General features: G+C 65.4%; 59 protein-coding genes (2 of these 59 only partly in view). 26 read left to right on the top strand and 33 right to left on the bottom strand.

What is annotated here, in order from left to right; translation table 11 throughout:
• The 12 genes from THIARS_RS10850 to THIARS_RS10795 all read right to left on the bottom strand — a co-directional run.
• Window positions 1–1052, bottom strand: the 5' portion of a protein-coding gene (locus THIARS_RS10850; protein ID WP_094160959.1) for a MucB/RseB C-terminal domain-containing protein. The gene continues 22 nt to the left of window position 1, outside the view; 1052 of the gene's 1074 nt are visible here — the first part of the coding sequence; the start codon lies at window positions 1050–1052; its stop codon lies off the left edge, out of view.
• Window positions 1018–1662: a sigma-E factor negative regulatory protein gene (locus tag THIARS_RS10845; protein ID WP_186436660.1), complete on the bottom strand. Its 645-nt coding sequence runs from the start codon at window positions 1660–1662 to the stop codon at window positions 1018–1020. The genes THIARS_RS10850 and THIARS_RS10845 overlap by 35 nt, the downstream gene beginning before the upstream one ends.
• 42 nt (window positions 1663–1704) lie before the next feature.
• On the bottom strand, window positions 1705–2304 hold the full coding sequence (gene rpoE, locus THIARS_RS10840; RefSeq protein ID WP_094162077.1) for an RNA polymerase sigma factor RpoE: 600 nt from the start codon (window positions 2302–2304) through the stop codon (window positions 1705–1707).
• 8 nt (window positions 2305–2312) lie between these two features.
• Entirely contained in the window at window positions 2313–2726 is a 414-nt protein-coding gene (locus THIARS_RS10835; RefSeq protein WP_094160957.1) for a hypothetical protein, read from the bottom strand.
• Between the two features lie 19 nt (window positions 2727–2745).
• Complete coding sequence (gene fabF / locus THIARS_RS10830) at window positions 2746–3981, bottom strand: beta-ketoacyl-ACP synthase II (protein ID WP_094160956.1); 1236 nt, start codon at window positions 3979–3981, stop codon at window positions 2746–2748.
• Window positions 3982–4124: 143 nt separating this feature from the next.
• Window positions 4125–4364 carry an acyl carrier protein gene (gene acpP, locus THIARS_RS10825; protein WP_031407857.1) on the bottom strand — a complete coding sequence of 80 codons (240 nt, stop codon included), beginning with the start codon at window positions 4362–4364 and terminating at the stop codon, window positions 4125–4127.
• Between the two features lie 61 nt (window positions 4365–4425).
• On the bottom strand, window positions 4426–5184 hold the full coding sequence (gene fabG / locus THIARS_RS10820; RefSeq protein ID WP_094160955.1) for a 3-oxoacyl-ACP reductase FabG: 759 nt from the start codon (window positions 5182–5184) through the stop codon (window positions 4426–4428).
• Window positions 5181–6119, bottom strand: a complete 939-nt coding sequence (gene fabD, locus THIARS_RS10815) for an ACP S-malonyltransferase (RefSeq protein WP_094160954.1) — start codon at window positions 6117–6119, stop codon at window positions 5181–5183. The genes fabG and fabD overlap by 4 nt, the downstream gene beginning before the upstream one ends.
• 86 nt (window positions 6120–6205) lie before the next feature.
• On the bottom strand, window positions 6206–7183 hold the full coding sequence (locus THIARS_RS10810; protein WP_094160953.1) for a beta-ketoacyl-ACP synthase III: 978 nt from the start codon (window positions 7181–7183) through the stop codon (window positions 6206–6208).
• A gap of 89 nt (window positions 7184–7272) precedes the next feature.
• A complete protein-coding gene (gene plsX, locus THIARS_RS10805; RefSeq protein ID WP_094160952.1) occupies window positions 7273–8331 on the bottom strand; it encodes a phosphate acyltransferase PlsX in 1059 nt (352 codons plus the stop codon).
• A gap of 102 nt (window positions 8332–8433) precedes the next feature.
• Window positions 8434–8616 carry a 50S ribosomal protein L32 gene (gene rpmF, locus THIARS_RS10800; RefSeq protein WP_094160951.1) on the bottom strand — a complete coding sequence of 61 codons (183 nt, stop codon included), beginning with the start codon at window positions 8614–8616 and terminating at the stop codon, window positions 8434–8436.
• 61 nt (window positions 8617–8677) lie between these two features.
• The gene (locus THIARS_RS10795) at window positions 8678–9259 is read right to left on the bottom strand and encodes a YceD family protein (protein WP_094160950.1); all 582 of its coding nucleotides are present in this window, start codon (window positions 9257–9259) and stop codon (window positions 8678–8680) included.
• A gap of 88 nt (window positions 9260–9347) precedes the next feature.
• Between THIARS_RS10795 and THIARS_RS10790 the strand changes: the two genes are divergently transcribed.
• The 4 genes from THIARS_RS10790 to THIARS_RS10775 are packed head-to-tail and all read left to right on the top strand — an operon-like array spanning window position 9348 to window position 11683.
• Window positions 9348–9875: a YeeE/YedE family protein gene (locus THIARS_RS10790; protein WP_425444260.1), complete on the top strand. Its 528-nt coding sequence runs from the start codon at window positions 9348–9350 to the stop codon at window positions 9873–9875.
• A gap of 1 nt (window position 9876) precedes the next feature.
• On the top strand, window positions 9877–10305 hold the full coding sequence (locus THIARS_RS10785) for a DUF6691 family protein (RefSeq protein WP_342747752.1): 429 nt from the start codon (window positions 9877–9879) through the stop codon (window positions 10303–10305).
• A gap of 2 nt (window positions 10306–10307) precedes the next feature.
• Entirely contained in the window at window positions 10308–10928 is a 621-nt protein-coding gene (locus tag THIARS_RS10780; protein WP_094160948.1) for a Maf family nucleotide pyrophosphatase, read from the top strand.
• Window positions 10928–11683: an SAM-dependent methyltransferase gene (locus THIARS_RS10775; RefSeq protein WP_094160947.1), complete on the top strand. Its 756-nt coding sequence runs from the start codon at window positions 10928–10930 to the stop codon at window positions 11681–11683. Before THIARS_RS10780 ends, THIARS_RS10775 begins: the two co-directional genes overlap by 1 nt.
• A 97-nt stretch (window positions 11684–11780) precedes the next feature.
• On the opposite strand, the gene THIARS_RS10770 is transcribed toward THIARS_RS10775, so the two are convergent.
• The 3 genes from THIARS_RS10770 to THIARS_RS10760 all read right to left on the bottom strand — a co-directional run bounded on the left by THIARS_RS10770 (window position 11781) and on the right by THIARS_RS10760 (window position 14543).
• Window positions 11781–12782, bottom strand: coding sequence for a S49 family peptidase (locus tag THIARS_RS10770; RefSeq protein ID WP_094160946.1), 1002 nt, complete (start codon window positions 12780–12782; stop codon window positions 11781–11783).
• Between the two features lie 85 nt (window positions 12783–12867).
• Window positions 12868–13521 (bottom strand): HAD family hydrolase, encoded by a 654-nt coding sequence (locus tag THIARS_RS10765; RefSeq protein WP_094160945.1) that lies wholly within the window; start codon window positions 13519–13521, stop codon window positions 12868–12870.
• An 8-nt stretch (window positions 13522–13529) separates the two neighbouring features.
• A complete protein-coding gene (locus THIARS_RS10760; RefSeq protein WP_094160944.1) occupies window positions 13530–14543 on the bottom strand; it encodes an RluA family pseudouridine synthase in 1014 nt (337 codons plus the stop codon).
• 630 nt (window positions 14544–15173) lie between these two features.
• Here THIARS_RS10760 and THIARS_RS10755 point away from each other — a divergent pair.
• Window positions 15174–18164 carry a ribonuclease E/G gene (locus THIARS_RS10755; RefSeq protein WP_094160943.1) on the top strand — a complete coding sequence of 997 codons (2991 nt, stop codon included), beginning with the start codon at window positions 15174–15176 and terminating at the stop codon, window positions 18162–18164.
• 98 nt (window positions 18165–18262) lie between these two features.
• On the opposite strand, the gene THIARS_RS10750 is transcribed toward THIARS_RS10755, so the two are convergent.
• Window positions 18263–19189 (bottom strand): Rossmann-fold NAD(P)-binding domain-containing protein, encoded by a 927-nt coding sequence (locus tag THIARS_RS10750; RefSeq protein ID WP_094160942.1) that lies wholly within the window; start codon window positions 19187–19189, stop codon window positions 18263–18265.
• A gap of 15 nt (window positions 19190–19204) precedes the next feature.
• Here THIARS_RS10750 and THIARS_RS10745 point away from each other — a divergent pair, with 15 nt between their 5' ends.
• Complete coding sequence (locus THIARS_RS10745; protein ID WP_094160941.1) at window positions 19205–20239, top strand: CDP-6-deoxy-delta-3,4-glucoseen reductase; 1035 nt, start codon at window positions 19205–19207, stop codon at window positions 20237–20239.
• A gap of 80 nt (window positions 20240–20319) precedes the next feature.
• Here THIARS_RS10745 and THIARS_RS10740 read toward each other — a convergent pair whose 3' ends face one another.
• The 8 genes from THIARS_RS10740 to THIARS_RS10705 form a co-directional block, all read right to left on the bottom strand.
• The gene (locus THIARS_RS10740) at window positions 20320–21036 is read right to left on the bottom strand and encodes an ABC transporter ATP-binding protein (protein ID WP_094160940.1); all 717 of its coding nucleotides are present in this window, start codon (window positions 21034–21036) and stop codon (window positions 20320–20322) included.
• 1 nt (window position 21037) lies between these two features.
• The gene (locus tag THIARS_RS10735; protein WP_288119152.1) at window positions 21038–21817 is read right to left on the bottom strand and encodes an ABC transporter ATP-binding protein; all 780 of its coding nucleotides are present in this window, start codon (window positions 21815–21817) and stop codon (window positions 21038–21040) included.
• Entirely contained in the window at window positions 21817–22974 is a 1158-nt protein-coding gene (locus tag THIARS_RS10730; RefSeq protein ID WP_094160938.1) for an ABC transporter permease subunit, read from the bottom strand. Before THIARS_RS10730 ends, THIARS_RS10735 begins: the two co-directional genes overlap by 1 nt.
• A 16-nt stretch (window positions 22975–22990) precedes the next feature.
• Window positions 22991–23920, bottom strand: coding sequence for a branched-chain amino acid ABC transporter permease (locus THIARS_RS10725; protein ID WP_094160937.1), 930 nt, complete (start codon window positions 23918–23920; stop codon window positions 22991–22993).
• 384 nt (window positions 23921–24304) lie between these two features.
• Window positions 24305–25690 carry a replication-associated recombination protein A gene (locus THIARS_RS10720; protein WP_094162075.1) on the bottom strand — a complete coding sequence of 462 codons (1386 nt, stop codon included), beginning with the start codon at window positions 25688–25690 and terminating at the stop codon, window positions 24305–24307.
• Between the two features lie 34 nt (window positions 25691–25724).
• A complete protein-coding gene (gene lolA / locus THIARS_RS10715) occupies window positions 25725–26279 on the bottom strand; it encodes an outer membrane lipoprotein periplasmic chaperone LolA (RefSeq protein WP_245845888.1) in 555 nt (184 codons plus the stop codon).
• Window positions 26280–26435: 156 nt separating this feature from the next.
• Entirely contained in the window at window positions 26436–28760 is a 2325-nt protein-coding gene (locus tag THIARS_RS10710) for a DNA translocase FtsK (RefSeq protein WP_186436658.1), read from the bottom strand.
• Window positions 28761–28776: 16 nt separating this feature from the next.
• Window positions 28777–29448, bottom strand: a complete 672-nt coding sequence (locus THIARS_RS10705) for a Crp/Fnr family transcriptional regulator (RefSeq protein WP_094160934.1) — start codon at window positions 29446–29448, stop codon at window positions 28777–28779.
• A gap of 206 nt (window positions 29449–29654) precedes the next feature.
• On the opposite strand from THIARS_RS10705, the gene trxB reads away from it, so the two are divergent.
• Both trxB and THIARS_RS10695 read left to right on the top strand, forming a co-directional pair.
• On the top strand, window positions 29655–30608 hold the full coding sequence (gene trxB / locus THIARS_RS10700) for a thioredoxin-disulfide reductase (RefSeq protein ID WP_094160933.1): 954 nt from the start codon (window positions 29655–29657) through the stop codon (window positions 30606–30608).
• 199 nt (window positions 30609–30807) lie between these two features.
• Window positions 30808–32514 carry an AMP-binding protein gene (locus THIARS_RS10695; protein WP_094160932.1) on the top strand — a complete coding sequence of 569 codons (1707 nt, stop codon included), beginning with the start codon at window positions 30808–30810 and terminating at the stop codon, window positions 32512–32514.
• 16 nt (window positions 32515–32530) lie between these two features.
• On the opposite strand, the gene orn is transcribed toward THIARS_RS10695, so the two are convergent.
• Window positions 32531–33136, bottom strand: coding sequence for an oligoribonuclease (gene orn / locus THIARS_RS10690; RefSeq protein WP_094160931.1), 606 nt, complete (start codon window positions 33134–33136; stop codon window positions 32531–32533).
• 173 nt (window positions 33137–33309) lie between these two features.
• On the opposite strand from orn, the gene THIARS_RS10685 reads away from it, so the two are divergent.
• The 4 genes from THIARS_RS10685 to THIARS_RS10670 all read left to right on the top strand — a co-directional run bounded on the left by THIARS_RS10685 (window position 33310) and on the right by THIARS_RS10670 (window position 36306).
• Entirely contained in the window at window positions 33310–34632 is a 1323-nt protein-coding gene (locus THIARS_RS10685; protein ID WP_094160930.1) for a M48 family metallopeptidase, read from the top strand.
• Window positions 34633–34710: 78 nt separating this feature from the next.
• The gene (locus THIARS_RS10680; protein WP_425444244.1) at window positions 34711–35055 is read left to right on the top strand and encodes a 4a-hydroxytetrahydrobiopterin dehydratase; all 345 of its coding nucleotides are present in this window, start codon (window positions 34711–34713) and stop codon (window positions 35053–35055) included.
• Between the two features lie 22 nt (window positions 35056–35077).
• Window positions 35078–35998, top strand: a complete 921-nt coding sequence (gene rsgA, locus THIARS_RS10675; RefSeq protein ID WP_186436657.1) for a ribosome small subunit-dependent GTPase A — start codon at window positions 35078–35080, stop codon at window positions 35996–35998.
• Complete coding sequence (locus THIARS_RS10670) at window positions 35995–36306, top strand: putative signal transducing protein (protein WP_094160928.1); 312 nt, start codon at window positions 35995–35997, stop codon at window positions 36304–36306. Before rsgA ends, THIARS_RS10670 begins: the two co-directional genes overlap by 4 nt.
• On the opposite strand, the gene THIARS_RS10665 is transcribed toward THIARS_RS10670, so the two are convergent.
• The 3 genes from THIARS_RS10665 to THIARS_RS10655 all read right to left on the bottom strand — a co-directional run bounded on the left by THIARS_RS10665 (window position 36263) and on the right by THIARS_RS10655 (window position 39665).
• Entirely contained in the window at window positions 36263–37351 is a 1089-nt protein-coding gene (locus tag THIARS_RS10665) for a hypothetical protein (RefSeq protein WP_094160927.1), read from the bottom strand. The two genes, THIARS_RS10670 and THIARS_RS10665, sit on opposite strands and share 44 nt — an antisense overlap.
• Before the next feature lie 131 nt (window positions 37352–37482).
• Complete coding sequence (gene argF, locus THIARS_RS10660; protein ID WP_094160926.1) at window positions 37483–38427, bottom strand: ornithine carbamoyltransferase; 945 nt, start codon at window positions 38425–38427, stop codon at window positions 37483–37485.
• 47 nt (window positions 38428–38474) lie between these two features.
• Window positions 38475–39665, bottom strand: a complete 1191-nt coding sequence (locus THIARS_RS10655; protein ID WP_094160925.1) for an aspartate aminotransferase family protein — start codon at window positions 39663–39665, stop codon at window positions 38475–38477.
• A 266-nt stretch (window positions 39666–39931) separates the two neighbouring features.
• Here THIARS_RS10655 and THIARS_RS10650 point away from each other — a divergent pair, with 266 nt between their 5' ends.
• Window positions 39932–40294: a DUF3579 domain-containing protein gene (locus THIARS_RS10650; RefSeq protein WP_094162073.1), complete on the top strand. Its 363-nt coding sequence runs from the start codon at window positions 39932–39934 to the stop codon at window positions 40292–40294.
• A 120-nt stretch (window positions 40295–40414) separates the two neighbouring features.
• Here the strand turns inward: THIARS_RS10650 and rpsT are convergent, their stop codons facing one another.
• Complete coding sequence (gene rpsT, locus THIARS_RS10645; protein ID WP_094160924.1) at window positions 40415–40711, bottom strand: 30S ribosomal protein S20; 297 nt, start codon at window positions 40709–40711, stop codon at window positions 40415–40417.
• Window positions 40712–40808: 97 nt separating this feature from the next.
• On the opposite strand from rpsT, the gene murJ reads away from it, so the two are divergent.
• Complete coding sequence (gene murJ / locus THIARS_RS10640) at window positions 40809–42356, top strand: murein biosynthesis integral membrane protein MurJ (protein WP_094160923.1); 1548 nt, start codon at window positions 40809–40811, stop codon at window positions 42354–42356.
• A 97-nt stretch (window positions 42357–42453) separates the two neighbouring features.
• Window positions 42454–42825, top strand: a complete 372-nt coding sequence (locus THIARS_RS10635; protein WP_094162072.1) for a TraR/DksA family transcriptional regulator — start codon at window positions 42454–42456, stop codon at window positions 42823–42825.
• A 51-nt stretch (window positions 42826–42876) separates the two neighbouring features.
• Here the strand turns inward: THIARS_RS10635 and purM are convergent, their stop codons facing one another.
• Entirely contained in the window at window positions 42877–43911 is a 1035-nt protein-coding gene (purM, locus tag THIARS_RS10630) for a phosphoribosylformylglycinamidine cyclo-ligase (RefSeq protein WP_094162071.1), read from the bottom strand.
• A 164-nt stretch (window positions 43912–44075) separates the two neighbouring features.
• Between purM and THIARS_RS10625 the strand changes: the two genes are divergently transcribed.
• Genes THIARS_RS10625 through folK form a run of 5 tightly spaced genes read left to right on the top strand, consistent with a single transcriptional unit; the run spans window position 44076 to window position 48524 of the window.
• Window positions 44076–45140 (top strand): AI-2E family transporter, encoded by a 1065-nt coding sequence (locus tag THIARS_RS10625; protein ID WP_094160922.1) that lies wholly within the window; start codon window positions 44076–44078, stop codon window positions 45138–45140.
• Complete coding sequence (hda, locus tag THIARS_RS10620; protein WP_094160921.1) at window positions 45137–45877, top strand: DnaA regulatory inactivator Hda; 741 nt, start codon at window positions 45137–45139, stop codon at window positions 45875–45877. Before THIARS_RS10625 ends, hda begins: the two co-directional genes overlap by 4 nt.
• Window positions 45878–45887: 10 nt before the next feature.
• A complete protein-coding gene (locus THIARS_RS10615; protein WP_094160920.1) occupies window positions 45888–46565 on the top strand; it encodes a histidinol-phosphatase in 678 nt (225 codons plus the stop codon).
• On the top strand, window positions 46562–47992 hold the full coding sequence (gene pcnB / locus THIARS_RS10610) for a polynucleotide adenylyltransferase PcnB (protein WP_094160919.1): 1431 nt from the start codon (window positions 46562–46564) through the stop codon (window positions 47990–47992). The genes THIARS_RS10615 and pcnB overlap by 4 nt, the downstream gene beginning before the upstream one ends.
• 10 nt (window positions 47993–48002) lie before the next feature.
• Window positions 48003–48524 carry a 2-amino-4-hydroxy-6-hydroxymethyldihydropteridine diphosphokinase gene (folK, locus tag THIARS_RS10605; RefSeq protein WP_094160918.1) on the top strand — a complete coding sequence of 174 codons (522 nt, stop codon included), beginning with the start codon at window positions 48003–48005 and terminating at the stop codon, window positions 48522–48524.
• A 2-nt stretch (window positions 48525–48526) separates the two neighbouring features.
• Here folK and THIARS_RS10600 read toward each other — a convergent pair whose 3' ends face one another.
• Both THIARS_RS10600 and THIARS_RS10595 read right to left on the bottom strand, forming a co-directional pair.
• On the bottom strand, window positions 48527–48949 hold the full coding sequence (locus THIARS_RS10600) for an NINE protein (RefSeq protein ID WP_094160917.1): 423 nt from the start codon (window positions 48947–48949) through the stop codon (window positions 48527–48529).
• Window positions 48950–49006: 57 nt separating this feature from the next.
• Entirely contained in the window at window positions 49007–49567 is a 561-nt protein-coding gene (locus THIARS_RS10595) for a GNAT family N-acetyltransferase (RefSeq protein WP_094160916.1), read from the bottom strand.
• A gap of 208 nt (window positions 49568–49775) precedes the next feature.
• Here THIARS_RS10595 and rpsP point away from each other — a divergent pair, with 208 nt between their 5' ends.
• From rpsP to THIARS_RS10565, 6 genes are all read left to right on the top strand, one after another.
• Window positions 49776–50042, top strand: a complete 267-nt coding sequence (gene rpsP, locus THIARS_RS10590; RefSeq protein WP_094160915.1) for a 30S ribosomal protein S16 — start codon at window positions 49776–49778, stop codon at window positions 50040–50042.
• A gap of 123 nt (window positions 50043–50165) precedes the next feature.
• The gene (gene rimM / locus THIARS_RS10585) at window positions 50166–50747 is read left to right on the top strand and encodes a ribosome maturation factor RimM (RefSeq protein WP_094160914.1); all 582 of its coding nucleotides are present in this window, start codon (window positions 50166–50168) and stop codon (window positions 50745–50747) included.
• Window positions 50748–50767: 20 nt separating this feature from the next.
• Window positions 50768–51520 carry a tRNA (guanosine(37)-N1)-methyltransferase TrmD gene (gene trmD, locus THIARS_RS10580; protein ID WP_094160913.1) on the top strand — a complete coding sequence of 251 codons (753 nt, stop codon included), beginning with the start codon at window positions 50768–50770 and terminating at the stop codon, window positions 51518–51520.
• Window positions 51521–51616: 96 nt separating this feature from the next.
• Complete coding sequence (rplS, locus tag THIARS_RS10575) at window positions 51617–51982, top strand: 50S ribosomal protein L19 (RefSeq protein WP_094160912.1); 366 nt, start codon at window positions 51617–51619, stop codon at window positions 51980–51982.
• A gap of 133 nt (window positions 51983–52115) precedes the next feature.
• Complete coding sequence (locus THIARS_RS10570) at window positions 52116–52850, top strand: CoA pyrophosphatase (RefSeq protein WP_094160911.1); 735 nt, start codon at window positions 52116–52118, stop codon at window positions 52848–52850.
• A gap of 9 nt (window positions 52851–52859) precedes the next feature.
• Window positions 52860–53831: a CobD/CbiB family protein gene (locus tag THIARS_RS10565; protein ID WP_094160910.1), complete on the top strand. Its 972-nt coding sequence runs from the start codon at window positions 52860–52862 to the stop codon at window positions 53829–53831.
• A gap of 34 nt (window positions 53832–53865) precedes the next feature.
• On the opposite strand, the gene THIARS_RS10560 is transcribed toward THIARS_RS10565, so the two are convergent.
• On the bottom strand, window positions 53866–54113 hold the 3' portion of the coding sequence (locus THIARS_RS10560; protein WP_342747751.1) for a class I SAM-dependent methyltransferase. Its footprint extends 226 nt past the window's final position; only the last 248 of its 474 coding nucleotides appear in the window; its start codon lies off the right edge, out of view; it ends in the stop codon at window positions 53866–53868.

The following is a 54113-nucleotide window of genomic DNA, read 5'->3' as shown; positions in this document are numbered from 1 at the left end:
TCGGCAAAGAGATGAAGGGTTTTGTCGGGCACCGCGCCCACCACAATGACCGACCAGCTCCCCTTGCGATCCAGCAAGGCATTGGTGTCGCCCATGTGCAGGCTTGCCCCCTGGCGTTGTGAATCAGTCGTTGGCCCAGCAAACAGCGAAACCGATGCAAGCCCATCGCTGAACAGCCATTGCGTCACTTCGACCGGCTTGCCGCGCAGAACCAGCCGACGCTGATAGGTTCCGACCGACTCGAAACCGGGAACGGGCTTGGCCAAGGTCCATCCCTGCGCCCGGGCGCTGGTGGGACTGGCACGCATGTGCTCGACCTGATAGCCCTCGGTGCCTTGCAATGCCTGCGTCACCAGGTTCGGCCTCGGCTTGGGGTTCAGGTTCAATTGCGTGAACGCGACTTGATCGAGCACCTTGCCCTGAGCATCCAGGGTCTGCGCCTTGACCAGCAAACCGGAACCTCGCTCGGTCCAGAGCCGATAGCCATAGCGCAAATCATCGTTCGGCTTGATGCGCGTGATGTCACAAACATAGCCGGCGCAGCGTTCATGCCCCTCCCGTTTCATCGTGTAGAAGGCGGAGACGTCCGCATGCGGCGCCTTGAGCATGCGCGGAAAACTGAAATCGGCATGAAGATCCTCGACCACGATCAGACGCGCATCAGGCAGGATGGTGCGTGTCTGATCGTTGTGGCAGACCATAATCCGGCGCTCCCCATCCAGGGTCTCCACGCGCTCAAGCATGCTGCCCGGCTCCACATAGTGGTCGATGGTCGAGGTGACGATGCGCCCCCCCGACTGCACGACGAAGGTGCCGCTGTAGCTACGCTCTTTTGCCGCTCGGCTGATGCGCTGGAGCCAGTCCTGCAAATCCGCGCCGGTCGGCACAGGCGCCCCGGCGCCGGCTTGGGAAGCCGTGACCACGGCATCCCCGGCCCAACTCGGGCCCGGGAGCAGGCATAGCAGGCTGAACAAGACCGCGAGATGGATGCCGCTGCGCAAGACACGCGGCCGTCGATTAACGCGAAGCGGCGACACGGAGATCAGCTTCATGAATGTCGGCAGGGGTATACGGCAGCACACCGCCTGCCAATTGCTGATGCGCCATCAAGTATTGGCTCCAAGCTCCGACAGCCTGACCACCAGCACTCGCGGCGCCCGTCATCTGCGCCGACGCGGCAGACGTCAGGTTCTGGGCCACGCGCTGCGGCGCCGCCGGGCTCGTCAAGACACCTTGCGGCAGCTGCGCTGAGAATGATGCCGTGCCGTCCAGCGCATGCCGAGACGGCAAGGTTGAGAAGCTCACGAGCGCGATGGCGGCGACACTTGCCGCCGTCAAACTCGCGACACTCCAGCGCGACCGCGGCGGCTTGGCAGCCGACTCGGCCCGTAGCGCGACTGGAGCCAGTTGCACGGCTTCAAGGCTGAGCCGCTCGGAAAAGCGCTGCAGGAACTGGCGCTCTCCCGGCAGCGGTGTCAACTCGGACGATCTCAGCAAATCGCCGATTTGATGGTACTGAAGCCAGATTTCACGCGCCGACGCATCGTTAGACAACTCACGCAAGGCGACGTCGGCAGCAACCGAACTCGGCACCACTCCAGCGGTCTCTGGCTCGCCATCCATCAGCGCGGAAATTCGCGCCGGCATCGTGAGCTCATTCATGTCCGATTGCTCCATCACACCTCTCCAACAGTGGCCACTGCTTCACCAGCGCTCGCCCGACTTGGTGCCCAACAAAGGGCGTAGTTGCCGGGCAATCGCTTCGCGCGCCCTGAAAATGCGTGAACGCACCGTTCCAACAGGGCAATTCATCGCCTGGGCGATGTCCTCATAGCTCATCCCCTCGATTTCGCGCAAAGCGATCGCGGTGCGCAAGTCCTCAGGCAAGGCCTCCATCGCGGCATTCACGGTTCTTGCAATCTCCCGGCTGGCCAAAACAGCCTCCGGTGTTTCCATGTCCGTTAGTTGCTCACCTGAAACAAAAGTTTCCCCATCCTCGGAAATGGTCGACGATTCGCGAATGACGGGATCGCGTGCGCTATCGGAAAGCGATTTTTTGGCGGTATTCACCGCAATGCGGTAGAGCCAGGTGTAGAACTGGCTATCGCCGCGGAATTGGCCGATGGCGCGATAGGCGCGCAGGAAGGTTTCCTGCGCGACGTCTTCGGCGAGGGCCGCATCCCGAACAAAGCGGGAAATCAGCCTGAAGATACGGCGCTGATACTTCGCGACCAGCAACTCGAAAGCCTTCTGGTCCCCGGACTGAACCCTCAGGACCAGCAGCTGATCCGACGTCGGCTCCACGTGGGCTGTCACAGCGCCAGGCGAGTCCGTAACTCTCTCCAGGCGGTCGGGGAAATATCGGAGGAGACCGGGAGCACGAGTCGGCCTTTGGTGCTCAGTGCGAGCACCACGAGCTGCCCAGGAAGGGTTAAGCCACGGACCTCGACAAGGTCCTGCTGTTGCTGACCCTGCAGAACCTTCCAGCCCGCTGCGCTGTGGATGAGCGTGAAAGCGCGGATTCTCCAATAGGGGTACTGGGCGGCCAACACCAGCAAAAAGACCGCCAAGGACAAGCCGCCCATCACGGCCGCCTCGTCTTGCCCACGCCATTGCCACACGTTCCATGCGGCGGCAAGCGCAACGGCCACGTCGAAGCCCGCCAGCAGCGCATGCCAGCGCGCGAAACGGTCGACATGCAGTTGGAATTGCGCAATCGCCTTCATGACACTGATGTGGAAAGCTTCAGACGCGGCGGAACACCAGCGAACCGTTGGTGCCGCCGAATCCGAAATTATTCTTCAACGCGTATTCGATGGGAAGATCGCGCGCCGTGTTGGCGCAATAGTCCAGATCGCATTCCGGATCGGGTGTCTGCAGATTGATCGTCGGAGGGGAGATCTGGTGATGAAGGGCAAGCACGGTAAACACCGACTCGAGCCCTCCGGCTCCGCCCAGCAAGTGACCAGTCATGGACTTGGTCGAGTTGACCACGAGCTTGTGCGCATGGTCGCCGAAAGCCGCCTTGATGGCGTCGGTCTCGTTCTTGTCGCCCAACGGGGTCGACGTGCCATGGGCGTTGAGGTACTGCACCTGGTCAGGCGCGATCCCGGCATTGCGCAGCGCAGCCAGCATGCACAGGCGCGGCCCATCGACATTGGGTGCCGTGATATGGTGGGCATCGCCGCTCATGCCGAAACCGACGAGTTCGGCATAAATCTTGGCGCCGCGCTTGACCGCATGGTCCCACGCCTCCAGCACCATGATTCCGGCGCCCTCGCCCAGCACGAAACCATCGCGGTCCTTGTCCCAGGGCCGGCTTGCGCAAGCCGGGTCGTCGTTGCGGGTAGACAGCGCGCGCGCGGAAGCGAAACCGCCGACACCCAACGGGCAGACCGTCGCCTCGGCACCGCCCGCGACCATGGCGTCCGCATCCCCACCCTCGATCAAGCGTGCGGCAAGGCCGATGGCGTGCAGGCCCGTGGTACAGGCCGTGACGACGGAAAGGTTCGGCCCCTTGAAGCCATACTTGATGGACAAGTGACCCGAAATCATGTTGATGATCGACGCCGGCACGAAAAACGGCGAAATGCGCCGCGCGCCGCGATCCATGAAATCCTGGTAGGTCTCTTCGATCATCGGCAAGCCGCCGATACCCGAGCCCACCATGACACCGATGCGCTCGGGATCCATGCCAGCCTCAGCCAGGCCGCTGTCGCGCACCGCTTGGATCGAAGCGGCCATGCCGTAATGGATGAATGTATCCATATGGCGAGCTTCCTTGATCGGTATGTATTCACCGATGTCAAAGTCGCGCACCTCCCCGGCGATCTGCGCGGTAAAGGTCGAGGCATCGAACTTGGTGATGCGTCCGATGCCTGATTTGCCGGCGACCAGGTTGCTCCAGGCCACCTCGACCGAGTTGCCAACGGGAGAGATGGCACCCAGGCCGGTGATGGCGATTCGACGGCGAAGACTCATAGGAAACGGGGACGTAAGGCCGAGGGGAACATGCTGAAACGACATCGGTATGCCGCAGCCTGGCCGGAGCTCAGACGGCGACGCGACGACCTGATGGACGCGTGGCTCGCAGATTTTCGAGATTGCAAAGCCAGGACAAAGGCTCAGGCTTTGTGGTGTTGCTTGGCGTAATCCACGGCAAGCTGGACCGTCGTGATCTTCTCGGCGTCTTCGTCGGGAATTTCGATGCCGAACTCATCCTCGAGCGCCATCACCAGTTCGACGGTATCCAGGGAGTCAGCGCCAAGATCGTTGACGAAGGATTTCTCATTCGTGACTTGATCTTCGGCCACCCCCAGTTGTTCAGCAATAATTTTTTTGACGCGCTGCTCGATATCACTCATGTAATTCTCCAGAAAAAAAGCACTCGAATTCTAGCAATCCGGATACGGACAATCCGGGGGGTTAGGTCATGTACATGCCGCCGTTCACATGCAATTCCACGCCGGTGATGTATCCAGCGCCGGGACTGGCGAGAAAACCGACCGCGTGGGCGATGTCCTCCGGGCTGCCGAGCCTGCCCAGAGGAATGCGGGCCAGCAACGACTGCGACGCGGCCTCGCCGAGCGCTCGCGTCATGTCGGTGTCGATGAATCCGGGGGCGATGCAATTCACCGTGATGTTGCGACTCCCCAGTTCCTGCGCCAATGCACGCGTCATGCCGGCCACGCCGGCCTTGGATGCAGCATAGTTCGCCTGCCCCGGGTTTCCCGACGCCCCCACCACCGACGTGATGTTGATGATGCGTCCCGCGCGTTGCTTCATCATGGGCCGGATCGCAGCGCGCGAAAGGCGAAACACAGCGCTCAGATTGGTGTCGATCACTGCAGCCCAGTCCTCATCCTTCATGCGCATCGACAGCATGTCCCGGGTTATGCCGGCATTATTGACCAGAATGTGCAAACCGCCCTTCTCGCGCACGATGCGTTCGATCAGCGCGTCGCTGGACGGGGCATGGGTGACGTCGAGCACCACGCCCTCGCCGCCCGCCCCCAAGGCCTCGCCAATGCGCTGGGCTCCGCTTTCGCTCGTGGCCGTCCCGACGACATAGGCCCCCTGTGCCTGAAGTTCGGCGGCAATAGCCTGGCCGATGCCGCGCGTGGCCCCGGTCACCAGTGCGACCTGCCCCGCGAGAGGCGTTGAGGACGTTGAGGAAGTATTCATGCCAAAGCCTCCTTGATGGTGTGGGCACTCGCGACGTCGACCAGTGCGTGGCTGCCGAGCCCCGGAACAATGCGCCGTGTCAGGCCAGCCAGAACCCGGCCCGGCCCACACTCCACAAGATCGGTGCACCCGGCATGCGCGAGTGCCTGTACCGTTTCCACCCAGCGCACCGCACCACTGGCCTGCGCGGCCAGCGCAGCGCGGATCTCCTGGGGCTGCGCATGGGTCGACACATCCACGTTGTGCAGCACCGGGATCTCTGGGCTGCGGACCGGGACTTGCCGCAGATATTGCGCGAGCCGCTCAGCCGCGGGCTTGAGCAGGCTGCTATGAAACGGCGCCGACACGGGGAGCAGCAGCGCGCGCTTGGCGCCACGCGCCTTGAGCAGTTCACAGGCCAGCTCGACAGCCGTCTTGGTGCCGGCGATCACGACTTGCCCCGGAGCGTTGAAATTGACGGCCTCGACGACTTCACGGCTTTGCGCGCTGGCCTCGGCGCAGATCTCGCGCACAAGGGCATCGTCCAGGCCGAGTATGGCGGCCATTCCGCCGCGGCCGGCAGCGACCGCCTCCTGCATGACCTGGGCACGGAAGCACACGAGGGGCAAGGCCTCCGCGAAATCGATGGCCCCGGCCGCCACGAGCGCCGTGTATTCACCCAGGCTGTGCCCGGCCATGCACTGCGGCTTGCCCCCACCCTCATCCAGCCACAGACGCCACAGGGCCACGCCCGCGGTCAGCATCACGGGCTGGGTGTTGGCGGTGAGGTTGAGTGACTCCGCCGGGCCCTGGGCAATGAGCTTGGCCATGTCCTGATGCAAGACGTCGCTGGCTTCCTGCAGCGTCTGGCGCACGGCAGGATGTTCGCCGGCGGCATCCAACATGCCAACGGACTGGGACCCCTGGCCGGGAAAAACAAAGGCGAACGTTTTCATCGAAAAAAAGGACTCGTGTCGGGTCAGAGAAAAATCCGCTCAAGCGAACCATGCCTTGGAGGGCAAAGAAGACTCCTGGGGCGAACTCAATATTCGAGCAATGCCGCCCCCCATGTCAGCCCGCCGCCGACGGCCTCGATGAGCACGGTATCGCCACGGCGAATTTGCCCGGAGCGAACAGCGACGTCGAGCGCCAGCGGAATGGATGCCGCCGAAGTGTTGCCATGCTGATCCACCGTCTGCACGACCTTGTCGGCGGGCAGGCCGAGCTTCTTCGCCGTGTGCAGCATGATGCGGATATTGGCCTGATGCGGCACCATCCAGTCGACATCCTCGGGCTTGCGACCGGCCTTGTCCAGCACCTCGCGCGCCACCTGCTCAAGCACCTGCACGGCCTGTTTGAACACGGCCTGACCATCCATCTTGAGATAGGGATGACCGCTGACTTCCCCCCCCGCCACACGACCGGGCGTGCAAAGGATGCCCGCTTGGCGGCCGTCGGCATGCAGGGCCGAGGCCAGAAGCCCCGGCTCTTCGCTTGCCGACAACACCACGGCCCCGGCGCCGTCACCGAATAGGACGCAGGTGGCGCGGTCCTTGAAATCGAGGATCCGCGAGAACACCTCAGTCCCGATCACCAGCGCATTGCGCGCCATGCCGCAGCGCACGAACTGGTCAGCCACGGTCAGTGCGTAAACAAATCCGGCGCACACGGCCTGCACGTCGAACGCCGCGCCGCCAACCGCGCCAAGCCGGCCCTGAATGAGGGCCGCATTGGACGGGAAGATCATGTCCGGGGTCGATGTGGCGACGATGATCAGATCGATATCCTGCGGAGAAAGCCCGGCGGCATCGATCGCCCGGCGTGCCGCCTGTTCACCCAGATCGACGCTGGATGTGGCTGGGTCGGCGAAATGGCGGAAGCGGATGCCCGTGCGCTCGACAATCCAAGCATCACTGGTTTCGATGCCGTCGCGCGCCAGTTGCTGAGCGAGTTGGTCGTTGCTGACGCGGTTGGACGGAAGGTGGCTGCCGGTGCCGATGATGCGGGAATAGCGCGACATGAAATCGGTTGTGTTGGTATGAACTCGAGATCAGGTAGGGAGCGCAGCGGACCAAGCCGAGCGTTCCGTTTCTATGGTGACGGCCAGTATCAACCTGCCATCGACTGCTGCGACGAAGGCCGTGGGCGGTGCGTATGCAGCGCCGCCAGAATGCGCTCGATTTCCTGGACGACCCGCCCCTCCGCAGCCTCATGCGCGCGTTCCATCGCTTGCTGGAACGCGAAGGCATCGGCCGAACCATGGCTTTTGAACACCAGGCCGCGCAAACCCAGCAGCGCAGCGCCGTTGTAGCGACGGTGATCCACGCGGCGGCGAAAGCGCCTGAGCACGGGCAAAGCCGCCAGCGCCATGAGCCGGGACAGGGGCCCTCGCGTGAACTCCTGGCGGATCATGCCGGAGAGCATCTGCGCCAGCCCTTCCGACGTCTTGAGCGCAACATTGCCGACAAACCCGTCGCACACAACGATGTCCGCCGTGCCCTTGAAGATGTCGTTACCCTCGACATTGCCGAGGAAATTCAATCGTCCTTCGACATGCGCCTGGCGCAGTAGCTCGCCCGCCTGCTTGATCATCTCGTTGCCCTTGATGATCTCTTCGCCGATATTGAGAAGCCCGACCCTTGGATTCGCATGCCCGCCGGCCGCTGCGAATGCCGTGCCCATCACGGCGAACTGCAGCAAGTGCTCTGCCAGGCAGTCCACATTGGCGCCCAGGTCCAACATCAAGGTGCCGCTGCCCGTGATATTGGGAAGATAGGTGGCGATGGCCGGGCGATCTATCCCGGGAAGCGTCTTGAGCACGTAGCGCGCCACGGCCATGAGGGCGCCGGTGTTGCCGGAAGACACGCAGGCATCGGCCTTGCCGTCCTTCACCAGTTCGATGGCGCGCCGCATGGACGAATCCTTCTTGCGGCGCAGGGCGATCTCGACCGAGTCATCCATGGTGACGACCTCGGACGCGGGAACGATCTCCACGCGTGGATGTCCGGACAGACCATGGAGGTCCAAGCCCGGTTGCATGACCTCGGGCTGACCGACCAGCAACACGCGACATTGCGCATGGCCGTCGAGCAAGGCGCGGCAAGCTGGCAAGGTGGCGGATGGCCCGAGGTCGCCACCCATCACATCGACGGCCAAGCTAGCGGTCATGAGCGACGTGCAATTCGGGAACAGATCTTAGACTGCGACATGGCTCAAACGAGCCCGTCGACTCAGCTCAGACCACACGGCAAGCACCGCTGGAACGGCGCATCACTCGTCGGACTTGGTCTTGACGACCTTGCGGCCACGGTAAAAACCGTTCGGGCTGATATGGTGACGCAAATGCACCTCGCCCGTGGTGGGCTCGAGGGCCACCGGGGGTTGCCCGAGATGCTGGTGCGAACGATGCATGCCGCGCTTGGACGGCGATTTCTTGTTTTGCTGGACGGCCATAGTGCTACCCCGTGCGAAAAATCCAGCGATTGTACACTTGCAAGAACCCGTACTGACCGACTTACCCCGGCTTCTTCAGCTTGGCCAGGACGGCGAAGGGGGATGGCCGCTCCCGCATCGCTGCCGGCTCGTTCCACAGGCCCTCGGCGACGATGGGCTGCGGGCAGGCATCATGCATCGGCACCAACGGCAGCGCCAGGAGAACCTGGTCTTCCACCAGGGCGCGCGCATCGGTCAAGCCTTGCAGACAAAGGGCCTCGTCTTCGGCCTCGAGTTCTTCGAGGGTCAACTCCGGCTCATCCTCGACCAGGCGGAATAAAGCGACATCCAGGATTTTTTGCATGGCCGGCTGCAGGCAGCGCTGGCACAACATGGGCAATTCGGCCTGTATCTGCAACTCGACCATGGGTTGAGGCTGGCCACCCGCCTGGTTGCGCATAAACCCGCGCAGGCGCCAGTCGACATACGACGACTCCGGGGCGCCCGCCAGAAATGATTCCAGGCGCGGCAACTCGTTCAGGGCCAGGCGCCCCTCGACGACGCCCTGCTCTTGTGCAAGGGTGCGCAGATTCAGGCGCAGTGCCGAAGAGGGTTCCGACTGCGCTGGCGTGTTTTCCATCATGAGGCCAGTGTAATTCGACATACCTTCGCTTACGAGTATGTTGCCGCGATACTCCTAAACTTCAACTCTGAAAGTTTTGCGCCAGCGGCGGCGGCCATGACGAAATGCCCTGCAACGCAACGCTTACACAACAAGTCACGACACAGAGGACAGTAAGAGCATGAATTGGGTTGCGCACGTATTCCCGACGGGATGGATGCATTTTCTAGGCGGTGGGATTGCCATCGGTTTGGGCGTGAGCCTGCTTTTCCTGCTGACCGGATTCATCGGCGGCGTGAGCACGGCCTACAGCGCGGTGTGGTCCTACGTGAGTCGATGGCCGCATTTCCAACACGACAAATTCGTGTCCACGCGTAACTGGCGCCTGACCTACGCACTCGGCATGGTCCTTGGCGCCGTTGCCTTCACGCTGCTGGTGAACCACGGCGAAGGTTTCGTCACGCACGTCCCGGCTTGGCAATTGCTGGTGGGAGGCATCATCGGCGGCTTCGGCGCGCGCATGGGCGGAGGTTGCACGTCGGGCCACGGCATCTGCGGACTTGGCTCCCTGCAATTTCCATCGCTGCTTGCCGTCATCACCTTCCTGGCCACGGCCATCGGCACTGCGCACCTGGTGCGCGCGCTCGGGGGATTCTGAGATGATGAAACGCGTTCATCCCGTTCCCGTCCTGCTCTCATCGCTCCTGGCCGGGGGTTTGTTCGGCTTTGGCCTGGCATGGTCCACCATGGTCAAGCCCGAAGCCATCATTGAGTTCCTGCTGCTGCAGAACATGGGGCTGTTGCTGGTGATGGGCGGTGCGGCAGGTGTCGTCGCGCTGGCCTACCGCTTCATTCCCAAACTGATGAGAACCCCTGTGTTCGGCCTGGGATTCGGCGTGCACCCTTCACCGCTGAACAGCCGCGTCATCATTGGCGCGGCCATGTTCGGCATCGGCTGGGGGCTGAGCGGCGTCTGCCCGGGGCCGGCAATTGCCGGTCTCGGAGTGGGCAACTGGCCACTCTTGTACGTCATCGGCGGGATACTCATCGGCGCCTGGATCGAAGGCCGCTTTTTTGAAAAAGCCTGAGCATGCCTGATTCGATTTCCGGCGAGACGGCGGTGCAGCCGACCCTCGTCCTGGCCTCGACCTCGACCTACCGGCGCGCACTGCTCGAGCGCCTGCGCCTGCCGTTCACGGTTCGCAGCCCCCAGACCGACGAGACCCCGCAACCAGGCGAGGCACCCCGCGACCTGGCCTTGCGGTTGGCAGCGGCCAAGGCGCAGGCCGTTGCCGCGGACATGCCGGGCACCTGGGTCATCGGCTCGGACCAGGTCTGCGCCTGCGATGGGCACATCCTCGGCAAACCCGGAAATCATGCGGCGGCCGTTTCGCAATTGCGTTTGCTGCGAGGACGCACATCCTTATTTCACACCGCCCTGGCGCTGATCACGCCCGACGGCCGCATGCAGCGACGCGAGGTTCCCACCACGGTTCGCATGCGCGAATTGAGCGATGCCCGGATCGAAAACTATCTGCGTGCCGAGCAGCCCTACGACTGTGCCGGAAGCGCCAAATCCGAAGGGCTGGGCATCGCGCTGCTGGAGGCCATCAGCAGCGACGACCCCACCGCCCTCGTTGGGCTGCCGCTCATCGCCCTGTGCGACCTGCTGCTGGCCGGCGGCTACCCCCTGTTGGGTCAGGCGGCCTGATGCCGACCCCAGCGACCAGGGCAGGCCGACTGCTGCTTGTCCCCACACCTTTGGCCGACGTGGCCGAAACGCCGCTGGACAGCGTACTGCCGCGAGCGAGCATTGCCGCCGCCGCCGGCTTGGAACACTGGATCGTGGAGAACGCGAAGACGGCCCGCGCCTTTCTCGGTGCGGTGCATGCCGTACAACCGCTGCGCGTGCCGCTGCAACAGCATGGCATGGCCGTGCTGCCCAAACACGGGCGGCTTGACGCTGCGGCGCTGCGCGCCATGCTCCAGCCCTGCCTGGACGGTGCCGACATGGGACTGATGTCCGAGGCCGGCGCGCCCTGCGTCGCAGACCCTGGCGCCCTGGTGGTGGCCCACGCGCACGAACTGGGAATACCCGTGGTGCCTCTGGTGGGGCCCAGCGCCCTGCTGCTCGGACTCATGGCCAGCGGCCTCGATGGCCAGCGCTTCGCCTTTCATGGCTATCTGCCCGTCGAGGCCGAAGCGCGGGACGGGCAGATCCGCCTGCTCGAACGCGAAAGCGCCCAGCGCCGGCAAACCCAACTGTTCATCGAAACGCCCTATCGCAATACCGCGGTGCTGCAGGCCCTGGTCAAAACCCTAAAGCCATCGACCCGGCTGACGGTGGCCAGCAATCTCACGTCCCCCCATGCCGCCGTGCACACGCGCAGCGTGGCGCAATGGCGCGAGGCGAACCCGAACGCGCTCGAGAAAATTCCGTGCATCTTCGGCTTCTTGGCCAGTTGAGATCTTGGCCAGCTGAGAATCGCGCACCCTTGCGGCGCAGGACGCATGCATCGCTGACCAGGCCGAGGCCTGCGCAGCAGGCCCGGAAACCCGCGATTCAGCGCAGCGACCAGACGCTGCCGCGCAGCATTTCATGCACCGCACCCATGCCGAGTGAGGCGCCAAAACGCTTGGCCAGGCGATCGACCACGTTCTCGTGGCGCGTGTAATCCACCAGGTTCTTCTCGTGGACCACATCGCGCGCCACGGTGTCCGTATCGCCGTAGCCGTCGGCCAAGCCTTGCTGCACGGCCGATTGGCCGGTCCAGACCAGGCCTGAAAATGTTTGGTCGTTGATTTTCAGGCGACTGCCGCGCCCTTTCTCGACGGCGGCGATGAATTGCTGATGAATCTGCTTGAGCATGGTCTGCGCGTAGGCCTTCTGGTCTTCGGGCATGGGAGAGAAGGGATCCATGAAACCCTTGTTGGCGCCGGCAGTGAGCAGGCGCCGCGTCACGCCGAGCTTGTCCATGAGGCCCGAGAAGCCAAACCCATCCATCAACACGCCGATGGAACCCACCAAACTGGCCGGATTCACGTAAATCTTGTCCGCCGCCACGGCGATGTAGTAGGCCGCGGAGGCGCACACCTCGTCGCATACGGCGTAGATGGGAATGTTCTTGTGCTTGGCGCGCAAGCGCCAGATTTCGGCGTTGATCTGGCTTGCCTGCACCGGGCTGCCGCCTGGGCTGTTGATGCGCAGGATGACGGCCTTGGTCCCACGGTCCTCGAAGGCGTCCTGCAGCGAGGCATTGATGTTGTCGGCGCTGGCCATCGACGACGCCGAGATTTCCCCGTTGAGTTCGACCAGCGCCGTATGCGGGCCGGCGATCTGATCACCCGCATGTTCGGCCATATACCCGCCGACGAAAATGGCCAGAACCAGACCGAGAAAAGCCAGGCGGAAAAAGATGGACCAGCGGCGCGCGCGGCGCTTCTCGTTCACGATCTCCATCACCAGCCGCTCCAGCACGCTGCGCTCCCATGCGGCGTGAGGCGACGCAGCCGGCTCGCCAAGGTGAGGTTCTCGTTGCGGATCGTTGGGGTTCGCGTCGTTCATGAGCAGTGGTGTCGAAGGTGGTGCGCCTGCATCGCCAGATGAGGGCAGGATAGCAGCGCGACGCGCCTGAAACGTGACGATTCGTTCAGCCGCCAAGGAGAAAGCGTTGCAAGTCGGGAACCGAATCCGCCAGAAAAACCGGCTGCATCCGCGCCAGTTCCTGCGCCTCATGCGCTCCGTAGGCCACCGCCACCGCCGCCGTCCCGGCGTTGCGGGCCATGAGCAGATCGTGGGTCGTGTCGCCGACCATCAGGGTGCGGTCGGGTTCGTCGCCCAGTTGTTCCATGATTTCCTGCAGCATCGCGGGATGCGGTTTGGGCGTGGTTTCATCGGCCGTGCGCGTGGCGTCGAACAGATCCCGCAGCTCGGCATGTTCCAGCGCCCGGTTCAAGCCCTGACGCGATTTCCCGGTTGCCACGGCGAGCCGATGGCCGGCAGCCTTGAGCGCCAGCAGCATGTCGAGCACACCGGGAAACAGCGTGAGATCGCCATCGTGCGCGAAATAATGCCGGCGATAAGCCAGCGCCAGACGGTCGTAGTCACGCGGATCCAGCGTTGGAGCGGCATGACGCAAGGCGTCGCCCAGCCCCAGGCCGATGACGTAGGAGGCTGCCGTGTCGCTGGGCACCGGCAGGCCGAGGTCACCGCAGGCGGCCTGGATGGCGCGCGTGATGACTGCGGTGGAATCCATCAGGGTTCCGTCCCAGTCGAACACGATCAATCCGTAGGAAGATGGCATCGGTCGAGCTATGGCGTCGATGGGGTCGAGCAAAAATCGCGCAAGCGCTGCAGCCAGAGCCCGTCCTGCGCCGGCCAGTCGGCAGTGAGCACCAGCGGCTCTGCGTTGTGCGGGTGGCTCAGGGCCAGGCGCGCAGCATGCAGAAACATGCGCGCATTGCGAGGGAGCCCCGGTGCGATATCCCCGCGCGCCAGTTGCCGGTTGAGTGCATCGAACCCATATTTCTCGTCGCCGACGACCGGGTAACCCAGGCTTTGCAAATGCACCCGGATCTGGTGCGTGCGCCCCGTGTGGATACGCGCCTCGACCAACGTCAGCCCTGCGACACCGGTTTGCGCCTGCAACGCGGCATCGGGCCAGGGGAAGCGCTGCACGGGGCGGAATTGGCTGCGCGCCGTCTGGGCATCGTCGCCAGTCGCAACACGCACCCTGCGTTCGCCCGAGGCTGTGAGGTACTTATGCAAGGGCTTGTCGACCGTCAACGCACCCCCCTGCCACAAGCCGGCGACCAAGGCGAAATAGCGCTTGTCCGCCTCGCGCTCGCGCAGGCTGGCGTGCAGGGCCGTCAAGGCGCTGCGCTTCTTGGCCAGGAGCAGCACGCCGGAGGTGTCGCGATCCAACCGATGCACCAACTCGAGAAAACGGTCCTGCCCGGCTGCACGCAGGGACTCGATCACGCCGAAGCTCAGGCCCGACCCCCCATGCACCGCCACGCCCGCGGGCTTGTTGATGGCCAGCAGCCAGGCATCCTCATGAACGATGGGGTATTGCCGCGCCGGCGCGGCGGGCGGAGCTTGCGACGTGCGCACCGGCGGCACGCGGACCTGATCGGAGCCAGCCAATTTTTGCGATGCCTCCGCCCGCGCCCCGTTCACCCGCACCTCGCCCGAGCGCACGATACGGTAAATGTGGCTGCGGGGAACGCCTTTGAGGACGCGCGCGAGAAAGTTGTCCAGGCGCTGGCCGGCGCCGGATTCGCCCACTGGGAGCACGGTGGCGGCTGCTGAACTTGGAGGGTGCATATAATCGGGATGCGAAGCGCGTGCTAGTTGAGGCCGACCGCGTGGAAAAATGTTCGTCTAGATGCCTAAAGGCGTGAATCACCCGCACCATTCACGCCGTTGAGATTTGGCATTTTAGTTCGGCATCCGTACAGCCTACAGGCTGTCCCACCGACGGGCATGGCCCCTGGTCAGCGCTGCAGTCCGCAACCCCGGGCTTGCCGGGCCAGCATGGCCGGCCGGCAAGTCGCAGGAACAGCAAGCTCAAAGTCTGAACGAACAGAATGCCCCGCACGACCCGGCCCCGATGCCGTGGTTCACGACAAATCGAATCTTTCCGTGTCCATCCCAAGCCCCATTCAATCCATCCGATGCACTGCACTGGCGCCAACAGCGCCGCGCGGCGCTGTTCGGGCTGGATCATGGCTGCCGGATGCCGCGATTCCAGCCCCTGTCCGCCCTGGCATGCAACCATGTCCGAGCCCGGGTTGCTGCGCCTTGACGAGGCTTTTGTCCTGAAACCTGCGACGAGTTTCCTCGTCGCAGGGCGGTCATTCTCCAGATCGGCACCGAGCCTGCTGCGCGAGTCGGGTCTTTGAGACCCTGGATCAATCACGCAGCCCGCCTGACGGGCGGGATGGAGTCACTGAAATGAAACGCATGTTGTTCAACGCGACGCAAGCCGAGGAGCTGCGCGTCGCCATCGTCGAAGGCCAGAAACTGCTGGACATCGACATCGAACAGGTCGGCCGCGAACAACGCAAAGGCAATATCTACCGCGCCGTGGTCACACGAGTCGAGCCTTCCCTCGAAGCCTGTTTCGTCGATTACGGCGAGGAGCGCCACGGTTTCCTGCCGTTCAAGGAAATCTCCCGCAAGTATTTCAAGGAAGGCGTGGCGCCCTCGCAGGCGCGCATCCAGGACGTCATTCGCGAAGGCCAGGAAATGCTGGTGCAGGTGGAGAAGGAGGAACGCGGCAACAAGGGGGCGGCGCTCACCACTTTCATCTCCCTGGCCGGACGCTACCTGGTCCTGATGCCCAACAACCCTCGCGGCGGCGGCGTGTCACGCCGCATCGAGGGCGAGGACAGGCAGGAGCTGCGCGAGACCATGGAGCAGCTGCAGCATCCGGACGGCATGAGCCTGATCGCCCGCACCGCCGGCATCGGACGCAGCGCCGAGGAACTGCAGTGGGATCTGAACTACCTGATCAAGCTGTGGACCGCCATCGAGGATGCAAGCGGCACGCAGACCGGCGCTTTCCTGATCTACCAGGAATCGTCGCTCGTCATCCGCGCCATCCGCGACTACTTCACCAGCGACATCGGTGAAATCCTGATCGACACGCAGGACGTGTACGAGCAGGCGCATCAGTTCATGGCGCATGTGATGCCCGACAACGTCGGCCGCGTCAAACGCTACCGCGACGATCTGCCGCTGTTTTCGCGCTTCCAGATCGAACACCAGATCGAGACGGCGTATTCGCGCACGGTGAACCTGCCTTCGGGCGGCGCCATCGTGATCGACCACACCGAGGCGCTGGTGGCGATCGACGTCAACTCGGCGCGTTCCACGCGCGGCAGCGCCATCGAGGACACCGCGCTGCGCACCAACCTCGAGGCGGCGGAGGAAATCGCGCGCCAGATGCGTCTGCGCGATCTGGGTGGCTTGATCGTCATGGACTTCATCGACATGGACGAGCCGAAGAACCAGCGCGCCGTCGAAGACCGCCTGCGCGACTGCCTGCGGCAAGACCGTGCGCGGGTGCAGACCAGCAAGATCTCCAAGTTCGGCCTGCTGGAAGTCTCGCGCCAGCGCCTGCGCCCGGCGCTGTCGGAAGGCGCCTACGTGACCTGCCCGCGCTGCAACGGCACCGGGCACATCCGCGACACCGAATCCAGCGCGCTGCAGATCCTGCGCATCATCCAGGAGGAGGCGATGAAGGAAGGCACCGCCGCCGTGCATGTGCAGGTGCCCGTGGAAGTCGCCTCCTTCCTGCTCAACGAGAAGCGCGCCGAGATCACCAAGATCGAATTGCGCCAGCGCGTGTCGGTGCTGCTGGCGCCGAACAAGCAATTGGAAACGCCGAACTACAAGCTCGAGCGCCTCAAGCACGACGACCCGCGCCTGGACAATCTGCCAGCCAGCTACCGCATGGCCGAGGAATTCGAGCAGGAAACCACCATCCTGCGCAGCGAAAAGGACGAACGCCCCCGCCAGGAAGCCCTGGTGCGCGGCATCACGCCCGAAGGACCGGCACCGATGGCTGCCCCCGCTCCCGCCGCACCGGCGCCGGCGCCGGCACAACCCTTGCTGCAAGCCCCAGCCGCCGCAAGCGGCGGAGGCTTCTTCGGCTGGCTGCGCAAGGTCTTCGCCGGAGATGACGCACAACAGCCCGCGCTGCAACAAGCCGCGGCGCCATCGCCCGCCGCCCCGCCAGCCAAGGAAGCCCCGGCGCGCAACCCGCGCGGTCGCGGGCGCGACGGCAACCGCCAGGGCGCCAAAGGAAATGGCGAGCGTTCGGGACGAAGCGAGGCCAATGTTCAAAGCGAAGGCCGCCGCCAGGCCGCGCCAGGCGCCACAGGAGCCGCCGCGGGGCGCTCGGGCCGCGCCGAACGCGGTGAGCGCAACGCGGACGTTCAACGCAGCGCCCAGGGCGAGGCGAGCGCGGTGCAGACACCCAAAGCCGCCAAGCCCGCGGCGGACGCCGCGGCCCAACGCGCGGGACGTGGCGAACGCCAGGAACGGCCACCACGCAACGGCCGGCAACAACGCCCGGTCCAGGCCGAGGCCGCTGGGGAGGAAACCTGGGAAAGCTTCGGCCTGACCTCGCCCGCAGCGGAACAAGCACCCGCCATGCCGGAACCGCCCGCAACGTCGGCGCCGATCGATCAAGCTGGCGCCCAGCAGGCCCCCGCCACCGCCTCAGCAGCGCCCGAAACACCGGATGACGCCGCGGCCGAGCATGCGAATCGCCGCAATCGCGGGCGCCGCCGCCGCGGCGGCCGTGGTGGCCGCTCGCAGGACACGGCCCTGGAAAACACGGGCGGCGATGCGATGGCGCCCGAGGCACAAGCCGATGCCGACACGGCACCAGACGCCGAGACAGTCCGCGTCACCGCGCCGGCAGAACAAGCGGCCCCCGTCGAGGCTGCGACCATGGTCGCGGCAAATCCGGCCGCGCCCGAACTCGCGCAGCCAGCCACGCCGCAGCCTCCTGCCATGGCCGAGAACGACGGCCGCCCGCTTGCCGCAACCATGCCCGCGCCGATGGAGGCCCCTGCCGCCGCGCTTGAGCCGGAACCTGCCGACATCCCGGTTGCGCCGCAAATTCGCACGGCCGCGCCCGCCGCGGCACCGGCACAGCCGACGGTGGCGTCCCAGCATGTCCCCCCTCTGCCCCAACCTCTGCCGGTCCAGGATCTGCAGTCCGTGGTGCAAGCGGCCGGATTGCAATGGGTGCAGTCCGATCCGATCCGCATTGAACAGGCCCAGCGCGCTTTGAGCCAGATGCCTGCGCCGAAGCACGTGCCACGGGAACGTAAACCTCTGACCGTGCAGGATGAGGGGCCCTTGATGCTGGTGGAAACGCGCAAGGACTTGCCAAGCCTGCAACTCCCGGAGAACGGCTCCGGGCATTGAACGCGTCGGTCTAGGCGTTTGCATCCAACGGGCAGGTTCAACCTGCCCGTTGTTGCGTGTGCATGAAGAATTTTGCCTTGCAGCCAGCGCGGGCCCGGCTATTCCGCAACGCCTGTGGCGTCCCCCGACTGCAACCCCGCTTCGACGTCCGGATACCGCAGGACGACGCCCAACTCGTCCCGCATGCGGGTGTTGTCCAGCATGCGGGATTCGGCCATGAAACTCAGGGCCATCGCTGAAATGCCGCTGTCCCGCGCCTGCTCGCGGGCGATCCGCACTGGCGCGGGCAAGCCATACAGGCGCGCAGCCAGATCGAGGTAATCGCCCATCTTGATCCGGCTCTCGTCGCTCGCGTTGTAGGCGCGGTTGGGCGCGGCGCGAAACAACGAGAACAGCATGACGCGCGCCAGATCGTCGGCGTGGATATGGTTGGTGTAGACATCGTCCTCGGCACGCAGCGCGGGCAGGCCCTGGCGCAAGCGCTGCGCGGGGGATCTGTGTCTGCCGTCGTAGATGCCCGGAATGCGCAGGATGCCCAGACGCACGGGTCTGCCGCGCCCGAACCGGCGCCAATGCGCCTCGGCGTCGAGCCGTCGGCGGGCGCGATCGGTCATGGGCTGCGGAGGACGCGTCTCGCGCACCAGCGCCCCGGCGCAATCGCCATACACGCCCGACGTGCTGGCATAGGCCAGGCGCAGCGGACGGCTCGGGCCTGCCCCTATCATTCCCCTGCGCAAGACGGCCGCCAAGCGTGCCGAGCGCGGATCCTGCGTTCCGGCTGACGGCGGCGGCGCCAGCACGGCCACCCAGCGCGCCAGGCTGGCCAGGCGCCACAGGCTCGGGCCGTCGTCCAGGTTGCCGAGCACGGGCACGATGCCGGCCTGGCGCAAGGCTTGCATGCGTTCGGGACTGGATGTGAGCGCGATGACCCGGAAGCGGGACCGGGCCAGCGCCGCAAGTCGCAGGCCGACATCGCCGCAGCCGACAATGAGCAAACGGGGGCGGCGGAATCGACGTATCAACATGGAAACCACAGTGTCATGAGCTTTGAAGTGAAAGTATTGCCCAGCAATCACCGCTTCGACGTGGGCGACGGAGAAACCGTGCTGGCCGCGGCCATTCGCCAAGGCGTCGGCCTCCCTTACGGCTGCCAGGACGGAGCCTGCGGTTCGTGCAAATGCCGTTGGGTGGCGGGCGAATTCGAACTTGGCATCCATCAGCTTAAGGCACTGGGCGAGGCCGAGCGCGCCGCAGGTTTCATTCTGGCCTGCCGCACCAAGCCGACGAGCGACCTCGTGATCGAGAGCCACGAACTGCCGGCCGAAGGCATGTATCCGGTGAAGAAGATGCCCTGCCGCGTCATGACCATCGAGCGCCCCGCCTCCGACGTCGCCGTGATCAGGCTGCAGCTTCCGGCCAACGATGACTTCGCCTACCACGCCGGTCAATATGTCCAGTTCATCCTGCGCGACGGCAGCCGGCGCAGCTATTCCATGGCCAATGCGCCGAGGGGTGAGCGTCAGATCGAACTGCATCTACGCCATATGCCCGGAGGCAAGTTCACCGACCACGTGTTCGGCGCCATGAAGGAGAAGGACATCCTGCGCATGGAAGGGCCGTTCGGCAGTTTCTACCTGCGGGAAGACAGCGACAAGCCCATGGTGCTCCTGGCCTCAGGCACCGGCTTGGCGCCGATCAAGGCCATCATCGAGGCCATGCGCGACAAGGATCTGCAACGCCCGGCCGTGCTGTACTGGGGTTGCCGCGGGAAATCCGATCTCTATCTGCACGCATGGGCCGAGGAACAGGCCGCCGCCCTGCCCTGGCTGCGCTACGTGCCGGTCCTGTCCGAGCCCAGGCCTGAGGATGCCTGGAGCGGACGCACCGGCTTCGTGCACCGCGCGGTGATGGCCGATCTGCCGGATCTGTCGGGCCACGAGGTCTATGCCTGCGGCGCGCCCGTCATGGTGGAGTCGGCCAGGGCCGACTTCGTCGCGCAATGCGGCTTGCCGGAAGACGCCTTCTATGCCGACGCCTTCACCTCCGAGGCCGACAAGACCGGGCCGGCCGGCTGAATCGATACGCAGGAAGCGGCGCTGGCCGGACCTCCCGGCCGCGTGCCCATTGCATGACGAGGCCGGCCCGCGACTTGCCTCTACTCGCCCAGATAGGCGGCCCGGACGCGCGGATCGTGCAGCAAGGCGTCGGCCGAGCCGGTCATGGTCAGCGCGCCCGAGTCCATCACGTAGCCGCGCCGCGCCAATTCCAGGGCGCGCTTGGCGTTCTGCTCGACCAGCAGGATCGTGACGCCCTGCTTGGAAATGTCGGCGATCACCTCGAAAATCTTGTCCACCATGATGGGCGACAGACCCATCGAGGGCTCGTCGAGCAGCAGCAGCTTGGGCTGGCACATCAACGCGCGGCCCATGGCCAGCATCTGCTGTTCGCCGCCCGACATGGTCCCGGCGAGTTGATCGCGCCGCTCCTTCAGACGGGGAAAGATGCCGAACACGCGCTCGATGTCGGCCTCCACGCCTTTTTTATCGTTGCGGACATAGGCGCCCATCAGCAGATTTTCATGGATGGTCATGCGCGTGAACACGCCGCGCCCTTCCGGAACCATGGCCAAACCCAGGCGGACCAGGTCGTAAGAACCCTTCCCGTTCACCGCCTTGCCGGCATAGATGATGCTGCCGTCGGTCACCGGCTGCATGCCGGTGATGGCCTTGAGCGTGGTGGTCTTGCCTGCGCCATTGGCGCCGATCAGACTGACCAGCTCGCCCTGGTGCACCTCGAAATCGATGCCCTTGACGGCCTGGATGCCGCCGTAGGCCACTTTCAAGCCTTTGACTTGCAGGATGGCATCGCTCATCTCAATGCCCTCCCGTACCCAGATACGCTTCGATCACTTTGGGATCCTTTTGCACATCGGCCGGAACGCCCTCGGCGATGGTTTTTCCATAGTCGAGCACGGTCACCCGGTCGCATAGCCCCATCACCAGCTTCACATCGTGTTCGATGAGCAAGATGGTGCGGCCGTCGGCACGGATGGTGGACAGCAGCTCGCGCAATTGCATTTTCTCGGTGGCGTTCATGCCAGCGGCCGGCTCGTCGAGCGCGAGCAGCTTGGGTTCGGTGGCCAGGGCGCGGGCGATTTCCAGACGCCGCTGATCTCCGTACGACAAGGTGCGGGCGCGGAAATCCGCGTAATGGCCGATGCCCACATACTGCAGCAAGGCGTAGGCCCGCTCGCGGATGTCACGCTCCTCCTTTTTGAATTTGCGCGTGCGGAACACGGCGCCGATCAGGGAACTCTGGGTACGCACATGACGCCCGACCATCACGTTTTCCAGCGCCGTCATGTCGGGAAACAGACGGATGTTCTGAAACGTGCGGGCGATGCCCTCGCGCGCCACCTGGTGCACGGCCTCGGGCCGGTAAGGCTTGTCGTCCAGCGAGAACTCGCCGCTGTCGGGCGTATACATGCCGGTGATGACGTTGAAGAACGTGGTCTTTCCGGCGCCGTTGGGGCCGATCAGGCCATACACCTGGCCGCGGCGAATCTCGATTCCGACATCCGACAGGGCCTGCAAGCCGCCGAAGCGCTTGGACGCGCCGACGACCTTCAAGGTAATGGGTTCGGTCGAGCTCATCATGCGCTCTCCTTGGCCACTGCCGGTTTGCTGCCGCTGCCATTGCCGCTGCCATTGCCGATACCCAGCTCGGCCATGCCCTTGCCATGTTCGGGCGCCGGCCACAGGCCCTTCGGCCGCAGGATCATCACCAGGATCATCGCCAACGAATACACCAGTTGGCGCAGGATGCCGGTATCCACGTACACGTGGTTGAAAGCGTGCTGCTGCCAGTCCGAAATGAAGCCGGTATAGCGCAACGCCTCGGGCAGCACCGACAACAGGATGGCGCCCATGATGACGCCCGGAATGTTGCCCATGCCGCCGATCACCACCATGGCCAGCACGTTGATCGATTCCATCAGCGAAAACGACTCCGGCGAAACGAAGCCCTGGAATGCCGCGAACATCGTGCCCGCCACGCCGCCGAACGTGGCTCCCATGGAGAAAGCCAGCAGTTTCATGTTGCGCGTGTTGATGCCCATCGCCTTGGCGGCGATCTCGTCTTCGCGCATGGCCATCCAAGCGCGACCGATGCGCGAGTCCTGCAGGCGGAAGCAGATGACGACCGTGAGCGTCACCAAGACCAGGAACAGCCAGTAGTACTGCGTCACCGAACTGATCGTGTAATTGCCGAGATCGAGGTTCTGGTTCAGATGCCAGCCGAAAATCCGCACGCCGTGTATGCCTGAAATTCCCTGCGGCCCGTTTGTGATGTTGACCGGAGCATTCAGGTTGTTCATGAAAATGCGGATGATCTCGCCAAAACCCAGCGTGACGATGGCCAGGTAGTCGCCGCGCAACTTCAGCACCGGCGTGCCGAGCAGGATGCCGAACAGCGCCGCCAGACCGGCGCCCAGCGGAATGACGATCCAGATCGTCACGTCGAATCCGTTCGGGAACATCGCGCCCAGGGCGTCGAAATTGCTGGTGAGCTGGTTGGACGAGAGCAGCGCAAACATGTAGGCGCCCACCGCATAGAACGCGATATAGCCCAGGTCCAGCAGGCCGGCGAGGCCGACCACGATGTTCAGGCCCAGCGCCAGCATGATGTAGAGCAGCGCGAAGGCGGCGATGCGCACCCAGGCATCGCCGACGAACTGCAGGCCAAGCGGCAACGCCAGCAAGGCCACGGCGGCAATCAGGAAGCCGACCAGATGGGTTTGTTTGTTTTCCATGTGTGTCTCCGGCGCGTCAGGCTCGGTCGGCCACGCGTTCGCCGAGCAGGCCCTGCGGCCGCAAGGTGAGCACGAGAATCAGCACGATGAAGGCGAAAATGTCCTGATAGTTGCTGCCAAAGACACCGCCGGTCAGGGTCCCGATATAGCCGGCCCCCAGCACTTCGATGACGCCCAGGAGCACACCGCCCAGCATGGCCCCGGTGAGGTTGCCGATCCCGCCGAGCACGGCGGCCGTGAAGGCCTTCAACCCCGGCGTGAAACCCATGTAGAAACTTGCGGTCGAGAAGTTGGCGTACCACATCACCCCCGCGATGGCGGCCAGCATGGCGCCGATGACGAAGGCCGCGGAAATCACCATGTTCGGGTTCACGCCCATGAGCCCCGCCACACGGGGATTCTCCGCGGTGGCGCGCATGGCGCGGCCGAGCTTGGTTCGATGGATGAGCAGCGTCAGGCCCACCAGCAGCACCGTCGTGAGCACGAGGATCATGATCTGGACCGGCGTGATCACCACGCCGTGGATGTTGATGATCTTGCTCGGCAGCAGGCTTGGGAACACCTTGTAGTCGCGGCCCCAGATGATCATGGCCAGGGTTTCGAGCAGCAGCGACATGCCGATGGCCGTGACCAGGGGTGCGAGCTTGGGCGCATTGCGCAAGCGTCGATACGCAATGCGCTCGATCATGTAGTTGAGCAGCCCGCATACCACCATGGCTCCCGCGGTAGCGACGATGACGGTCAACCAACCCGGCAGTCCGGGGGCGATGTGGGCGAGGAGGCGGAACAAACTGTAGGCGGTCAGCGCACCCACCATCATGACATCGCCATGCGCGAAATTGATGAGATTGACGATGCCGTACACCATCGTGTAGCCCAAGGCGACCAGGGCATACATGCTGCCCAGCACCAGGCCGTTGACGATTTGTTGAATAAAGATTTCCATCCCGATTGGTCCTTATGGGTTCAGGGTCTTGCCGTATACAGCCCACGACGTCGGCCTTGTGGGCCTGAGAAGGCGGACTGGACACCGTTTGCAAGTTTCATGCTCAAGAGCGAGCCCGAGAGCAGGAAGGCGCCGGAACGTGCGCGAACGACAGATGCGGAATGGAAACCACGGAGCGAATGCTCCGGCATGGTGATGCGTCCCCGTGTGACGAGCCACTTTGGTGCGCCTGGCCGTTCGTTATTGTCCGTATGGCCGCGAATGATAACCACAGCGCAGACCTTGCCCTTCAGCGGGATAACCCATATCCCGGCGAAACCCCTCGCCGGCTCCGCCCCTGCGGCCATGCGTCGTGGAGGCGCGGGGGCAGGAGCGCAAACCGTCTCATGCCTTGTCGCCGGGCGCGGACTCGGGTGACGCGGCGGCCGCGCGCGCCTGCCGATTCAGACGCTGCAGCTCGGCCATGCGCTCGGCGATGCGCGCTTCCTGCCCGCGCTCGGTGGGACGGTACAGCCGCGCCTCGGGCAGGGCTTCGGGAAAGTAGCGTTCACCGGCGGCGAATGCGCCGGGTTCGTCGTGCGCATAGCGGTAGCCCTGCGCGGCACCGATCTGTTTCATCAGCTTGGTCGGCGCGTTGCGCAGGTGCATGGGTACGGCTTGCGTGCCGTGTTCGCGCACGAAACGCCGGGCCTCGCCGGCGGCGCGGTACACGGCATTGGACTTCGGCGCGATGGCGAGATACAGCACAGCCTGCACCAGCGCCAGCTCCCCCTCGGGACTGCCCAGGCGCTCGAACGCGGCCACGGCATCCAGCGTATGGCCCAGAGCGCGCGGGTCGGCAAGGCCGATGTCCTCGCTGGCCATGCGGATGAGCCGCCGGCCGATATAGAGCGGGTCCACGCCGCCGTCGAGCATGCGGGCCATCCAGTACAGCGCGGCGTCCGGATCGCTGCCGCGCACCGATTTGTGCAGCGCCGAGATCACGTCGTAGAACTGATCCCCCCCCTTGTCGTAGCGCCTCAAGGCCTCGGACAAGGCGGCTTCGAGCAAGGGCAAGTCCACCAGGCGGCGTCCAGCTTCGCCTGCGGCCGCGGCGACTGCCTCCACCGCGTTGAACAAACGCCGTGCGTCGCCATCGGCATGCGCGGCGAGCAGCGCCAACGCCTGCGGCTCGATCTCCAGGCCGCCGCTGGCGGCGAGGCCGCGGCGGGCCAGCGTCTGCAATTCGTCGGCCGACAGCGGCTGCAGCACATAGACCGTGGCCCGCGACAGCAGGGCGCTGTTGACCTCGAACGAAGGGTTCTCGGTGGTCGCGCCGATGAAGGTGAACAGGCCCGACTCGACATGGGGCAGGAAGGCATCCTGCTGGCTCTTGTTGAAGCGGTGCACCTCGTCGACGAAGACCAATGTGGAACGGCCTGCGGCGCGCGCCTGCTCGGCCAGCAGCACCGCATCGCGAATGTCCTTGACCCCGGCGAGCACCGCCGAAATGGCAATGAACTGCGCCTCGAACTGCTGAGCGATGAGCCGCGCCAACGTGGTTTTCCCGACACCGGGCGGGCCCCAGAGGATCATGGAATGCAGGCGGCGCGTGTCGAACGCCAGGCGCAGCGGCTTGCCCGGCGCCAGCAGATGCGACTGCCCGACCACGTCGTCCAGGCTGTGCGGACGCAGGCGCTCGGCCAGGGGTATCGCCGCGCTCGCGCCGCCGCCCCCCTTGCCGGTCGGCGGGGATGGTTCCGGTTCGAACAGGCTGGGGGTCTGGCTCATGGTCATTGGACGTGCCGGCGCACGGCAGCCAGCCTCAGGGCTGCTGGATCACCGACGCCCCTTGCGGCGCCGTGAAGTGGAAACTGCCGGCCGGGAAAGCCACATTGCGGTGCGCATCCGAGAACACGATGGTGGACGTGCGCCGGAACGCGTCGCGCAACTGCATCTCGACCAGTTCCGGCCCTTGCGGCGTGGCCTTCAGGCCGATGCGCACCCAGTCGAAAGAGCTGTCCTTGCCGCGCGGCACGGCCTGCACCCACGCCAAGCCCTGCGCCGCCGGCAATGCACTCAGGACAAACAAGCGGTTCACGTCCTCGCCGGCCAGCAGGGCAGCGGGCGTGCCCGAGAGCGCGCGCGACTGCGGGCTGACCGTCACCTGATCGAGATCGTGGTCGTAGGTCCAGATCGTGCGGCCGTCGCTGATGATGTCTTGCCGGTAGGGTTTGGTATAGATCCAGCGGAATTTGCCCGGGCGCTCGAACTCGAAATGGCCTGCCGAGGGCGGGCTGGTCTTGCCCTTGTCGTCCACCACGGTCTGAGTGAAATCCGTGCGCGCGCTGCGGGTTGACTGCACCCATTGGAGGAGCAAGGCTTCGCCCGACGGCGCGTTCCGCGCGGAACCGACAGCCGTTGGCGTCGCCGGAACATCAGCCGCCGCAGCAAAAGGCTGACAACACGGCAACGCCAGCGCGAGGCAGGCGGCAAACGCCGCCGATTTGGACCGCACGATCATCAAAAAGCTCCCTCAGGATTCGGCGCGCGCGGGAACGAGAATGTCGCGGTTGCCATTGGTGGACAGGGCCGAGACCAGGCCCGCCTTCTCCATCTGCTCGAGCAGCCGGGCGGAACGGTTGTAGCCGATGCGCAAGTGACGCTGCACCAGGGAGATGGACGCCTTGCGGTTTTGCAGCACCACCTGCACCGCCTGGTCGTACAGCGGATCGCTCTCGGCGTCACCCCCGCCCGCGCCATCGAAGGACCCCTCCCCGCCGTCCTCGCCGGATTCGGGCTCCAGCAGGCCGGGGACGTAATCGGGCTCGCCGCGCGCCTTGAGCTGCTCGACGACGCGGTGGACTTCGGCATCGCTGACGAAGGCGCCGTGGACGCGCTGCGGAACGCCGGAACCCGGCGGCAGATAAAGCATGTCGCCCATGCCGAGCAGGCTCTCGGCGCCCATCTGGTCGAGTATGGTGCGCGAATCGATCTTGCTCGAGACCTGGAAGGCCATGCGCGTCGGGATGTTGGCCTTGATGAGGCCTGTGATCACGTCCACGCTGGGCCGCTGCGTCGCAAGAATGAGGTGGATTCCCGCGGCGCGCGCCTTTTGCGCCAGGCGGGCGATGAGTTCCTCGATCTTCTTGCCCACCACCATCATCAGATCGGCCAGCTCGTCGATGACGACGACGATGTAGGGCATGTGCTGCAGCGGCTCGGGGCTCTCAGGCGTGAGGGAAAGCGGATTGGGCACGTGTTCGCCGCGCTGCGCCGCCTCCGCGATGCGCGCGTTGTAGCTGGCCAGATTGCGAACGCCCAGCTTGCTCATCACCTTGTAGCGCCGCTCCATCTCGCCCACGCACCAGCTGAGCGCATGCGCGGCCTGCTTCATGTCGGTGACCACGGGGGCGAGCAGGTGCGGGATGCCCTCGTAGACGCTGAGCTCCAGCATCTTGGGGTCGATCATGATCATGCGCACCTGCTTGGCCTCGGCCTTGTACAGCAGGCTGAGCACCATGGCGTTGATGCCGACCGACTTGCCCGAGCCGGTGGTTCCCGCCACCAGCAGATGGGGCGTCTTGGCCAGATCGACCACCACGGGATTGCCGACGATGTCCTTGCCCAGCCCCATGCTGAGCATGGACGAGGCGTCGTTGTACACCTGCGAACCCAGGATTTCGGCCAGGCGTATGGTCTGGCGCTTGGCGTTGGGCAGCTCGAGTGCCATGGTGTTCTTGCCCGGGATGGTTTCCACCACGCGCACGCTCACGAGGGACAGCGCGCGCGCTAGATCGCGCGACAGACCGACGACCTGCGAGCCCTTCACCCCGGGCTCCGGCTCGACCTCGTAGCGCGTGATGACGGGTCCGGGCGAAGCCGCCACCACACGCACCGCGACGCCGAAATCCTTCAGCTTCTTCTCGATCAGGCGCGAGGTGAACTCCAGGGTCTCGGCACCGATGGTCTCCTTCTGCGCACTACCGTGATCGAGCAAATCCAGGGTGGGAAGCCCGGAACTCGCCATGTCCTGGAACAGCGGCTTTTGCTTCTCCCGCTCCACCCGCGGCGACTGCGGGATCTGCACCACGGGAGGCTCGATGAACACGGGAGCAAAGATCTCCTCGGCCTCGCGCGCCTGCTCGGTCACCACGTCCGCCTCGCGCGCCTGAATGGCCTGCGCGCCGACCTGACGGTCCTGCGCCCGGCTGCGCCGCTCGCGCAGGCGCTGCCACGCCCATTCCACGCCCCGGCCCACACGCTCGGCCACATCGGCCCAACTCACCCGCGCGTACCACGACAAGGACAGCAGAAAAACCGCCAGCAGCACGATGGCGCTTCCGGTGAATCCGAGGAATTGCTGCGCCAGAGCGCCGAGCCAGCTGCCGATCACGCCCCCGGCTTCACCCGGCAAATCGGCCTTCAGCCCGTAAAGCCGCGTGGCTTCCAAGGCCGCGCTCGACAAGGGCAGCAGGCATAAACCGGCCACGGAACCCGCCCTGGCCAGCCAGCTGCGCGGAACGGCCTCGGTTTGCGCATGCGACTTGCGCCAGGCCCGCAGCAGGGCGAGCAGGCCCATCGGCAAGATCCAGAGGGCCGAGAAGCCCAGCAGGAAATAAAGAATGTCGGCCATCCACGCCCCGGCCGTGCCGACCAGGTTGGCCGTACGTTGCGCCGCGACGCCGGAAGTGGACCAGGACGGATCGCTACGGTGATAGCTGAACAAGGACAGCAGCAGCAGCAGCCACAGGACTGCGCCCGCCACCAGGCGGATCTCGGCCAGCAGCCGGCTGTTGCGCGCGCTTCGCGGCGGGCTGTTTCGGGCTACCGTGTCCCTCGGGAATGAAAACCAGCTCAAGATGTCAATTCATGCGTCAGAGCAGCGAAGCCATGTGTTCCCGCACCAGCGTCGTGCCATCGTCGCGCTCGATCACCAGACCCTGCTGCTCGAAGTCCTTCATCACGCGACTCACCATTTCCCGCGAGGCGCCCACCATCTTGGCCAGATCCTGGCGCGATAGCTTGCTGCGGATGATGCGCTCCGCATTGTCCTCCTCGCTCATTTCCATCAACGCGCGCGCGACGCGCCCGTAGACATCCATCAGCGCCAGCGACTCGATCTTGCTGTCGGCGCGGCGCAGCCTGTGCACCAGGCCGCGCATGATGGAAAACGACATGCTGGTGTTCTCCGGCAGGCTCTGCAGAAAAGCCACGCGGCCCAGCATGAGCACATCGGTCTGCACCTCGGCGCTGACCGATGCCGAGTGGGGTTCGCCGTCGATCAGACTCATTTCTCCGACGTAGTCGCCAGGATGGAGCACGGCCAGGATGACCTCGCGTCCCTTGGCATCCACGCTGACCACGCGCGCCCGCCCGGCCAGGATGATGAACAGCGCGTTCGACCTGCCGCCCTGCTCGACGATGCACTCGCCGCGCTTGAAGCGCTTCTTCACGATGGACTGCGACAGGGTCCAGGCCTGTGCCTCGGTCAGCACAGAGAACATCGGCACGCGCCGCACCAGATCGATATTGGAAATCGCAGCCATCTTCGCTCCTCGATATGAGCAGGATGCTAACCCAGACCCCACGTCGGCCACAGCCCGCCGGATCGCACCTGTGGCCTCGTCTCCGCATGGGCAGAAGACGGGCATGGAATCCGCGTAAACCCTAAAATCGCGAATTCCGCAGGCGCCGGCCGCATCCTCCTGGCCCTGCACCTCCCGGCCCCGCCACCGAACCCTACAGGCCCACCATGACCCCTCGACACGCCAAAGTCCTCATTCTCGGCTCCGGCCCGGCCGGCTATTCCGCCGCGGTGTACGCGGCGCGCGCCAATCTCAAACCCGTGCTCATTACCGGCATGGCCCAGGGCGGCCAGCTGATGACCACCACCGAGGTGGACAACTGGCCCGCGGACGTGGACGGCGTGCTCGGCCCGGACCTGATGGCGCGTTTCGAGGCGCATGCCCGGCGCTTCGACACCGACATCGTCTTCGACCACATCAACACCGTCGATTTCAGTGCCAAACCCTACACCCTGAAGGGCGACAGCGGCACCTACACCTGCGACGCCCTCATCATCGCCACCGGGGCCTCGGCCAAGTATCTTGGCCTGCCCAGCGAACAGGCGTTCATGGGCAAGGGCGTGTCCGGTTGCGCCACCTGCGACGGCTTTTTCTACCGCGACCAGCCCGTGTGCGTGGTGGGTGGAGGCAACACCGCCGTGGAAGAGGCGCTCTACCTCACCGGCATCGCCAGCAAGGTCACCGTCATCCACCGCCGCGACAAGTTCCGCGCCGAGCCGATTCTGATCGATCGGCTGATGGAGCGCGTCAAGGAGGGCAAGGCCGAACTCAAGCTGTGGAGCGAGCTTGACCAGGTCCTGGGCGACGACAGCGGCGTGACGGGCGTGCGCATCCACAACAATCAGACCGGCGAAAAGACCGATATCGCACTCAGCGGCTGCTTCATCGCCATCGGCCACCAGCCCAACACGGAAATCTTCCAGGGCAAGCTGGACATGAAGGACGGCTATATTTTGACCCGCAGCGGCCTGGAAGGCATGGCCACCGCCACCAGCGTGCCCGGCGTGTTCGCCGCCGGCGACGTGCAGGATCATGTCTACCGCCAGGCCATCACCAGCGCCGGGACCGGCTGCATGGCCGCCCTCGACGCCCAGCGCTACCTGGAAAACAGCAAGGCCTGAAGGCAACACGGGCGCAGACAGAGCGTGAACAGGCCCTAGGCGGTTCGACACCGCGCGGCCGAGACTCTCCTTCCTGGTTCAGCTTCATGTCAGGCTGATGCCGCAGTCTGACGCAACCAGAGATCGCCCTGGCTCTTGGCGCGCGCCTCTTGCGCCCTCCAAGGCTGGTCCGGGCGATCACGACAACGAGGAGACAGCCATGCAAACCGCCGCACAGGCATTTGTCGCCGCGCGCGACTTCTTGCTGCGCGCACGCAGCGACCAGGCCGGCGCACACGCGCAATTCAGTTGGCCGCGGCCCGAAACCTTCAATTGGGCCCTGGATTACTTCGATCCCATGGCGCGCGGCAACGCCTCCGTCGCGCTCGACATCGTCGAAGAAGATGGCCGCGAAGCCCGGTACAGCTTCGACGACATGCACCAGCGCAGCCAGCGCATGGCCAGTTTCCTGCGCGCGCAAGGCGTGCGGCGCGGCGACCGCATGATGCTCATGCTGCCCAATTGCGTGCAGCTGTGGGACACCATGCTGGCGGCCATCAAGCTGGGGGCGGTCATGATTCCGGCCACCACGCTTCTCACCAGCGACGACCTGGCCGACCGTATCGCGCGCGCCGGCGTCGCCCATATCGTGGCGACGCCGCAGGACGCCGCCAAGTTCGAAGCGCTCGCGCCAACCGCCATGCAGACCGTGCGCGGGCGTTTCGCGACCGGCCCCTGCGCGGGCTGGACCGACTTGCAGGAGGCAGGGCAGGCCAGCGCCGAATTCACCCCCAACGGCGCCACCGCGGCGAACGATCCGTTGCTGCTGTACTTCACCTCGGGCACGACGTCCAAGCCGAAGCTGGTGCAGCACACCCACATCAGCTATCCCATCGGGCATCTGTCCACGATGTACTGGATCGGCCTGCGGCCTGGCGATCTGCACTGGAACATCAGCTCGCCCGGCTGGGCCAAGCACGCATGGAGCTGTTTTTTCGCGCCGTGGAACGCCGGCGCCGGGGCCTTCGTCTTCAATCAGGCACGCTTCAACGCCGCTGCGGCGCTGACGGCGGCGGCACGCTGCGGTGTCACCACCCTGTGCGCCCCGCCCACCGTCTGGCGCCTGTTCATCCAGCAGGATCTCAAGGCCTACGCCGTTCAATTCCGGGAACTGGTCGGCGCCGGCGAACCGCTCAACCCGGAAATCATCGCTCGCGTGCAGGCGGCCTGGGGCATCACCATCCGCGACGGCTACGGGCAGACCGAAACCTGCTGCATGATCGGCAACGCACCTGGACAGGCGGTGACGCCGGGTGCGATGGGCCGGCCGCTGCCAGGCTGGCGAATCGAACTGCTGGACCCGCACGGCAAGCCGGCCCAGGAGGGCGAGGTCTGCGTCGCGCTCGATCACCGGCCCGTCGGGCTGATGCCGGGCTATGCGGGCGATGCGCAGAAGACGGCGCAGGTCATGCACGACGGCTTCTACCATACGGGCGATGTGGCCCAGCGCCATGCCGACGGCACCTTCACCTTCGTCGGCCGCATCGACGACGTGTTCAAGGCTTCGGACTACCGCATCAGCCCCTTCGAGCTCGAAAGCGCACTGATCGCCCACCCTGCGGTGGCCGAGGCCGCCGTGGTGCCCAGCCCCGACCCCGTGCGCCTGGCCGTGCCCAAGGCCTTCATCGCTTGCCGCGCCGGCTTCGAGCCCGGCCGCGAACTCGCGCTGGACGTGCTGCGCCACGCACGCGAGCATCTGGCACCTTACAAGCGGGTGCGACGCATCGAATTCGCCGAGCTGCCCAAGACCATTTCCGGCAAGATCCGCCGCGTCGAGTTGCGCACCGCCGAATTGAACCGCGCCCCCGCCGACGCACGCAGGCCGGGAGAATTCTGGGAGGACGACTTTCCCGAGCTGCGCGGCTGAAGCCTGGCGTGCCGGCTCAGGCCGCCGCCGGCGCGGCTTCGCTCGGCGGCGGCGCCTGGAGGAAGTGCTCGCGGTAATGCAGCAACTCGTCGATGGATTCGTGGATGTCGGCCAGCGCCGTATGCTCCTGGCGCTTCTTGAACGCCGAACACACTTCGGGGCGCCAGCGCCGCGCCAGCTCCTTCAAGGTGCTCACGTCCACGTTGCGGTAATGGAAGTACGCCTCCAGCCGAGGCATCCAGCGCGCCATGAAGCGCCGGTCCTGGCAGATCGAGTTGCCGCACATCGGCGACTTTCCGGCCGGCACGTAGCGGGCGATGAAATCGAGCAACTGCTGTTCGACCTGGCGCTCGTCCAGGGCGCTCGCCGCAACCTTGGCGATGAGTCCGGAGCGGCCGTGCGTGCCCTTGTTCCAGGCATCCATGGCGTCCATCACGGCCGCATCCTGATGCACGACAAGGACAGGCCCCTCCACGCGGGTTCGAACCTGCGCATCGGTGACGACGATGGCGACCTCGATGATGCGGTCGGTGTCCGGGTTGAGCCCGGTCATTTCCATGTCCACCCAGAGCAGGTTGGACTCATGCGGGGCGAGTACGGCGGATTCGGTGGCGAGGCTCATGCGTGCTGGATGGTTGCGAGGATGACGGGGAATGGCCGGCGGCCGCGGGTGGAACGGGGACTTGGGTGCGCGAACCCGCATGGCGCGTGTTGCGATGAAATAATGCGCGCTGCAGGATGTCGATGCGCGAGCCGAACCCGGCTCGCCGCTGTATCCGCCCCTAGGATTCTCGCATGAGCACTCAAGACATCGCGCTGCTGTGGTCTGCCCTGTTCGCCAGCGCGCTGGTGCTGGGAACCGCGCTCAAGCTCTGGCTGGCCGCACGCCAGATACGGCATGTTCAGGCCCACCGCGCACAGGTACCGGCGGCGTTCGGCGCCGTCGTCTCGCTGGCTGACCACCAAAAGGCGGCCGACTACACCGTCGCGCGCGCCCGCTTCGGCATGTGGCAGACCCTCTTCTCCGCGGCGGTTGTTCTGGGCTGGACCTTGCTGGGCGGATTGCAGGGTCTTGCCGACTTCACCGCCCGCCACGCCGGCTCCGGGCTGGGCGGCCAATTGCTGCTGCTGGCGGCGTTCGCCCTGGTCGGCGCCGCCCTCGACCTGCCCTGGGATCTGCGGCGAACCTTCGGGCTCGAAGCGCGTTTCGGCTTCAACCGCAGCACGCCCGCCCTGTTCATCGGCGATCTGCTGAAAAACCTCCTCGTCTCGTCCATGCTCATGCTGCCGCTCGCGCTGCTGGTGCTGTGGCTCATGCAAGCCAGTGCCTTGTGGTGGCTTTGGGCCTGGGCCGCGTTCGCCGCGTTCAGCCTGGCGATGATGGTGGTGTTCCCGATCTTCATCGCCCCGTTGTTCAACCGTTTCCAACCCCTGCCTGACGGCGAGGTCAAAGGGCGCGCCCAGGCCCTGATGCAACGCTGCGACTTCGCCTTGCAAGGGCTGTACGTGATGGACGGTTCGCGCCGCAGCGCGCATGCCAACGCGTATTTCACCGGACTGGGCGCGGCGCGCCGCGTCGTCCTGTTCGACACCCTGCTCAAGCAGCTCGACGCGGCGCAGATCGAGGCCGTGCTGGCCCATGAGGTCGGCCACTACAAGCGTCGCCATATCCAGCAGCGCCTGCTCGTCACGCTGGGTTTGAGCCTGGCCGGCTTTGCCCTGCTCGGCTGGCTGGCGAGCAGGGTCTGGTTCTACACCGGCCTGGGCTATACGCCGGACCTGCTCGGCGCCAACGCGGCGGCGGCGCTCATCCTGTTCATGCTGGCGATGCCGGTCTTCGCCATGTTCTTCACCCCGCTGGGCGCCAGCTGGTCGCGCAAGCACGAATTCGAAGCCGACGCCTACGCCGCGGAGCACAGCGACGCGCAGCAACTCGGTCTGGCGCTGGTGCGCATGTACCAGGACAACGCCTCCACCCTCACCCCCGACCCGCTGTACGTGCGCTTCTACTACAGTCACCCTCCTGCCTTGCAGCGGCTGGACCGCATGGGCGCGCTGGCGGCCCTGTCGCGAGAAACGGATCGCGCCGCGCCGCAGCCCGCGGCCGAGGCGGCTTGAGGTGCGCGGGTCGACGACACGCCCGCGCGGCCTTGCCACCCTTCCCGCCGCCGCCACGCGCCACCCTGGAGCCCGACCATGATGTCCTTCGACCAACTCCTACAAGCCCATTGCCAGCACATCGAGGGCGCCCCCATGACCGAAACCGAGATCCACGACCACCTCGGCGTCCTGCCCGACTGGAAGTTCAGGAACGGGCAAATCCAGCGCGTCTATGCTTTCCGCGATTATTTCGACACCATGGCCTTCGTCAATGCGCTGGCCTGGATCGCGCACCGGGAGGATCACCACCCGGACCTGGGCGTGCACTTCAACCGCTGCGCCGTAGCCTTCAACACGCATACGGTCGGTGGTATTTCGCACAACGATTTCATCTGCGCCGCAAAAGCCGATGCGCTGTATGCGCAACGGCCTTTCGTCTGATGCGGCAAGTTCCGCCACGCGCATGACCGAGACGCCGCTGCGACCCGCGCGTATCGTTGCTGCATTCGGTCGCAGCTACCTGGCCGACACGGGTGAGGGTCCGCCGCGGCCCTGCGTCGCCCGCGGCAAGCGCAGCGAGGTTGTCTGCGGCGACCAGGTCCTGCTGCGCCTGGGTCAGGATCCGGCCGTGATCGAAACCCTCCTGCCGCGCCGCAACGCGTTATGGCGGCAAGACGCCTGGCGCAGCAAGATGTTCGCGGCCAATCTCGATCTGGTCCTGGTGGTCACGGCCGCCGAACCCACGCCCAACCTGGAACTCGTGGGGCGGGCGCTGATCGCCGCGCAGTCGGAGGACATCCCGAGCGCCCTGGTGCTCAACAAGCGCGAACTCCCGGGCACGGCCCGGCTGCGCGAGATGCTGCAGCCGCTGCAGTCCGCCGGGTATCCGATCATCGAGGTCTCGGCGCGCCAGGCTCCGGACGAGGCCGCCGCGATCCTGCGCCAGAAGCTGGACGGACGCATCGGCATGCTCATCGGCGCCTCAGGCGTGGGGAAATCCACCCTGGTCAACGCGCTGGTCCCGGGTTTGCGAATCCAGACCCAAGCCATTTCGGCCGCCCTCAACGCCGGCCGCCACACCACGACCGCCACGCGTTTGTACATGCTGGAAGGCCTTGCCCCGGGCAGCGGCCTGCTCGATTCCCCAGGGTTCCAGGCCTTTGGCCTGAACCAGCTCTCCGTCTCGCAACTGCAGCATGCCTTCCCTGAAATTGCCAGGCTCAACGGCACCTGCAGGTTCAACAACTGCACGCACCGCCAGGAACCCGGCTGCGCCGTGCGAACCGCCGTGGAAGCCGGAGAACTCGCCACCTCGCGCTATGCCCTGTACCTGCGCGTGCTGCAGGAACTCCTCAACGAGGCGGAAACCAGGCCCACGGCATGAAGCGCCTGTGTTCCGCGCCGAACCTGGTCATTGCCACCCTGTGGGCCGATGCGCTGAACGCGGCGGGCTACCCGGCCCAGGTGTTCTCGCGCTATCTCTCCGGCATCGCGGGGGAGATTCCCCCCGACCAGGCCCTGCCGACGGTCTGGCTGATGAACGAGACCGATCTCGCCGCTGCGCGCGCCTTGCTCGATGCCCTGGAGCGACCGCGGGGAAGCCCGCCCTGGTCTTGCCCGCAATGCGGCGAGCGCCACCCAGGCCAGTTCACGCAGTGCTGGCGTTGCGGGAGGCAACAACCCCGGTTCTAGCGGCGCTGCCGCGACGGGTCCAGACCGCCGCCATCAGGAACAGAGCGATGATGGCGTACACATTCGTGGTCCCCAGCACGTCGCCCTTGTTCCCCGTGAAGCCCGCGCCATAGGGGCCTCCGAAGCCTTCGGCCGTGGACCACAGCACCAGCGAATAGCCCAGGCAGAACAGCAGCGCCAGCCGCAACCACTTCACGGGCAGATGGTGACTGAACAGCAGGCTGGCCGCAATGACGGTTTCCATCGTGGCAGCCAGCACAGCGAAGGTGTACGGACCGATCAAGTGCATCAGCGCAACGAACAGGCCGATCCAGGCCACGATCCAGCCCGGCTGCCCGGCTTGCGCCGCGGTGAAGAACCCGGTGATGTGGTTCAGAAAACCCGGAAGCCACTTCCAGTAGGCGTCGAACGCCCACAGCGCGCCGAACAGTAGAAACGCCAGGCGCAGGCCGTCGCGCGATGGCGCCCTGGCTTGGCCCTGCCACCAGCTTGCGCCTTGCCAGGCCCTGGTCAGAAGAATCACGGCGAAACCGAGGGCGTAGACAATGGCGGTCCCAGGATCGGTGGCACCCGACGTGTAAGGGCCGCCCAGGCCGCCGATCGTGCTCCAAAGAAACAACTCATACAGCAAACCCAGCCAGCCCAGCAGGGGAAAACCGAGCCCGGTCAACAGACCCAAGGTGAGGAGGGTCTCGATGCCGAACATCAGGGCCAGAGCACGCCCCTGTCCCAGGAACTGGAATACGGCCGCCACGCTGGCAACCCAATGTCCAAGCCATTCGGGCTGGCCTGGGGCAAGCGCGGCATGCATCATGTCGGGCAAAAAGCGCGCCGCATAGGCCGGCGAGAAATGCAGGACCAGGTTGATCAGAAAAAAGATGCCGAACACCATGCGCACGGCGCCAAGCATCCGAGCCTGGGTGGGGCCGTAGAGTCCGGGGTTGTGCAAGACATGGCCCGCCCGCCAGGACTCTGCCGCGGGGCCGGGGTGCAGGTCCGCGGTCGGCGGCGGGGCCTGGAGTGCAATGATGGTGGTTTTCGCCATGGTTCACCTCGCAGTCGTCCCGCCATGCCGGGTTGGGCCGGCATGACGGGAATTGGTGGACGCGACGAATGATGGCGCAGCGGGCTTAAGGTTGGCTTAGGGCTCGCGGGAACGGGCCGGCTGCCGCGCACTCAAGCCGCGACCTTGCCCAGCAGCAGAAATTCCATCAGGGCCTTTTGCACGTGCAGACGATTCTCGGCTTCGTCCCACACCACGCTCTGCGGACCGTCGATGACGGCGGCCTCGACCTCCTCGCCACGGTGGGCGGGCAGGCAATGCATGAACAGCGCTTGCGCATCGGCGCGCTGCATCATGGTCCGGCTGACCATATAGCCCTGGAAAGCCTGCAGTCGCGCGGCGTTCTCGGCCTCATAGCCCATGCTGGTCCAGACATCGGTCGTGACGAGGTGCGCCCCGGCGCAGGCCTCGGAAGGATCGTCGAAGCAGCGCAGCTGCGCCTGCTCCGCCTGGCTCACCGGATAGTCGGCGCGGTCGAGATCGACCCCGTACCCCTCGGGTCCGGCGAAATGCACCTTGAAATCGAGAATGGCCGCCGCCTGCAGCCAGGTGTAGAGCATGTTGTTGGCGTCGCCCACCCAGGCCACGATCTTGCCGGCGATCGAGCCGCGGTGCTCGATGAAGGTGAAGACGTCGGCCAGCACCTGGCAGGGATGGAATTCGTTGGTCAGGCCATTGATCACCGGCACCCTGGAATGCGCGGCGAAACGCTCGACGATGTCCTGCCCGTAGGTGCGGATCATCACCAGATCGACCATGCGCGAGAACACCTGGGCCGCATCTTCGATGGGCTCGCCGCGACCGAGCTGCGAGTCGCGCGTGTTGATGTAGATGGCCGCGCCGCCGAGCTGGTGCATGCCGGCCTCGAAACTCAGCCGCGTGCGCGTCGAATGCTTCTCGAAAATCATGGCCAGCGTGCGATCCACCAGCGGCTGATGGATTTCATAGCGTTTGAACTTGGCCTTGATCAGCGCGGTGCGCGCGAACAGATAAGCGTACTCCTCGCGCGTGAGGTCGCTGAACTGCAAGTAGTGGCGTGGGCCGGGCGTGGGCGGCATGTTTGAAACTCCCTTGTGCTGTCTCGGTGCGGAATCTCGGTGCGGAATCAGGCCGCGGCTTGATCCGCGGCGAGAAAACGCTCCACAAGCGGCACCAGGATAGCCAGCAGCAATTCGGCTTCCTCCTGGCGAAAAATCAACGGCGGCAGGAGCCGGATGACGGAGTCCTGCGTGACGTTGATCAACAGACCTTGCTCGCGCGCCTGGCCTACCAGCGCCGCGCAGGGACGATCGAGTTCGACACCGATCATCAGCCCCGCCCCGCGCACCGCCACCAGCCCAGGATGCCCCCCAAGCCGCTGGCGCAGCTGTTCCAGCATCCAGGCTCCGATGCGCCGGGCGTTGTCCATCAAGCCTTCTTCCTCGATGATTGACAGCGTTTCCAGCGCAGCCCTGCAAGCCAGTGGGTTGCCCCCGAAGGTCGTGCCGTGCTGGCCGGGGCCGAAGGTCGTGGCGGCCTCGCCGTAAGCCAGCAAGGCGCCGATGGGCACGCCCGATGCCAGCCCCTTGGCCATGGCGATCACGTCAGGTCGCACGTCGGCCCATTGGTGGGCGAACCATTTGCCGGTGCGGCCGGTACCGCACTGCACCTCGTCGATCATCAACAACCAGCCGCGTTCGTCGCAGACGCGGCGCAGGAAGCGCAGGTAGTCGATTTGCGCAGGATTGATACCGCCCTCGCCTTGAATGGCCTCGATGAACACTGCGGCGACACCCGGATGGCGTTCGATGGCCTGGCGGATCGCCCCTTCGTCGTTCAGCGGCACACGCACGAAGCCCTCGACCAAAGGCTCGAATCCTTTTTGCACCTTGGGATTGCCCGTCGCCGACAAGGTCGCCAGCGAGCGTCCATGAAAGGCCCGCTCGTAGACGATGATCTCGGGGCGCTCGATTCCGCGCTTGTGCCCCCACAGGCGCGCCAGCTTGATCGCCGCCTCGTTCGCCTCCAGCCCGGAATTGCAAAAAAATGCCCGATCGGCACCCGAGATCTCGCACAGGCGATCCGCCAGTTGCTCCTGCAAGGGAATCTCGTACACATTCGAGGTGTGGATGAGCTTGCCGATCTGGTCGCTCAGCGCCGCGACGAGCCGCGGGTGGGCGTGCCCCACCGTGTTCACGGCAATACCGCTCAAACCGTCGAGATAACGCTTGCCGTCGCTGCCCCAGACCCAGGCGCCCTGGCCGTGCGTCAGCGCCAGGGGCTGACGCGCATAGGTGTTCATCAGATGGCCGGACATGGATGTCTCCCGAGGACAAAAAACAACAGCCTGCGGCATCGCGTCTTCCATGGCGTGCGCAGGCTTGAGCCGACATTATAGGAAGCCGCGCGGCGCCTTTCGGCGCGAGAGCCCTTGCTGCGCTGCTGGGCTGCGAACAGCGATACAAGCCGATACGCTGCCCCATCATGCATGGGGTATTTGTTGCGTCGCAACAAATACCGTATCATCGGGATAACCCTAACGACTTGGTGATCCCTGCCATGAAACCCATCGCCCCGCTGATGCTGGTCAAGCCCCGTGAAATCTTCATCATGGGGGTCACCCATGAAGGTAAAACCTTCCGTCCCAGCGACTGGGCCGAGCGACTGGCCGGCTTGATGACCCAGTTCCGCCATCCGGACTGCCCCGCGCCCGAGCCCCACCTCGGTTTTTCCCCGTTCTGCCTGCCGACCACGCTCAATGGCGTACGTTGCCTCGTTGTCAGCGAAACCCTGCGTGAGATCGAGTGCATGGCGTTCGATTTCCTGATGAATTTCGCGAAAGACAACAACCTGCAGATCGAGCACGCCTGCCTGCTGGAAGCAAGCGCGGACAAGGACGAGCAAACCCAGCAAGACACCTTGCCCGGCCTCGCCGCAGCTGCCTGACACGGCAAAAACCCAACAAAAAGCCCGCAAGGCGTTGCCTTGCGGGCTTTTTGTTGGGCCAGGATCCTGTAAAAAAAGCTCGCTTGGGTTGTCAAGCGCGGACGCCGGCCTGTTCTGTCGTCAGGCCGCCATGGCCTTGAGCGCTGCGTTCAAACGGCTCTTGTCGCGCGCCGCCTTGTTCGGGTGAAAAAGGCCTTTGCGTGCGATGGAGTCCAGAACCGGAACCGCCGCCTTGTACGCTTCGGCAGCCTTGCTCTTGTCGCCAGCGGCAATGGCCTTGCGCACCGATTTGACGGCAGTACGAAAGCGCGAACGCATGGCAGCGTTGGCTGCATTGAGCTTGATGTCCTGACGCGCGCGCTTGCGCCCGGAGGGCGTGCGGACGCTCTTCTTTTTCGCTTGCGCGGATGTCGCCATGAAGGAAGTCCTCGAAATTCGTTTGGAAAACCGAACATTATACCCGGCCGCGCCTCATTCTCAAAGAACCGATTCCGACCTGCCTATAATCGCCGCGGTGAATCTGCTCAAGGCCGCCTACACCGTTTCCCTGCTCACCCTCGTCTCCCGCATCACCGGCCTGTTGCGCGAGGTTCTGGTGGCACGGTATTTCGGCGCCAGCGCCTGGACGGATGCCTTCAACGTCGCGTTCCGCCTGCCCAATCTGCTGCGCCGCCTGTTCGCCGAGGGCGCATTCTCGCAGGCCTTCATCCCCATCCTCGCCCAGTCGCGGGCCCAGGACTCCGAAGCGGCCAACCGCAAATTGATCGATGACGTCGCCACGTCGCTGGCCTGGATCCTGGCTGCGGTGAGCCTGGGTGGCGTGCTGATCGCGCCGGCGCTGGTGTTCCTCACCGCATCGGGCCTTCACCCGGCGGCATTCGACGCCGCGGTATGGATGACGCGCCTGATGTTTCCCTACGCCGGCCTCATCTCGCTGGTCGCCCTGTCGGCCGGCATCCTCAACACCTGGAAGCATTTCACCATCCCCTCGCTGACCCCGGCCCTGCTCAATCTATGCGTGATCGCCGCGGCGATCCTTCTGCACCGGGTCATGCACCCACCCATCTACGCGCTGGCCGTGGGCGTGGTGGTCGGCGGCGTGCTGCAGCTGGCGCTGCAATGGCCGGCGCTGAAGCGCTATGCCGTGTTGCCGCGCATCCACATGAATTTCCTCGCGGCCTGGCGCTCGCCGGGAGTCAAGCGGGTGGTCAAGCAGATGCTTCCGGCCAGCATGGCGGTATCGGTGGCGCAGGTCTCGCTGGTCATCAACACCCAGATTGCCTCGCATCTGCGGCCCGGCAGCGTGTCATGGCTGGCGTACGCCGACCGGCTCATGGAATTCCCGACCGCATTGCTCGGCGTGGCCCTCGGCTCCGTGCTACTGCCCAGTCTTTCACGCGCCCACGCCGCCGACGACCCGCGCAGCTACAGCCAGCTGTTGGACTGGGGTCTGCGCCTGACCCTGCTGCTTGCGCTTCCCTGCGCCGTGGCCCTTGGGGTGTTCGCCAAACCGCTGATCGCCATCCTGTTCAACTACGGCCACTTCAACGCCTTCGACGTGGACCAGACCACCACGGCGCTGCGGGCCTACGGCCTCGGCCTGATCGGCCTGATCGGCGTCAAGATCCTGGCTCCGGGCTTCTATGCCAAACGCGACGTACGCACGCCGGTGAAGCTCGCCATCGTCGTGCTGGCCGGAACCCAGTTGATGAACCTCGCCTTCGTGCCCTGGCTGGCCCATGCGGGACTGGCGCTGGCCATTTCCTGCGGCGCGCTGCTGAACGCCGCGCTGCTGTTTCGCGGCCTGCGCAAACGCGGCAGCTACAAGCCTGAGCCGGGGTGGGCGGCTTTCGCCGCCAAGGTCGCTCTGGCGCAGATGCCGCTGGCGCTGATCCTGTACTGGGGCGCCAGCCATTTCCCATGGGCCGACTGGGGCGGGCCCTTCGGCCACTGGAAACGCCTGGGCACGGCGTTCGGCTTGATGGGCGCGGCCGCGGCGGCCTATTTTTCGTCCCTTGCCCTCACCGGCATGCGGCCGGGAGATTTCCTGCGCCGGGAGTAGCGGCATGGCCCGGAGCCGGCTTGCCGCAGATCAAGGCCGATTTGCCGCCGCGGGGCACAATGGGCAGCTTGGATCAAGCTCATCGATGGAGGCCGACATGCCGTTGACCCTGGAGCAACAACATAGCCTGGAGCAGGCCCTGCGGCAGCGCCGCGGCGAAGTCCTCGCCGAGTTGCGCGACGAGACCCGTGCCGAGGACGGCTCCATGGCCCTACCAACCCATCGCAGCGAGGCGGGAGACGAAGCGGCCACCGATGCCATGGATGCCGTGGATATGGCCCAGGCCCTGCGCGATGCATCCGAACTGCAGCGCATCGACCTCGCGCTGCAGCGCATGGAAACGGGGCAATACGGCATCTGCCTCGATTGCGGCGAAGACATCGGCCTTGCGCGCCTGCGGGCTGAACCATCGGCGCTGCGCTGTACGGCATGCCAGCTGCGCCACGAAAAAACCTACGCCGGCGACTGACTGCGGCCGCAGCGCTTCCGGCTGGGAGCCGACGCCCTCGTGCGGCGGCCCTCAGACCACGCTCACGGCCGCATCGCCCGTGGCGCGGGATCGAATCGCGCCGATGCGCAGGCATGGCTCACCCGCGTCCGACAGGCGGCGCATGGCGGCATCCGCCTCGGCCGCCGCCACGACCAGCACATAGCCAATGCCGCAATTGAAAGTGCGCAGCATCTCCGGCTCGGGTATGCCACCCTCCTTCTGCAGCCAATCGAACACCTCGGGCTGGCGCCATGCCCGGCGTTCCAGGACGCACTGCAGTCCTTCAGGCAACACGCGCGGGATATTCTCGACCAGGCCGCCGCCGGTGATATGCGCCATGGCCTTCACCTCACAGGTTTGCAGCAGGTCGAGCACCGGCTTGCAGTAGATGCGCGTGGGCATCATCACCGCGTCGCGGAATGGCCGGCCGTCGAGCTGCTCCGGCAAACGCCCTGCGGCCCGCTCGATCACCGCGCGCACCAGGGAATAGCCGTTCGAATGCACGCCGCTGGAGGCCAAGCCGAGCACCACATCGCCGGCTTGCACGGCTTGCCCCGAGATCAAGCGGCTTTTCTCGGCCGCGCCGACGCAAAAACCGGCCAGATCGTACTCGCCGGGCGGATACATGCCGGGCATCTCGGCGGTTTCGCCGCCGATCAGGGCGCATCCGGCCAACTCGCAGCCCCTGGCAATGCCGCCGACCACCTGCGCAGCCACGCCCACCTCGAGCTTGCCGCAGGCGAAGTAATCGAGGAAAAACAGAGGTTCCGCCCCCTGCACCAGCACATCGTTCACGCTCATGGCGACCAGATCGATGCCCACCGTGTCGTGCCGCCCCCACGCGAAGGCCAGACGCAGCTTGGTGCCGACGCCGTCGGTGCCGGACACCAGCACCGGCTCGCGGTAGCGCTTAGGCACCTCGAACAGCGCGCCGAAACCGCCGATACCCGCGAGCACGCCTTCGCGCATGGTGCGTGCGGCCAGGGGCTTGATGACATCCACCAAGGCATCTCCGGCGTCGATATCGACGCCGGCATCACGATAAGTCAGACTTGTTTTCGACATGGTTCGCGTGATCAGCAAGAGGTCGCGGCTCAGCGCCCGGGCTGAACATAAAATGAGAGCGCCATTCTAGGGGGCGGTGCGGCAGCAGCCATCTCCATACGACTGTCCGGACCTCGCCCCGAGCCGCCAGCTACTCTTCCCCACCTTCCGCAAGCCGCCAACCCGTGCAAATTTCCGAAGCCAACAAAATCCGCCTGGCCTGGCTTGTGCTGCTGCTGGGCGCGCTCTGGCTGGCATCCCTGCTCGGCCCTGTGCTCATGCCCTTTCTCGTCGCGCTGACCCTGGCCTATGCGCTGCATCCGGCCGTCGAGCGTCTATGGCGCTGGCGCATTCCGCGCCCTGCGGGCGCGACGATCGCCATCGTGCTGCTGAGCGTGGCGCTGGTGGCCATCGGCAGTCTCATCGTATCCGTGCTCAGCAGCACCCTGCCGCAGTTGCAGCATCAGATTCCCCTGCTGTTGAGCAGCATGAACAACTGGCTGAGCACGCAAGCCGCCCGCCTCGGCCTGCAGACCCAGTTCGATCTGACCAGCTTCAAGCACATGCTCACCCAGTCGCTCTCCGGCAATCCGCAGCGCTGGGCGGGCCAGTTGCTCAGTTCCGCCAGGACCGGCGGCAGCACGCTGATCGTTGTCGCCGGCAACCTGATCCTCATTCCGGTGCTGACCTTCTACCTCTTGCTCGACTGGCAAAGCCTGATGCAACGCGGCTTTAGCTTGGTACCGCTGAACCGGCGCGAGGCCCTGCAGGCTTTTCTTGCCGAGTGCGACAGCATCCTCGGCCGCTACGTGCGCGGCCAAGTTTCGGTGATGCTGATCCTTGCCGCGTATTACGCCATCGGCCTGTCCCTTGCGGGCTTCCAGCTTGCCCTGCCCATCGGCGTGTTCACCGGCCTGGCCGTCTTCGTTCCATACGTGGGCTTCGGACTGGGGCTGCTCCTGGCTCTTCTGGCCGGCGCCCTGCAGTTCCAGAGTTTCTATGCGCTATGGGCCGTGGCGGTCGTCTACGGCATCGGGCAGGTGGCCGAAAGCATGGTCATCACACCGCGACTGCTGGGCGGTCAGATCGGCCTGCATCCCCTGCTCGTCATCTTCCTGCTGCTGGCCTTCGGACAGCTGTTCGGCTTCGTTGGCGTGCTGCTCGCCTTGCCGGCGGGCGCCTTGCTGCTGGTCGTCGTACGCCACGCCCTGGTCTGGTATCGGACAAGCTCCTTGTTTCTGCGCGGATGAGCTCAGGCCGTGGCAGCACCGCCGGCCAGCAGATGCTGCTGGCCCTGCAATGGGACGACGAGCCGACCCTGGAGGCGTTCGAGCCCGGCGCCAACGGCCTGGCACTCGAAGCCCTGACCAAGTTGCTCGCGGGCGGTGAAGGCAGTTCCGTCTACCTCTGGGGTCCGGCGGCCAGCGGCAAAAGCCACCTGCTCCGGGCCGCCTGCCGGGCCGTTCAGCGGGCCGGGAACTGGGCTCTGTACCTCACGCCGCAAAGTCCGCCCTCGCATTGGCCGGCGCTCGACGCGTTCGCCAGAACCGGCCCCGCGGCGCTCCTGGCCATCGACGACGTACAGGCCTGCGCCGCCTGGCAGCAAGACCTCCTGTTCGGCCTGTTCAACGCGGCCAGGCAGTTCGGCGTGAGTTTCCTGGCGGCCGGCGACGCCGCGCCCGCCCAGTTGGAATTGCGTGCCGACGTGCGCACCCGGCTGGCCTGGGGCCTGGCTCTCGCGCTCGAACCCTTGGACGACGCGGCGAAGCGGCGCGTGCTGCAATCCCTGGCGGCAAGGCGCGGCTTCGACCTGCGCGACGACCTGAGCCGTTATATTCTCAGCCACCATGCCCGGGACATGGCCTCGCTGGTCGATCTCGTCGCCCGACTCGACGCCTACGCGATGCAGCAAGCCCGCGCCACCAGCATTCCCCTGCTCAAGGCCATGCTGGCCGATGCCGGCTCCGCCCCCACCATCAAGCCCTGAATCACCTCGCATGCCCAACCGCAATCTGGCGCTGTTCGACCTCGACAACACCCTCCTTCCGTTCGATTCGGATCATGCCTGGGGTGAGTTCTGCGTGCATCTCGGCTGGACCGACGGGCCGAAGCACCGGCAGACCAACGACCGTTTCTATGCCGACTACAAGGCGGGCACCCTCGACCTCGACGCCTACCTGCGCTTTTCCCTGGCCCCCCTCGTCGGGCGGCCGCCCGAAGTCCTGGCCAATGCGCATCGCGACTTCATGCATCAGGTCGTGCTGCCGCAGATCCGCCCGTCGGCCCTGGAACTGGTGCGCAAGCACCAGCAAGCCGGCGACTTGTGCTGCATCGTGACGGCCACCAACGACTTTGTCACGCAGCCCATCGCCGAGGCCTTTGGCGTGCCGCATCTGATCGCGGTGCAGACCGAGCGCGACGCGCTGGGCCGCTATACCGGCGGCTGGCACGGCGTGCCTTCGTTCCGGGAAGGCAAGATCATCCGCACCACGCAATGGTTGGCCGCGCAGAAATTGGACTGGAGCCACTTCGACCAGACCTGGTTCTATTCCGACTCGATCAACGACCAGCCCCTGCTCGAGCATGTCACCCATCCCGTGGTGGTCCATCCGGACCCCCGGCTGGCCGAACTCGCCCGCGAGCGCGGCTGGCCCGCCCTTGAACTGTTTCCATGATCCGCAAACTCATCACCCGCCTGCTCAACGGCAAATCGCGCTCCGTCAAAACGCTCGGCAAGCGCGTTGAAATCGGGCGCGCCCAGCATCAAATCGACGCCTCGCGCCTGCCGAATTCCGCGCTCACGGTGGTGCGCACGCTGCAGCAGGCCGGCTTCGAGGCCTATATCGTCGGCGGCGCGGTACGCGACCTGCTGCTGGGCCTCAAGCCGAAAGATTTCGACGTCGCTACCAACGCCACTCCAGAGCAGGTCAAGCCGCTGTTCCGCCGCGCCTTCCTCATCGGCCGACGCTTCCGCATCGTGCACGTGATGTTCGGTCGCGAGATCATCGAAGTCTCGACCTTCCGCGCCACCCTCGAGGCCCAGACCAGCCCCACCGTGGACGGCGACGAACGCAATACGCACGAACTGGCCGGCAAGCACCATGCCGTGGATGCCAGCGGCCGCGTGCTGCGCGACAACGTCTGGGGGCCGCAGGACCAGGATGCCGCCCGGCGTGACTTCACCGTCAACGCCCTGTACTACGACCCCACGCGCGACATCGTGGTCGACTACCACCATGGCCTGCGCGACCTGAAGGCGCGCACCCTGCGCATGATCGGCGACCCCGCCACGCGCTATCGCGAGGACCCCGTGCGACTGTTGCGCGTGGCGCGCTTCGCCGCCAAGCTGGCCTTCGCCATCGATCCGTCCACGCGCGCCCCGATCGCCGAACATGCCGAGTTGTTGCGCAACGTGCCGTCTGCGCGGTTGTTCGACGAAACCATCAAGCTGCTGCAAACCGGCCATGCCCTGGCCTCGCTGGACCAGTTGCGCCGCCTCGGCTTGCATGCCGGGCTGCTGCCGCTGATCGATCTGGCGCTCAGCCAGCCACAAGGCGAGGCCTTCGTCATGGCCGCGCTGCGGGACACGGATGCGCGCATCGCCGAGGGCAAGACCGCCAGTCCCAGCTTCCTCTTCGCCTGCCTGTTATGGCCCCAGGTCAACAGCGAGTGGGTCGCCTTGCAGGCCGAGGGGCTTCCCGCCATCGCGGCCCTGGACCAGGCCGCCGACGCGGTGCTGAGCGCGCAGGCCGAACGCCTGGCGATCCAGCGCCGCATCAGTGTCGACATGCGCGAAATCTGGTCGCTGCAACCCCGTCTGGCGCGCCGCACGCCGCGCTATGTGCATAGCGCGCTGGAGCATCCGCGGTTCCGCGCCGCGTTCGACTTCCTGCTGTTGCGCGCGCAAACCGGTGACGCCGACCCCGAACTGGCCAGTTGGTGGGAAAGCTTTCAGGAGGCCGACGACGCCGCACGCGCGGAACTCATCGAGCGCGCCGGCCGCGCCAGCCCCGATCCGGCCAAACGCAAACGCCGTCGCCGCAAAAAGCCCGCCGCGGACGGCGGCGAAGTCAAGCCAGCCGAGCCCGACGCAACGCCCTGAACAGGCAGCCATGCGCATCTCGCCCGATATCGCGCTCATCGGCCTGGGCGCCAACCTGGGTGATGGCGCGGCGACGATCCGGGCGGCACTCGCCGAATTGGAGGCCTTGCCCGCATGCCAGCTCCTGCTGGCATCCGGCCTGTACCGCAGCGCTCCGGTGGATGCGCAGGGCCCCGACTACTGGAACGCCGTCGCCGCGCTGCGGTGCGGGCTCGCCCCCGGGCAATTGCTCGAGCATCTCCAGCGCATCGAGCTGGAACATGGCCGTTTACGCCCGACGTCCGTACGCAATGCCCCGCGCACCCTCGATCTCGATCTCCTCTTGTTCGGTTCCCGGCGCGTACAAACCGCGCAGCTGACCCTGCCCCATCCGCGCATGCATCTGCGCGCATTCGTGCTGGCGCCGTTGGCGGAAATCTGGCCCGATTGGACCCTGCCCGACGGCGAGCCCGTGCATGAGGCCGTCAAGAGACTGCAGGCCGCGGGACAGATTCTGCAGCGCGCCGGACCGCTCGCGGTCGCGCCACGCTGATTTCAACGCGACTGGAACACCTGCTGCAAGCCGAAGGCCAGGCCGCCCATCAGCGCGGCCGTGCCGATGAGCAGGGCGAAGATGACCACCAGAACCGCCCCCCAGCCGCTGGACGTCCGCCTTCCCGCACCCGCATTCCGTGTCGCGTCCCAGCGCGCGTCCGGGGTCAGGCCGATCAGGATCGCCTGGAAAAGCGCCAGTCCGACGATGAGTCCCAGCCACGGCAGCGCCACGCGGGCAATGAAGTCGTCGACGCCGAAATCGATAAAGCGCGCAGCGCCCCAGACCCCCAGGGCGAACAGCGCAACATGCAGCCAGCCCAGCGTGTCGCGCCAGCCCTTGAGATAGAAACGATGCGCGCCGACGACGCCGAGCAACAAGGCCAGGGAGGCGGCCAGGGTCTTGGATTTGAATGTTTGGGTCATGGGGCCAGCCTACGAAAGGGAAAAGGCCGATCGGAAAGACGGCCTTGGTCGGGCCATTCAGGCTTGGGCAACACCTGACGGCGCAGCGCCGGCTCCGGCGCCGAGAGCTTTCTGCATCAGCACGACATCAAGCCACCTGCCGAACTTCCATCCGACAGCCGGCATGACGCCGCAATGCGCGAACCCGTACCGCTGATGCAGGGCCACGGAGCCCTTGTTCGCCGAATCGCCGATCACGGCAAGCAATTGGCGCGCCCCGGCGGCCTCGCAGGCATCCAGCAGGTGTTCCATCAGCGCCGAACCCAGCCCCAGGCCGCGCTGCCGCTCGTCGATATACACCGAGTCCTCCAACGTCCAGCGATACGCTTCGCGCTCGCGAAACCAGTTGGCGTAGGCATATCCGGCAACCGCGCCATCGCGCTCGACAACCAGCCACGGCAAGCCGCGGGTACGGACCAGCTGCAAGCGCCGGCGCATCTCGGGCAGATCGGGCGGCTCGATCTCGAAGGTTCCGGTCCCATGCAGGACATGGTGACGATAAATGCTGGTCATGGCCTCCAGATCCGCTTCGGTGGCGGCCCGGGTACTGATTGAATGCGTTGAATGCGTGGCGGCCATAGTCTTGTCGTGATTCAGTTGGTTATAATGGCGAGTTTACTGGGCTGGCCACATCGCATACATTGCTGCATGAGCGTTTGCCGCGTGCCTCCATGTGCCTGCAGCTAGCCGCCGCTAATTTTCGATTCAGCATGTTTTCGCAAAACCGCCCCGCAATCCTGGCGGCAGCTGTTTCGATGCGTTTTCAGATCCCTTAGGAATTGAAGCAATGGTCGTCATCCGTCTTTCACGCGCAGGTGCCAAGGGGCGCCCTTTCTATCACATCGTGGCCACCGATTCCCGCAATCGCCGCGACGGCCGCTACCTCGAGCGCCTGGGTTTCTACAATCCCGTCGCCCGCGGTCAAGACCAGCCGCTGCGCATCGAAATGGAACGCCTGAACTACTGGGCCGGCGTGGGCGCGCAACTCTCTCCCACCGTGGAACGACTGGTCAAGCAATCCAAGCAAGCCGCTCCGGCTCAGGTTGCCGCCTGAGTCACCGGCCACAGCCCACGCCCCGTTTTCAGGGGTGTGCCGCGGCGAGCTTGCCGATTTGAAGCCCGCTGCGATGTCAACGCGACACCGCAAGCTCGTTCTTGCGGTGTTTTGTTTTGTGCCATGACCCAATCCGCCTCCCGTCCCGCCGAGAACCCAACCGGGCCAGACGTCTGGCCCGACGGCCTGATCCAGATCGGCCACGTGCTGGATGCCTGGGGTACCCAAGGATGGGTCAAGATCGCCCCGCAATCCAGCGAACCCGCCGCGTTGCTGAAGGCGCGCCAATGGTGGATGCAATCACCCCAGGGACGCCCCCTGCAGCAGGCCCGAGTCGGGGTACGCCTCTGTCGGCGGCACGCGCAATTCGTGGTGGCCCTGCTCGATGGCACGACCTCGCGCACGCAGGCCGAGACCCTCAAGGGCTGGACCATCCATGCCCGCCGCGAGGATTTTCCGCCTGCGCGTGAAAACGAGTATTACTGGGTCGATCTCATCGGTTGCACGGTCCGCAACCGCGAAGGACTGGACCTGGGCACCGTGAGCGGCCTGCTCGACAGCGGCGCGCAATCCATCCTGCAACTGCAAACCACGGTTGACGACCGCCAGCGCGAACGCCTGATTCCCTTCGTCGACGCCTATATCGTGGAAGTCGATATCGACGCCCGCCGCATCGTCGCCGACTGGCAACCCGACTACGACTGAAGCACGTCAACCGTCCAGCCATGCCGCGCTTCGATGTCCTCACCCTGTTCGGGGCCTATTTCGAACCTCTCAAAACCGAGGGCATCTGCCGACGCGCCTACGATTCCGGCGCCATGCGGGTGCAGACCTGGAATCCGCGCGATTTCACCTCGGACGCGCATCAAACCGTGGACGACCGGCCCTATGGGGGCGGGCCCGGCATGGTCATGCTGTCGGAGCCCCTCGAACAAGCCCTGCGGGCAGCCCAGGCGTCGCGCCAGACGGCCGGCCTCGACCCAGCCCCGGTCTTGTTGTTTTCGCCTGCCGGCACACCGCTAGATCAACGCCATGTCGCACGATGGGCGCAGTCCCCTGGCGCGGTCCTGGTCTGTGGGCGCTACGAAGGCATCGACCAGCGTTTCATCGATCGGCACGTGGACGCCGAAATCAGCCTCGGGGACTATGTGCTGTCAGGCGGCGAGATCGCGGCCATGGCCTTGCTCGATGCCGTGGCCCGCTTGCAACCCGGCGTGCTGGGCTGCGCTGATTCCGCGCAGCAGGACAGCTTCTCGGATGGCCTGCTCGACTGCCCTCACTACACCCGCCCCCCTTCGTACGCCGGGCTGCAGGTCCCGGAAGTCCTGCTGTCGGGCGACCATGCGCGCATCGCCCGCTGGCGGCGCGACCGCATGCTCGAACTGACGCAGCGGCGCAGACCCGATCTCATTGCGGCCATGCGCAACCAAGGCCGGCTGAGCGCGCGGGACGAGGATGTCCTGGCGGATCTGGTTTAAAATAAGCGGTTTTTCGATCCTCTGCGCCGCGACAACAAAGCCTGGCTTGCGCCAGGCAACCCATCCACAGCGGACGCAAGATCATTGGAGCCCCCCATGAGCAGTCATTTGATTCAACAACTCGAGCAGGAAGAAATCCAGCGCCTGACCCAAGGCAAGGCCATCCCCGAGTTCTCCCCCGGCGACACGGTCATCGTCAGCGTCAACGTGGTTGAAGGTTCGCGCAAGCGCGCCCAGGCCTACGAAGGCGTCGTCATCGCCAAACGCAACCGCGGCCTGAATTCCAACTTCATCGTACGCAAAATCTCGTCCGGAGAAGGCGTCGAGCGGACCTTCCAGCTCTACTCGCCGATGATCGCCTCCATCGAGGTGAAGCGCCGCGGCGATGTGCGCCGCGCCAAGCTCTACTACCTGCGCGGGCGCACCGGCAAGTCCGCGCGCATCAAGGAAAAACTGGCCTAAGCCATCCCATGCTGATCCAGCCTGCCCCATACGTGGCGGCGAGGACGACGCGCAACACGCAAACAGCCGGCCGATGCCGGCTGTTTGCTTTGGGCACGCCAGGGGTGGCCCGACGTTTCCTTGAAAGCAAGCGATGAACGCCAGCGCCGGAGCGGGCCCTCGCCCCCCATTCGACCCGGAACAGGTTCCCCTGGTCCGTGCCGAGACCGACCTTCCGGCCGTCCATCCCGCGCGCTTGCAGGCGCACTGGCTGCGCTCGCGCTTTGCGCAACCGCTGAACTGGGAGCCCGAGGTCTTCGAAGACGTCTCGTTTTCACGCCAGACACCCACCCGCGAGGCCTCTGTGCTGGTGCCGCTGGTGGAGCGCCGGCAAGGACTGCATCTGTTGCTCACCCGCCGCAACGCCCAGTTGCAGGTTCATGCGGGTCAAATCAGTTTTCCCGGCGGAAGCCGCGACCCGGCTGATTCGAGTCCGGTGTATACGGCGCTGCGCGAAGCCGAGGAAGAAATCGGTCTGCGTCCCGACCAGGTGGAGCCCCTGGGGTCGATGCCGATCTACACCACCGTCACCGGCTACGCCGTCACGCCTGTGGTCGCGATGATCGACCCCCAGGCCCGGCTACGGCTGCAGCCCAGCGAAGTGGCCGAAGTCTTCGAGGTGCCGCTCGAATTCCTGATGAACCCGAAGCACCATGAGCTGCGCACCTGGGATGTGCAAACCGGTCTGCCAGCGCCGGCATCGATGACCAACGTCACGCGACGCGCCTTCTACGCCATGCCCTGGATTGCGGCCGATGGGCAACGCTATTTCATCTGGGGCGCCACGGCGGCGATGATCCGCAACCTCTACCGATTGCTCATCGCTTAGCATGCGGATATGGCTTTTTTTTCCGTCTTGCTCGCCCTGCTCCTTGAGCAGATCAAACCCTTAGGGCGCTTGAGCGTGGTCTACGGCGCCCGCAAGGCGCTGACCGATTTCGCCGCACGCAATTTCGACGCGGGTGAACGCAGGCATGGCCTGGCCGCCTGGTTCATCGCCGTTCTGCTGCCGGCGCTGCTGTCGCTCCTCGTGTACTGGGCGGCCTTGCGGGTGCACATCCTGCTGGCTTTCGCCTGGAATGTCGTGGTGCTGTATTTCACGCTCGGATTCCGGCAATTCAGCCACTACTTCACAGACATTTCGGATGCCCTCAACCACGGCGACGTGCCAGGCGCACGAGCCACGCTCAAGCAATGGAAAGCCCTGGATACCGTGGAAATGTCGGCGGATGACGTCACCCAGCAGACCATCGAGCATGCGTTGGTGGCCGCGCAGCGTTATGTGCTCGGGGTGTTTTTCTGGTTTTTGCTTCCCCTGGGGCCCGCTGGCGCCGTGCTCTACCGCATGGCCGAATACACGGCGGGCAAGTGGAATGCCAACGACTCCGACGCCAGCCCCTGGCTGCGCGACTTTGCAACCCGGGCTTTCCACGTGCTCGACTGGCTGCCGGCGCGGCTGACAGCGGCCGGCTACGCGGTGGTCGGCAATTTCGAGGAGGCGGTGGACATGTGGCGCAACTATGCGCGACTGTGGCCCGACAGCAATACCGGGGCCATGCTGGCCGCAGCAGCTGGTGCCGTTGGCATTCGCCTGGGCGCCACGGCCCAGCATGCGGTGCCCGAACCCGGCGAACAGGCATGGTCCAGCGCCATCGATGCCGAAGCACAACCTGCCGGAATCCAGCCGCAGATGCCTGGCGATGTGCCGACTTCCGCACATCTGCGCAACGTCGTGGGGCTGGTGTGGCGCTCGGTCCTGCTATGGATGCTGCTGCTTGCCGTGGTCACCATCACGATGTGGGTGTCCTGATCCCCAGGCCGCGAGGCGGTCTTGCCGCGGCCTGCTACTGAACCTGGCGCGGACGGAAGCAAAAGGCCTCGATTCGCGCGGGCGGCAAGTTGCGCCACACCACATGCGCCTGATCGCGCTCGAAGCCATGCGCCAGGTTCTGGTAGCTGCCGCGCAGGGCGTAGCTGAACTGGATGAACACGGTACCCGGATCCGAAATAAGCGCCACCTGATCCAGGATCTGGCGCACCACCGGCCTGGGCAGGCTGCGCAGCGGCAGGCTGGACACGATGGCACGCACCG

It is taken from the genome of Thiomonas delicata (assembly GCF_900088825.1).
Classification (GTDB): domain Bacteria; phylum Pseudomonadota; class Gammaproteobacteria; order Burkholderiales; family Burkholderiaceae_C; genus Thiomonas_A; species Thiomonas_A delicata.
This window is presented reverse-complemented; position numbering and strand designations above follow the sequence as displayed.

What these genes read in the sequence shown, in the direction of transcription:
- THIARS_RS10845 (WP_186436660.1), bottom strand. Translation starts at nt 1,662, where the DNA reads ATGAATGAGCTCACGATGCCGGCGCGAATTTCCGCGCTGATGGATGGC.
- THIARS_RS10835 (WP_094160957.1), bottom strand. Translation starts at nt 2,726, where the DNA reads ATGAAGGCGATTGCGCAATTCCAACTGCATGTCGACCGTTTCGCGCGC.
- fabF (WP_094160956.1), bottom strand. Translation starts at nt 3,981, where the DNA reads ATGAGTCTTCGCCGTCGAATCGCCATCACCGGCCTGGGTGCCATCTCT.
- acpP (WP_031407857.1), bottom strand. Translation starts at nt 4,364, where the DNA reads ATGAGTGATATCGAGCAGCGCGTCAAAAAAATTATTGCTGAACAACTG.
- fabG (WP_094160955.1), bottom strand. Translation starts at nt 5,184, where the DNA reads ATGAATACTTCCTCAACGTCCTCAACGCCTCTCGCGGGGCAGGTCGCA.
- fabD (WP_094160954.1), bottom strand. Translation starts at nt 6,119, where the DNA reads ATGAAAACGTTCGCCTTTGTTTTTCCCGGCCAGGGGTCCCAGTCCGTT.
- THIARS_RS10810 (WP_094160953.1), bottom strand. Translation starts at nt 7,183, where the DNA reads ATGTCGCGCTATTCCCGCATCATCGGCACCGGCAGCCACCTTCCGTCC.
- plsX (WP_094160952.1), bottom strand. Translation starts at nt 8,331, where the DNA reads ATGACCGCTAGCTTGGCCGTCGATGTGATGGGTGGCGACCTCGGGCCA.
- rpmF (WP_094160951.1), bottom strand. Translation starts at nt 8,616, where the DNA reads ATGGCCGTCCAGCAAAACAAGAAATCGCCGTCCAAGCGCGGCATGCAT.
- THIARS_RS10795 (WP_094160950.1), bottom strand. Translation starts at nt 9,259, where the DNA reads ATGTCGAATTACACTGGCCTCATGATGGAAAACACGCCAGCGCAGTCG.
- THIARS_RS10785 (WP_342747752.1), top strand. Translation starts at nt 9,877, where the DNA reads ATGATGAAACGCGTTCATCCCGTTCCCGTCCTGCTCTCATCGCTCCTG.
- THIARS_RS10780 (WP_094160948.1), top strand. Translation starts at nt 10,308, where the DNA reads ATGCCTGATTCGATTTCCGGCGAGACGGCGGTGCAGCCGACCCTCGTC.
- THIARS_RS10775 (WP_094160947.1), top strand. Translation starts at nt 10,928, where the DNA reads ATGCCGACCCCAGCGACCAGGGCAGGCCGACTGCTGCTTGTCCCCACA.
- THIARS_RS10770 (WP_094160946.1), bottom strand. Translation starts at nt 12,782, where the DNA reads ATGAACGACGCGAACCCCAACGATCCGCAACGAGAACCTCACCTTGGC.
- THIARS_RS10765 (WP_094160945.1), bottom strand. Translation starts at nt 13,521, where the DNA reads ATGCCATCTTCCTACGGATTGATCGTGTTCGACTGGGACGGAACCCTG.
- THIARS_RS10760 (WP_094160944.1), bottom strand. Translation starts at nt 14,543, where the DNA reads ATGCACCCTCCAAGTTCAGCAGCCGCCACCGTGCTCCCAGTGGGCGAA.
- THIARS_RS10755 (WP_094160943.1), top strand. Translation starts at nt 15,174, where the DNA reads ATGAAACGCATGTTGTTCAACGCGACGCAAGCCGAGGAGCTGCGCGTC.
- THIARS_RS10750 (WP_094160942.1), bottom strand. Translation starts at nt 19,189, where the DNA reads ATGTTGATACGTCGATTCCGCCGCCCCCGTTTGCTCATTGTCGGCTGC.
- THIARS_RS10745 (WP_094160941.1), top strand. Translation starts at nt 19,205, where the DNA reads ATGAGCTTTGAAGTGAAAGTATTGCCCAGCAATCACCGCTTCGACGTG.
- THIARS_RS10740 (WP_094160940.1), bottom strand. Translation starts at nt 21,036, where the DNA reads ATGAGCGATGCCATCCTGCAAGTCAAAGGCTTGAAAGTGGCCTACGGC.
- THIARS_RS10735 (WP_288119152.1), bottom strand. Translation starts at nt 21,817, where the DNA reads ATGAGCTCGACCGAACCCATTACCTTGAAGGTCGTCGGCGCGTCCAAG.
- THIARS_RS10730 (WP_094160938.1), bottom strand. Translation starts at nt 22,974, where the DNA reads ATGGAAAACAAACAAACCCATCTGGTCGGCTTCCTGATTGCCGCCGTG.
- THIARS_RS10725 (WP_094160937.1), bottom strand. Translation starts at nt 23,920, where the DNA reads ATGGAAATCTTTATTCAACAAATCGTCAACGGCCTGGTGCTGGGCAGC.
- THIARS_RS10720 (WP_094162075.1), bottom strand. Translation starts at nt 25,690, where the DNA reads ATGAGCCAGACCCCCAGCCTGTTCGAACCGGAACCATCCCCGCCGACC.
- THIARS_RS10705 (WP_094160934.1), bottom strand. Translation starts at nt 29,448, where the DNA reads ATGGCTGCGATTTCCAATATCGATCTGGTGCGGCGCGTGCCGATGTTC.
- trxB (WP_094160933.1), top strand. Translation starts at nt 29,655, where the DNA reads ATGACCCCTCGACACGCCAAAGTCCTCATTCTCGGCTCCGGCCCGGCC.
- THIARS_RS10695 (WP_094160932.1), top strand. Translation starts at nt 30,808, where the DNA reads ATGCAAACCGCCGCACAGGCATTTGTCGCCGCGCGCGACTTCTTGCTG.
- orn (WP_094160931.1), bottom strand. Translation starts at nt 33,136, where the DNA reads ATGAGCCTCGCCACCGAATCCGCCGTACTCGCCCCGCATGAGTCCAAC.
- THIARS_RS10685 (WP_094160930.1), top strand. Translation starts at nt 33,310, where the DNA reads ATGAGCACTCAAGACATCGCGCTGCTGTGGTCTGCCCTGTTCGCCAGC.
- THIARS_RS10680 (WP_425444244.1), top strand. Translation starts at nt 34,711, where the DNA reads ATGATGTCCTTCGACCAACTCCTACAAGCCCATTGCCAGCACATCGAG.
- rsgA (WP_186436657.1), top strand. Translation starts at nt 35,078, where the DNA reads ATGACCGAGACGCCGCTGCGACCCGCGCGTATCGTTGCTGCATTCGGT.
- THIARS_RS10670 (WP_094160928.1), top strand. Translation starts at nt 35,995, where the DNA reads ATGAAGCGCCTGTGTTCCGCGCCGAACCTGGTCATTGCCACCCTGTGG.
- THIARS_RS10665 (WP_094160927.1), bottom strand. Translation starts at nt 37,351, where the DNA reads ATGGCGAAAACCACCATCATTGCACTCCAGGCCCCGCCGCCGACCGCG.
- argF (WP_094160926.1), bottom strand. Translation starts at nt 38,427, where the DNA reads ATGCCGCCCACGCCCGGCCCACGCCACTACTTGCAGTTCAGCGACCTC.
- THIARS_RS10655 (WP_094160925.1), bottom strand. Translation starts at nt 39,665, where the DNA reads ATGTCCGGCCATCTGATGAACACCTATGCGCGTCAGCCCCTGGCGCTG.
- rpsT (WP_094160924.1), bottom strand. Translation starts at nt 40,711, where the DNA reads ATGGCGACATCCGCGCAAGCGAAAAAGAAGAGCGTCCGCACGCCCTCC.
- THIARS_RS10635 (WP_094162072.1), top strand. Translation starts at nt 42,454, where the DNA reads ATGCCGTTGACCCTGGAGCAACAACATAGCCTGGAGCAGGCCCTGCGG.
- purM (WP_094162071.1), bottom strand. Translation starts at nt 43,911, where the DNA reads ATGTCGAAAACAAGTCTGACTTATCGTGATGCCGGCGTCGATATCGAC.
- hda (WP_094160921.1), top strand. Translation starts at nt 45,137, where the DNA reads ATGAGCTCAGGCCGTGGCAGCACCGCCGGCCAGCAGATGCTGCTGGCC.
- THIARS_RS10615 (WP_094160920.1), top strand. Translation starts at nt 45,888, where the DNA reads ATGCCCAACCGCAATCTGGCGCTGTTCGACCTCGACAACACCCTCCTT.
- pcnB (WP_094160919.1), top strand. Translation starts at nt 46,562, where the DNA reads ATGATCCGCAAACTCATCACCCGCCTGCTCAACGGCAAATCGCGCTCC.
- folK (WP_094160918.1), top strand. Translation starts at nt 48,003, where the DNA reads ATGCGCATCTCGCCCGATATCGCGCTCATCGGCCTGGGCGCCAACCTG.
- THIARS_RS10600 (WP_094160917.1), bottom strand. Translation starts at nt 48,949, where the DNA reads ATGACCCAAACATTCAAATCCAAGACCCTGGCCGCCTCCCTGGCCTTG.
- THIARS_RS10595 (WP_094160916.1), bottom strand. Translation starts at nt 49,567, where the DNA reads ATGGCCGCCACGCATTCAACGCATTCAATCAGTACCCGGGCCGCCACC.
- rpsP (WP_094160915.1), top strand. Translation starts at nt 49,776, where the DNA reads ATGGTCGTCATCCGTCTTTCACGCGCAGGTGCCAAGGGGCGCCCTTTC.
- rimM (WP_094160914.1), top strand. Translation starts at nt 50,166, where the DNA reads ATGACCCAATCCGCCTCCCGTCCCGCCGAGAACCCAACCGGGCCAGAC.
- trmD (WP_094160913.1), top strand. Translation starts at nt 50,768, where the DNA reads ATGCCGCGCTTCGATGTCCTCACCCTGTTCGGGGCCTATTTCGAACCT.
- rplS (WP_094160912.1), top strand. Translation starts at nt 51,617, where the DNA reads ATGAGCAGTCATTTGATTCAACAACTCGAGCAGGAAGAAATCCAGCGC.
- THIARS_RS10570 (WP_094160911.1), top strand. Translation starts at nt 52,116, where the DNA reads ATGAACGCCAGCGCCGGAGCGGGCCCTCGCCCCCCATTCGACCCGGAA.
- THIARS_RS10565 (WP_094160910.1), top strand. Translation starts at nt 52,860, where the DNA reads ATGGCTTTTTTTTCCGTCTTGCTCGCCCTGCTCCTTGAGCAGATCAAA.